At 53.2% G+C, this 57671-nt stretch carries 52 protein-coding genes, 7 tRNA genes and 1 pseudogene (2 of these 60 cut by a window edge); 43 read left to right on the top strand and 17 right to left on the bottom strand.

From position 1 onward, the window contains the following. Positions 1 to 437, bottom strand: partial view of a phosphoglucomutase (alpha-D-glucose-1,6-bisphosphate-dependent) gene (pgm, locus tag ABVM99_RS12315; protein ID WP_000974385.1) — the 5' end (the start) only. The gene continues 1204 nt to the left of window position 1, outside the view; the window shows 437 of its 1641 coding nt (coding positions 1-437); it begins with the start codon at positions 435 to 437; its stop codon lies beyond the left edge, outside the window. Positions 438 to 461: 24 nt separating this feature from the next. After that, complete coding sequence (gene seqA / locus ABVM99_RS12310; protein WP_000848395.1) at positions 462 to 1004, bottom strand: replication initiation negative regulator SeqA; 543 nt, start codon at positions 1002 to 1004, stop codon at positions 462 to 464. 184 nt (positions 1005 to 1188) lie between these two features. On the opposite strand from seqA, the gene ybfF reads away from it, so the two are divergent. From ybfF to tcuC, 9 genes and pseudogenes are all read left to right on the top strand, one after another. Then, positions 1189 to 1959 (top strand): esterase, encoded by a 771-nt coding sequence (gene ybfF / locus ABVM99_RS12305; RefSeq protein ID WP_000773249.1) that lies wholly within the window; start codon positions 1189 to 1191, stop codon positions 1957 to 1959. Between the two features lie 133 nt (positions 1960 to 2092). Then, positions 2093 to 2386 carry a LexA regulated protein gene (gene ybfE / locus ABVM99_RS12300; protein WP_001040939.1) on the top strand — a complete coding sequence of 98 codons (294 nt, stop codon included), beginning with the start codon at positions 2093 to 2095 and terminating at the stop codon, positions 2384 to 2386. A gap of 150 nt (positions 2387 to 2536) precedes the next feature. Beyond that, positions 2537 to 3067, top strand: a complete 531-nt coding sequence (gene fldA / locus ABVM99_RS12295; protein ID WP_001018621.1) for a flavodoxin FldA — start codon at positions 2537 to 2539, stop codon at positions 3065 to 3067. Positions 3068 to 3270: 203 nt separating this feature from the next. Then, a pseudogene (locus ABVM99_RS12290) lies at positions 3271 to 3356 on the top strand (ryhB-regulated fur leader peptide). Continuing rightward, a complete protein-coding gene (gene fur / locus ABVM99_RS12285) occupies positions 3349 to 3801 on the top strand; it encodes a ferric iron uptake transcriptional regulator (RefSeq protein ID WP_000131699.1) in 453 nt (150 codons plus the stop codon). Before ABVM99_RS12290 ends, fur begins: the two are co-directional and overlap by 8 nt. A 114-nt stretch (positions 3802 to 3915) precedes the next feature. Then, positions 3916 to 4842, top strand: coding sequence for a tricarballylate utilization LysR family transcriptional regulator TcuR (gene tcuR, locus ABVM99_RS12280; RefSeq protein WP_000423371.1), 927 nt, complete (start codon positions 3916 to 3918; stop codon positions 4840 to 4842). Positions 4843 to 4939: 97 nt separating this feature from the next. Beyond that, complete coding sequence (gene tcuA, locus ABVM99_RS12275) at positions 4940 to 6343, top strand: FAD-dependent tricarballylate dehydrogenase TcuA (protein WP_000228705.1); 1404 nt, start codon at positions 4940 to 4942, stop codon at positions 6341 to 6343. Then, positions 6330 to 7469, top strand: coding sequence for a tricarballylate utilization protein TcuB (gene tcuB, locus ABVM99_RS12270; RefSeq protein WP_000811152.1), 1140 nt, complete (start codon positions 6330 to 6332; stop codon positions 7467 to 7469). Before tcuA ends, tcuB begins: the two co-directional genes overlap by 14 nt. A 50-nt stretch (positions 7470 to 7519) precedes the next feature. Continuing rightward, a complete protein-coding gene (gene tcuC, locus ABVM99_RS12265) occupies positions 7520 to 8824 on the top strand; it encodes a tricarballylate/proton symporter TcuC (RefSeq protein WP_000057014.1) in 1305 nt (434 codons plus the stop codon). A 48-nt stretch (positions 8825 to 8872) separates the two neighbouring features. Here tcuC and chiQ read toward each other — a convergent pair whose 3' ends face one another. The 4 genes from chiQ to nagE form a co-directional block, all read right to left on the bottom strand. Continuing rightward, positions 8873 to 9205: a ChiQ/YbfN family lipoprotein gene (gene chiQ / locus ABVM99_RS12260; protein ID WP_000722260.1), complete on the bottom strand. Its 333-nt coding sequence runs from the start codon at positions 9203 to 9205 to the stop codon at positions 8873 to 8875. A 49-nt stretch (positions 9206 to 9254) separates the two neighbouring features. Further along, positions 9255 to 10661, bottom strand: a complete 1407-nt coding sequence (gene chiP, locus ABVM99_RS12255) for a chitoporin (RefSeq protein WP_001258803.1) — start codon at positions 10659 to 10661, stop codon at positions 9255 to 9257. Between the two features lie 660 nt (positions 10662 to 11321). After that, positions 11322 to 12989, bottom strand: a complete 1668-nt coding sequence (gene glnS / locus ABVM99_RS12250) for a glutamine--tRNA ligase (RefSeq protein ID WP_001287186.1) — start codon at positions 12987 to 12989, stop codon at positions 11322 to 11324. Between the two features lie 212 nt (positions 12990 to 13201). Next, on the bottom strand, positions 13202 to 15154 hold the full coding sequence (gene nagE, locus ABVM99_RS12245; RefSeq protein WP_001023069.1) for a PTS N-acetyl glucosamine transporter subunit IIABC: 1953 nt from the start codon (positions 15152 to 15154) through the stop codon (positions 13202 to 13204). 326 nt (positions 15155 to 15480) lie between these two features. On the opposite strand from nagE, the gene nagB reads away from it, so the two are divergent. The 13 genes from nagB (at position 15481) to ABVM99_RS12180 (ending at position 23115) form a co-directional block, all read left to right on the top strand. Continuing rightward, entirely contained in the window at positions 15481 to 16281 is an 801-nt protein-coding gene (nagB, locus tag ABVM99_RS12240) for a glucosamine-6-phosphate deaminase (protein ID WP_001237059.1), read from the top strand. A gap of 59 nt (positions 16282 to 16340) precedes the next feature. Further along, positions 16341 to 17495 carry an N-acetylglucosamine-6-phosphate deacetylase gene (gene nagA, locus ABVM99_RS12235; protein ID WP_000271186.1) on the top strand — a complete coding sequence of 385 codons (1155 nt, stop codon included), beginning with the start codon at positions 16341 to 16343 and terminating at the stop codon, positions 17493 to 17495. Between the two features lie 4 nt (positions 17496 to 17499). Next, entirely contained in the window at positions 17500 to 18720 is a 1221-nt protein-coding gene (gene nagC, locus ABVM99_RS12230) for a DNA-binding transcriptional regulator NagC (protein ID WP_023195810.1), read from the top strand. 46 nt (positions 18721 to 18766) lie between these two features. After that, complete coding sequence (nagD, locus tag ABVM99_RS12225; RefSeq protein ID WP_000153143.1) at positions 18767 to 19519, top strand: ribonucleotide monophosphatase NagD; 753 nt, start codon at positions 18767 to 18769, stop codon at positions 19517 to 19519. A gap of 289 nt (positions 19520 to 19808) precedes the next feature. Next, positions 19809 to 21473 carry an asparagine synthase B gene (gene asnB / locus ABVM99_RS12220; protein ID WP_023195811.1) on the top strand — a complete coding sequence of 555 codons (1665 nt, stop codon included), beginning with the start codon at positions 19809 to 19811 and terminating at the stop codon, positions 21471 to 21473. 222 nt (positions 21474 to 21695) lie between these two features. Then, positions 21696 to 21772 (top strand) — tRNA-Met (locus ABVM99_RS12215). 8 nt (positions 21773 to 21780) lie between these two features. After that, a tRNA-Leu gene (locus ABVM99_RS12210) sits at positions 21781 to 21865 on the top strand. Positions 21866 to 21888: 23 nt separating this feature from the next. Further along, positions 21889 to 21963 (top strand) — tRNA-Gln (locus ABVM99_RS12205). 35 nt (positions 21964 to 21998) lie between these two features. Next, positions 21999 to 22073: transfer RNA gene (locus ABVM99_RS12200), tRNA-Gln, on the top strand. 15 nt (positions 22074 to 22088) lie between these two features. Then, a tRNA-Met gene (locus tag ABVM99_RS12195) sits at positions 22089 to 22165 on the top strand. 46 nt (positions 22166 to 22211) lie between these two features. Next, positions 22212 to 22286, top strand: a tRNA-Gln gene (locus ABVM99_RS12190). A 43-nt stretch (positions 22287 to 22329) separates the two neighbouring features. Then, positions 22330 to 22404: transfer RNA gene (locus ABVM99_RS12185), tRNA-Gln, on the top strand. Positions 22405 to 22539: 135 nt separating this feature from the next. Next, on the top strand, positions 22540 to 23115 hold the full coding sequence (locus tag ABVM99_RS12180; RefSeq protein WP_023195812.1) for a hypothetical protein: 576 nt from the start codon (positions 22540 to 22542) through the stop codon (positions 23113 to 23115). Between the two features lie 66 nt (positions 23116 to 23181). Here ABVM99_RS12180 and ubiF read toward each other — a convergent pair whose 3' ends face one another. Then, on the bottom strand, positions 23182 to 24357 hold the full coding sequence (gene ubiF / locus ABVM99_RS12175; protein WP_023195813.1) for a 3-demethoxyubiquinol 3-hydroxylase: 1176 nt from the start codon (positions 24355 to 24357) through the stop codon (positions 23182 to 23184). Positions 24358 to 24500: 143 nt separating this feature from the next. Here ubiF and miaB point away from each other — a divergent pair, with 143 nt between their 5' ends. The 12 genes from miaB to ABVM99_RS12115 all read left to right on the top strand — a co-directional run bounded on the left by miaB (position 24501) and on the right by ABVM99_RS12115 (position 37879). Continuing rightward, on the top strand, positions 24501 to 25925 hold the full coding sequence (miaB, locus tag ABVM99_RS12170; RefSeq protein ID WP_023195814.1) for a tRNA (N6-isopentenyl adenosine(37)-C2)-methylthiotransferase MiaB: 1425 nt from the start codon (positions 24501 to 24503) through the stop codon (positions 25923 to 25925). A gap of 204 nt (positions 25926 to 26129) precedes the next feature. Continuing rightward, the gene (locus ABVM99_RS12165; RefSeq protein WP_001018045.1) at positions 26130 to 27176 is read left to right on the top strand and encodes a PhoH family protein; all 1047 of its coding nucleotides are present in this window, start codon (positions 26130 to 26132) and stop codon (positions 27174 to 27176) included. Then, complete coding sequence (gene ybeY, locus ABVM99_RS12160; protein WP_000084479.1) at positions 27173 to 27646, top strand: rRNA maturation RNase YbeY; 474 nt, start codon at positions 27173 to 27175, stop codon at positions 27644 to 27646. Before ABVM99_RS12165 ends, ybeY begins: the two co-directional genes overlap by 4 nt. Before the next feature lie 157 nt (positions 27647 to 27803). Further along, a complete protein-coding gene (corC, locus tag ABVM99_RS12155; protein WP_001278615.1) occupies positions 27804 to 28682 on the top strand; it encodes a CNNM family magnesium/cobalt transport protein CorC in 879 nt (292 codons plus the stop codon). A gap of 19 nt (positions 28683 to 28701) precedes the next feature. After that, entirely contained in the window at positions 28702 to 30240 is a 1539-nt protein-coding gene (gene lnt / locus ABVM99_RS12150; protein ID WP_001574036.1) for an apolipoprotein N-acyltransferase, read from the top strand. Between the two features lie 354 nt (positions 30241 to 30594). Then, a complete protein-coding gene (locus ABVM99_RS12145) occupies positions 30595 to 31503 on the top strand; it encodes an amino acid ABC transporter substrate-binding protein (protein ID WP_001518176.1) in 909 nt (302 codons plus the stop codon). A gap of 159 nt (positions 31504 to 31662) precedes the next feature. Next, a complete protein-coding gene (gltJ, locus tag ABVM99_RS12140) occupies positions 31663 to 32403 on the top strand; it encodes a glutamate/aspartate ABC transporter permease GltJ (protein ID WP_000020930.1) in 741 nt (246 codons plus the stop codon). Further along, positions 32403 to 33077 (top strand): glutamate/aspartate ABC transporter permease GltK, encoded by a 675-nt coding sequence (gltK, locus tag ABVM99_RS12135; RefSeq protein WP_000272802.1) that lies wholly within the window; start codon positions 32403 to 32405, stop codon positions 33075 to 33077. The genes gltJ and gltK overlap by 1 nt, the downstream gene beginning before the upstream one ends. Then, the gene (gltL, locus tag ABVM99_RS12130; protein ID WP_000631369.1) at positions 33077 to 33802 is read left to right on the top strand and encodes a glutamate/aspartate ABC transporter ATP-binding protein GltL; all 726 of its coding nucleotides are present in this window, start codon (positions 33077 to 33079) and stop codon (positions 33800 to 33802) included. The genes gltK and gltL overlap by 1 nt, the downstream gene beginning before the upstream one ends. Positions 33803 to 33918: 116 nt before the next feature. Then, positions 33919 to 34854 (top strand): pyrimidine-specific ribonucleoside hydrolase RihA, encoded by a 936-nt coding sequence (gene rihA / locus ABVM99_RS12125; RefSeq protein ID WP_001207434.1) that lies wholly within the window; start codon positions 33919 to 33921, stop codon positions 34852 to 34854. Between the two features lie 31 nt (positions 34855 to 34885). Further along, a complete protein-coding gene (locus tag ABVM99_RS12120) occupies positions 34886 to 36124 on the top strand; it encodes a hypothetical protein (RefSeq protein ID WP_023194977.1) in 1239 nt (412 codons plus the stop codon). A gap of 75 nt (positions 36125 to 36199) precedes the next feature. Beyond that, positions 36200 to 37879 (top strand): molecular chaperone HscC, encoded by a 1680-nt coding sequence (locus ABVM99_RS12115; RefSeq protein ID WP_000368029.1) that lies wholly within the window; start codon positions 36200 to 36202, stop codon positions 37877 to 37879. A gap of 21 nt (positions 37880 to 37900) precedes the next feature. On the opposite strand, the gene ABVM99_RS12110 is transcribed toward ABVM99_RS12115, so the two are convergent. The 4 genes from ABVM99_RS12110 to ABVM99_RS12095 are packed head-to-tail and all read right to left on the bottom strand — an operon-like array spanning position 37901 to position 42223. Continuing rightward, on the bottom strand, positions 37901 to 39373 hold the full coding sequence (locus ABVM99_RS12110; RefSeq protein WP_052938297.1) for a J domain-containing protein: 1473 nt from the start codon (positions 39371 to 39373) through the stop codon (positions 37901 to 37903). Beyond that, on the bottom strand, positions 39370 to 40074 hold the full coding sequence (locus ABVM99_RS12105) for a DUF1266 domain-containing protein (protein ID WP_023182248.1): 705 nt from the start codon (positions 40072 to 40074) through the stop codon (positions 39370 to 39372). Before ABVM99_RS12105 ends, ABVM99_RS12110 begins: the two co-directional genes overlap by 4 nt. Positions 40075 to 40085: 11 nt before the next feature. After that, positions 40086 to 41519 (bottom strand): J domain-containing protein, encoded by a 1434-nt coding sequence (locus ABVM99_RS12100; protein WP_023194975.1) that lies wholly within the window; start codon positions 41517 to 41519, stop codon positions 40086 to 40088. After that, a complete protein-coding gene (locus ABVM99_RS12095) occupies positions 41516 to 42223 on the bottom strand; it encodes a DUF1266 domain-containing protein (RefSeq protein WP_023194974.1) in 708 nt (235 codons plus the stop codon). The genes ABVM99_RS12100 and ABVM99_RS12095 overlap by 4 nt, the downstream gene beginning before the upstream one ends. Before the next feature lie 124 nt (positions 42224 to 42347). Between ABVM99_RS12095 and ABVM99_RS12090 the strand changes: the two genes are divergently transcribed. Continuing rightward, positions 42348 to 43343: a tetratricopeptide repeat protein gene (locus ABVM99_RS12090; protein WP_001016627.1), complete on the top strand. Its 996-nt coding sequence runs from the start codon at positions 42348 to 42350 to the stop codon at positions 43341 to 43343. Positions 43344 to 43381: 38 nt separating this feature from the next. Here ABVM99_RS12090 and ABVM99_RS12085 read toward each other — a convergent pair whose 3' ends face one another. The 5 genes from ABVM99_RS12085 to ABVM99_RS12065 form a co-directional block, all read right to left on the bottom strand. Continuing rightward, positions 43382 to 43855: a zinc ribbon-containing protein gene (locus ABVM99_RS12085; protein WP_001044885.1), complete on the bottom strand. Its 474-nt coding sequence runs from the start codon at positions 43853 to 43855 to the stop codon at positions 43382 to 43384. A 92-nt stretch (positions 43856 to 43947) separates the two neighbouring features. Continuing rightward, entirely contained in the window at positions 43948 to 45876 is a 1929-nt protein-coding gene (locus ABVM99_RS12080; RefSeq protein WP_023194973.1) for a sigma-54-dependent Fis family transcriptional regulator, read from the bottom strand. Positions 45877 to 45943: 67 nt separating this feature from the next. Next, positions 45944 to 46897: a 2-keto-3-deoxygluconate permease gene (locus tag ABVM99_RS12075; protein WP_000694477.1), complete on the bottom strand. Its 954-nt coding sequence runs from the start codon at positions 46895 to 46897 to the stop codon at positions 45944 to 45946. 49 nt (positions 46898 to 46946) lie between these two features. Beyond that, the gene (locus ABVM99_RS12070; RefSeq protein ID WP_001670689.1) at positions 46947 to 48119 is read right to left on the bottom strand and encodes a UxaA family hydrolase; all 1173 of its coding nucleotides are present in this window, start codon (positions 48117 to 48119) and stop codon (positions 46947 to 46949) included. A 16-nt stretch (positions 48120 to 48135) separates the two neighbouring features. Continuing rightward, positions 48136 to 48477 carry a UxaA family hydrolase gene (locus ABVM99_RS12065; protein ID WP_001574029.1) on the bottom strand — a complete coding sequence of 114 codons (342 nt, stop codon included), beginning with the start codon at positions 48475 to 48477 and terminating at the stop codon, positions 48136 to 48138. 236 nt (positions 48478 to 48713) lie between these two features. Here ABVM99_RS12065 and leuS point away from each other — a divergent pair, with 236 nt between their 5' ends. The 4 genes from leuS to nadD are packed head-to-tail and all read left to right on the top strand — an operon-like array spanning position 48714 to position 53575. Then, entirely contained in the window at positions 48714 to 51296 is a 2583-nt protein-coding gene (leuS, locus tag ABVM99_RS12060; protein ID WP_023194972.1) for a leucine--tRNA ligase, read from the top strand. 14 nt (positions 51297 to 51310) lie between these two features. After that, positions 51311 to 51901: an LPS assembly lipoprotein LptE gene (gene lptE, locus ABVM99_RS12055; RefSeq protein ID WP_001269950.1), complete on the top strand. Its 591-nt coding sequence runs from the start codon at positions 51311 to 51313 to the stop codon at positions 51899 to 51901. Further along, a complete protein-coding gene (holA, locus tag ABVM99_RS12050) occupies positions 51901 to 52932 on the top strand; it encodes a DNA polymerase III subunit delta (RefSeq protein ID WP_000620491.1) in 1032 nt (343 codons plus the stop codon). The genes lptE and holA overlap by 1 nt, the downstream gene beginning before the upstream one ends. Position 52933: 1 nt before the next feature. Continuing rightward, positions 52934 to 53575, top strand: coding sequence for a nicotinate-nucleotide adenylyltransferase (gene nadD, locus ABVM99_RS12045; RefSeq protein WP_001518902.1), 642 nt, complete (start codon positions 52934 to 52936; stop codon positions 53573 to 53575). Here nadD and cobD read toward each other — a convergent pair. Continuing rightward, positions 53550 to 54644, bottom strand: coding sequence for a threonine-phosphate decarboxylase CobD (cobD, locus tag ABVM99_RS12040; RefSeq protein WP_023194971.1), 1095 nt, complete (start codon positions 54642 to 54644; stop codon positions 53550 to 53552). The two genes, nadD and cobD, sit on opposite strands and share 26 nt — an antisense overlap. Positions 54645 to 54740: 96 nt before the next feature. On the opposite strand from cobD, the gene ABVM99_RS12035 reads away from it, so the two are divergent. The 4 genes from ABVM99_RS12035 to mrdA form a co-directional block, all read left to right on the top strand. Beyond that, positions 54741 to 55349, top strand: coding sequence for an adenosylcobalamin/alpha-ribazole phosphatase (locus tag ABVM99_RS12035; protein ID WP_023194970.1), 609 nt, complete (start codon positions 54741 to 54743; stop codon positions 55347 to 55349). A gap of 327 nt (positions 55350 to 55676) precedes the next feature. Beyond that, a complete protein-coding gene (rsfS, locus tag ABVM99_RS12030) occupies positions 55677 to 55994 on the top strand; it encodes a ribosome silencing factor (protein WP_001161670.1) in 318 nt (105 codons plus the stop codon). 3 nt (positions 55995 to 55997) lie between these two features. Then, positions 55998 to 56465: a 23S rRNA (pseudouridine(1915)-N(3))-methyltransferase RlmH gene (gene rlmH / locus ABVM99_RS12025; protein ID WP_052938298.1), complete on the top strand. Its 468-nt coding sequence runs from the start codon at positions 55998 to 56000 to the stop codon at positions 56463 to 56465. 30 nt (positions 56466 to 56495) lie between these two features. Next, on the top strand, positions 56496 to 57671 hold the 5' portion of the coding sequence (gene mrdA, locus ABVM99_RS12020; protein WP_000828700.1) for a peptidoglycan DD-transpeptidase MrdA. The gene runs 726 nt beyond the window's last position; only the first 1176 of its 1902 coding nucleotides appear in the window; it begins with the start codon at positions 56496 to 56498; its stop codon lies off the right edge, out of view.

Here is a 57671-nt window from a genome sequence, read left to right as displayed (position 1 = left end):
GACGGCGTAATGACAATACCATCTGCCAGCGGGCCGCCTTTTTTGTTATGGACCAGGATAGCATTTGACACGGCAGGCGTTGGCGTAAAGCCATTATTTTCCTGCACGATAACGTCTACGCCGTTTGCCGCCAGCACTTCCAGCACGGAAATGAAGGCCGGTTCCGAGAGCGCATGGGTGTCTTTCCCCACATAGCAGGGGCCGGTAATGCCATTCTTCGCCCGCTCTTCAGCAATCGCCTGGGCGATCGCCAGAATATGCGGTTCGTTGAAACTGTGACGACCTGCGCTACCGCGATGGCCGGAAGTGCCAAATTTCACGGCATGTTCTGCATTCCCTGCCTCCGGTTTCAGTACATAATACTGCGCCGTCAGTTGGGCGACGTTAATCAAATCACTCTGTTGCGCGGGTTGTCCTGCGCGGTTGTGGATTGCCATTGCCTGGTCCTTCTAATGCAAGGATTAAATTGTTCCGCAAACCTTTTCAATCAATTCCGCCGGGAATTGCATTGACTGCATGATGTGTTCGATCATGCTGCATTTACGGCCGGTGTTGGTGTTGGTGATCACCCAGTACGGCGTGCCGGGAACGTGCTTAGGTTTAGTTTGATTCCCATTTTTCAGCAGCGTTTGTTCATCCGCCGCAAAATAGACGCGCGTGCGGCCATGCAACGACTCCGTCGCCTCCGCAAACGCGTGGTGATCCAGTGAATAGAGTGTAGTCAGAATCAGCATAAAGCGGTTGACCGCTTTTTTCTGCTCGGCATATTCGTCAGACAACAGCAGCTCACGCATCGCGCGAACTTTGTCTTTTACCGGGTTGACCGGTTTCGCTTCGGCAACGGGTTGCGCCGCAGGCGTCCCCTTCACCGCTGAAGCCGTTGGCTGTGTCGTGGCGGAAAACTTCAACATACGCCGTAAAATGTCGGATGCGCTCTCGCCGATATGCTTGGTGTGGCTGGCAATATAGCTATAGAGTTCATCATCAACTTCAATCGTTTTCATCTTAATCCAGTGCGATGTCTTTGCTGAATACAAGTCATTGGGATTATAGGAACAAATCCCAACAGCGGATAGCGTTAAGCCCGGCTGACAAAAAAACTCGGAGTAAACCTTAGAGGTTGCAGCCCAGTGGCAGAATGGTCAACATAATACCCTAACCCGACAGAGCGAAAAAAAGAACTTTGCCATGAAATTAAACATCCGAGCGCAATCTGCACAAAACCTGCACAATAATTCCCCCATCGTTCTCGTTCATGGTCTGTTTGGCAGCCTGGACAACCTCGGCGTACTGGCGCGCGATCTGGTGACCGATCACGACATTATTCAGGTCGATATGCGCAATCATGGTTTATCGCCGCGCGATCCGGTCATGGATTATCCGGCAATGGCCCAGGATCTTCTGGATACGCTTGACGCGCAGCAGATTGAAAAAGCGACGTTTATTGGTCATTCCATGGGTGGAAAAGCGGTAATGGCGCTGACGGCGCTGGCGCCCGATCGCATCGATCGTCTGGTCGCGATTGATATCGCCCCCGTGGATTATCACGTTCGCCGCCACGATCGCATTTTCGCGGCCATTAACGCCGTCAGCGAATCCGACGCGACATCCCGCCAACAGGCGGCAGGGATTATGCGCCAGCACCTCAACGAAGAAGGCGTGATCCAGTTTCTGTTAAAATCCTGGGCTGAAGGCGAATGGCGTTTTAATGTTCCGGTATTATGGGAGCAGTATCCGCATATCGTCGGCTGGGAAACCATTCCGCCCTGGGAATATCCGGCGCTGTTTATTCCAGGCGGTAACTCGCCGTACGTGACCGAAGCGTACCGCGACGCGCTGCTGGCGCAATTCCCTCTGGCGCGCGCGCATGTGATCGCCGGCGCGGGCCACTGGGTACATGCTGAAAAACCAGAGGCGGTTCTGCGCGCCATCCGCCGTTATCTGCACGATAAACGCTAACTGATTAAAAACTCATCGCCTGTGCGCGATTACGCGCGCGGGCGTTGGCGTCGCTTCCTCGCTGATGTATGATGGCGCGCTATCCATCCGGGCATAAGCCTGGCTGATTGTTTCCCCCGAAGTCACCAAAATCATGGCCAAAGAACAAACGGACCGTACGACATTAGATCTGTTCGCGCACGAGCGTCGCCCGGGACGACCTAAAACGAATCCGCTTTCGCGCGATGAACAGTTACGCATCAACAAGCGCAACCAGTTAAAACGCGACAAAGTTCGTGGCCTCAAGCGTGTCGAATTAAAACTCAACGCACAAGCGGTTGACGCGCTGAATGAGCTGGCCGAAGCGCGCAACATTAGCCGCAGCGAGCTCATTGAAGAAATATTAATGAAGCAGCTTATGGCGCTGCGCGGCCAGGGTTTAGTCTGAAAATAAGTTTTGTTTCATATTTCGTGTAGCAGAGCGTGCAGTCCCGCGTGATTGCTGTTTCCGCATATCTGCCTGTTCTGCTATGATTGCCCTTATCCGTGGGCAATTCGCCACCACCATTTCAATAAGTTTCAAGAGGTTATTTTACTCATGGCAATCACTGGCATCTTTTTCGGCAGCGACACCGGTAATACCGAAAATATCGCAAAAATGATTCAAAAACAGCTTGGTAAAGACGTTGCCGATGTGCATGACATTGCAAAAAGCAGTAAAGAAGACCTGGAAGGGTATGACATTCTGCTGCTGGGCATCCCAACCTGGTACTATGGCGAAGCGCAATGTGACTGGGATGACTTCTTCCCGACTCTCGAAGAGATTGACTTTAACGGTAAGCTGGTGGCGCTGTTTGGCTGTGGCGATCAGGAAGACTACGCGGAATACTTCTGTGATGCGCTGGGCACGATTCGCGACATTATTGAGCCGCGCGGTGCCACGATTGTGGGTCACTGGCCAACCGCAGGCTATCATTTTGAAGCCTCTAAAGGTCTGGCTGACGACGATCATTTTGTCGGTCTGGCGATTGACGAAGACCGTCAGCCTGAACTGACCGCCGAGCGTGTTGAAAAATGGGTTAAGCAAGTTTCGGCTGAATTGCACCTCGACGACATCCTCAACGCCTAATCTTATGCGGCGCAGCGTTATATCTGCGCCGCATCAATAGACAAGACCAATCAAAATAATTGCTACAAATTTGTAACTTTCGCACCCATCCCTGTACAATGTCCGGGTGTAATCAGGTGGCGCCAAAATTTGCAGGCAAAACCACAGTTTTATTAACATCTGCGAGAGACTTGCGGTTTTCATTTCGGCATGGCAGTCCTATAATGATACGCATTATCTTGAGTGCAATTTCTGTCACTTCTCTAATGAAGTGAATCGTTTAGCAACAGGACAGATTCCGCATGACTGACAACAATACCGCATTAAAGAAGGCTGGCCTGAAAGTAACGCTTCCTCGTTTAAAAATTCTGGAAGTTCTTCAGGAACCAGATAACCATCACGTCAGTGCGGAAGATTTATACAAACGCCTGATCGACATGGGTGAAGAAATCGGTCTGGCAACCGTATACCGTGTGCTGAACCAGTTTGACGATGCCGGTATCGTGACCCGCCATAATTTTGAAGGCGGTAAATCCGTTTTTGAACTGACGCAACAGCATCATCACGACCATCTTATCTGCCTTGACTGCGGAAAAGTGATTGAATTTAGTGATGACTCTATTGAAGCGCGCCAGCGTGAAATTGCGGCGAAACACGGTATTCGTTTAACTAATCACAGCCTCTATCTTTACGGCCACTGCGCTGAAGGCGACTGCCGCGAAGACGAGCACGCGCACGATGACGCGACTAAATAAGTGTAAATCTTTCGAAGAGCCAACCGCCCGGTTGGCTTTTTTATATCCTCCTCTTTCCTGCCGCTTGATGTTGATTTAATGTAAAAAACGCTATCGCATCTCAGGAGAGCAGGAATGGAGCTTCGCCAGTTACGCTATTTCGTGCGTATTATTGAAACCGGCAGTATGGGTAGCGCCGCACAGGATCTTGATATTGGCGTTTCAGCATTAAGTCAACAGATGTCCCGTCTGGAAAACGAGCTTGCTATCCGTCTGCTGCAGCGCACCTCGCGCGGCGTAACGCCAACCAACGCCGGGCTGGCCTTTTATTCGCAGGCGCAACTCGCCCTGCGTCATGCCGACGATGCGATTCTCGCCGCCAGAGAAGCGCGCCTTTCCGGTCATGTGAGCGTAGGAATGGCCCCCAGTACCGCCTCCATACTGGGTATACCGTTTATCCATGCCATGCAGGAAAACTATGCCGATGTCCGACTGCATGTGGTGGAAAGCTTGTCCGGTAATCTGGAAAGAATGATCAATACCCGCCAGATTGATTTAGCCGTTGTCTTTCAAAAAGATAAAATCCTGCGCTGGAGCGCCAGACCGATCCTTGAAGAACAGCTTTTTCTGATTGGCTCCCATGCCCTGCTGGCGGCGCTTCCTGATAACCCGATCACACCTGAACAACTGGCAGGCATTCCGCTCATTATGCCAAGCCAGGGACACGGGCTGCGCGGCAGGCTGGACGCTGTCTGCCAGGAACATGCGCTTAACGTTGAAATCGTCGCGGAAATTGACGGCCTGGCGTTGTTGATGCGCGCCGTGCGCGACGGTCTTGGCGCCACGTTGCAGCCCGGCGCGGCGATTTCTCATCTGGATAACGACGCGCTACGCGTGATCGGCGTCCATAATCCGGTACTCAGCCGCCCCAATTTTTTAGTCAGCCTGTCGGATGATGAACTGACGCCCGCCGGCCTTGCAGCCAGAGTAGTCCTTACCAAAGTTATGCGTCAGTTAGTCGACGCCGGTGAATGGCCAGGCGCAACCCTTTACGCTTACTAAACCCCTGTTTAGCGCTACCTGATAGCGCGCCGCTTATTTATCCGTATACATTTCAATTACAAATTTAACAAATAGTTAAATGGTACGGGAGTATAAGATGGTTGATGTACTGGTGATAGGCGGAGGCAATGCCGCATTATGCGCCGCCCTGACCGCACGGGAAGCGGGCGCATCGGTTCTGCTGCTGGAGGCTGCCCCGCGAGAATGGCGCGGCGGAAATTCTCAGCACACACGAAACCTGCGCTGTATGCATGATGCGCCGCAGGATGTGCTGGTAGAAAGCTATCCTGAAGAGGAATTCTGGCAGGATCTGTGGCGAGTCACCGACGGCAACACCAACGAGGCGCTGGCGCGGCTGGTCATTCGCACCTCTTCGCAATGCCGCGACTGGATGCGCAAACATGGCGTTAACTTTCAACCGCCACTATCTGGGGCGCTCCACGTTGCGCGCACCAATGCGTTTTTTATGGGCGGCGGGAAAGCGCTCGTCAATGCCTATTACCGTAGCGCCGAACGGCTGGGCGTACAGATTCGCTATAACACGCCGGTTCACGCGCTTGAACTTCATGACGGCGAATTCGTGGCAGCGCTGGCGGGTAGCGAACGTATTACCGCCAAAGCCTGCGTATTAGCGGCTGGCGGTTTCGAATCAAACCGTGAATGGCTGCGGGAGGCTTGGGGAGAAAACGCCCGCGGCGAATGGCCCGCGGATAATTTCCTGATTCGCGGCACGCGTTTTAACCAGGGCGTATTACTCAAATTTATGATGGATGCCGGCGCGGATATCATTGGCGATCCTTCCCAGTCGCACTGCGTAGCGATTGATGCCAGGGCGCCGCTGTACGACGGCGGTATTTGTACTCGCGTGGATTGCGTATCGCTGGGTATTGTCGTGAATCGCGACGCCGAACGTTTTTATGATGAAGGCGAAGATTTCTGGCCGAAGCGTTACGCCATTTGGGGGCGGCTGGTGGCTCAACAGCCAGGACAAATTGGCTATTCGATTATTGACAGCAAAGCCATCGGCCACTTTATGCCGCCGGTTTTTCCTGGCGCGCAGGCCAATACGTTGGCAGAACTGGCCTGCCAGTTGGGGCTGGACGCGGAAAAATTTACCCATACCGTCACGCAGTATAACCAGGCCTGCCAACCCGGTCATTTTGATCATACCTTGCTTGATGACTGCGCCACCAAAAACCTGACGCCGGCGAAAACCCACTGGGCGCGCCCGCTTGATGCGCCGCCCTACTACGGTTATGCGCTGCGACCCGGCATCACGTTTACCTACCTGGGCCTGAAAGTTAACGAACGTGCCGCGGTGCATTTTGCCGGTCATCCAAGCCGCAACCTGTTTGTTGCCGGCGAGATGATGGCAGGAAATGTTCTGGGCAAGGGGTATACCGCAGGCGTAGGCATGTCTATCGGCACAACCTTTGGCCGCATTGCGGGAATAGAAGCCGCCCGCGCGGCGCACAAGGAGGCGCAGCATGAAACAGCTTGAAAAATTAATCATTGAGGCCACCGTGCTTACCGAACCGGAAGTCGAGGTCGAACGCGTCATGCAAGTGTGTAACGCGTGTCGCTACTGCGAAGGTTTTTGCGCGGTATTTCCGGCGATGACCCAGCGGCTCGAATTCGGTAAAGCCGATATTCATTATCTGGCGAATTTATGTCATAACTGCGGCGCCTGCCTGCACGCGTGCCAGTACGCGCCGCCCCATGAATTTGCCATTAACGTGCCGAAAGCGATGGCGCAAGCCCGCCTGGAGACGTATCAACAGTATGCCCAGCCCGCCGCTTTTGGCGCGTTATACCGCCGGGCGGGGATCACCGTCGCGCTGGCGCTGATAGTCGGTCTGACGCTCTTTTTATTACTGGCGATGGCGCTGAAAGGGTCGCTGATTCATCCGCCGCTGGCCGGTGACTTCTATCAAATTTTTCCGCATAGCCTGCTGGCATGGATGTTTGGCTCAGTTTTTGTGCTGGCAATCGGTTTGCTTATGGCGGGCGTAATCCGCTTCTGGCGTGAGATCTCGCCGGGTGTACCGCGTTCGGCGGAGATTGCGGAAGCGTCGCACAATGCGTTAACGCTGAAATATCTCGACGGCGGTCACGGCAAAGGCTGTAACGAAGCGGACGATGCGTTCACGCTGCTGCGCCGTCGCTTTCATCACTTTACCTTTTACGGTTTTATGCTCTGTTTTGCCGCCACGGTAGTGGCGACAGGCTATCACTACGTCGCCGGTTGGGAAGCGCCCTACCCGTTCTTTAGCCTGCCGGTCATGCTCGGCACGCTGGGCGGTATCGGTCTGCTTATCGGCCCGGCCGGGCTACTGTGGCTCAATCTGCGGCGGTCGCCGTTACATGGCGATGCGCGCCAGAAACCCATGGATCGCAGCTTTATTCTGCTGCTGTTCTTAACCAGTCTTACCGGGCTGGCGCTGCTGGCAGGCAGAGACACCAGCGGAATGGGCATACTGCTGGCGCTCCATTTAGGCGTGGTGATGGCGCTCTTTCTCACCCTTCCCTACGGAAAATTCGCCCACGGATTTTTCCGCTGCGCGGCCTTACTCAAATGGGCAGTTGAGAAGCGACGCGGAAAACATGCGGGGGATACAGGCAACTGACCCGCAACATCTTACCCATAAAACAATAAAGACAGTGGAGAGCAAACCCTATGGCACAACACACACCTGCAACATCGCGCGCCGGCACGTTCGGCGCAATACTGCGCGTGACAAGCGGCAATTTTCTTGAACAGTTTGATTTTTTCTTGTTCGGATTTTACGCCACCTATATCGCCAGAACGTTTTTTCCGGCGGAAAGCGAATTTGCCTCATTAATGTTGACCTTTGCCGTCTTTGGCTCCGGTTTTTTAATGCGCCCCGTCGGCGCGATTGTGCTTGGCGCCTATATTGACAGAATCGGACGTCGTAAAGGGCTGATGGTGACGCTGGCGATTATGGGCTGCGGTACGTTGCTCATCGCCCTCGTCCCCGGCTACCAGACGATCGGCCTGGCAGCGCCTGCGTTGGTGCTGTTGGGCCGGTTATTACAAGGATTTTCTGCGGGCGTTGAGTTAGGCGGCGTCTCGGTCTATCTGTCCGAAATCGCAACGCCAGGCAATAAAGGGTTTTATACCAGCTGGCAATCCGCCAGTCAGCAGGTTGCGATCGTTGTCGCCGCGTTGATTGGTTATAGCCTGAATATCACGCTGGGACACGACGCGATATCGGAGTGGGGCTGGCGGATTCCGTTCTTTATCGGCTGTATGATCATTCCGCTGATTTTTGTTTTACGTCGTTCATTACAAGAAACAGAAGCGTTTTTACAACGCAAGCATCGCCCCGACACCAGGGAAATTTTTGCAACTATCGCCAAAAACTGGCGCATTATTACGGCCGGAACGCTGCTGGTGGCGATGACCACCACAACGTTTTATTTTATCACCGTTTATACACCGACCTATGGCAGAACCGTGCTTAATCTCAGCGCGCGGGACAGTTTGATCGTCACCATGTTAGTGGGGGTGTCCAATTTTATCTGGTTACCCATTGGCGGCGCGATTTCCGACCGGATTGGCCGTCGCGCCGTGTTAATGGGCATTACGTTGCTGGCGCTGATCACCACCTGGCCCGTCATGCAGTGGCTGACCGCCGCGCCCGACTTTACCCGCATGACGCTGGTACTGCTGTGGTTCTCTTTCTTTTTTGGCATGTATAACGGCGCAATGGTCGCGGCGTTAACCGAAGTGATGCCAGTCTATGTGCGTACCGTTGGTTTCTCGCTGGCCTTTAGCCTGGCGACGGCAATTTTTGGCGGCCTGACGCCGGCCATCTCTACCGCGCTGGTAAAGTTAACCGGCGATAAAAGCTCGCCCGGCTGGTGGCTGATGTGCGCAGCGTTATGTGGACTTGCCGCGACGGCGATGCTGTTTGTACGTCTGAGTCGCGGCTATATCGCGGCAGAAAATAAAGCCTGAAAAAACCACGGGCGGAAAACATTCGCCCGTGGGTGGCAAGGCAGGGTTTTATTGCACGTTATTATGACTGCGAATTTCCTGCCAGACCTTATCGCAGTCAGCCTTGACCGCCTGATCGTTTCCCGTGCGCGTCGCCTGAATGCACTGCTGATAGTCCAGTACCCGCACGCTTTCTTCGTTAGCAAATTGCTGATGTTTGCGCTCTTTTTTAAGGACATTCAGCACGCTTTGGCAGGCCTCTATCTTCTCAGGCGAGCCCTGTGCGGTATTGATACAGGCGCTGTACGCCTCTTTCAGCCGGCTATCTTCTTCCGGCGCGGGTGATGACGCGCAGGCCGTCAAACCGGCGGTCATGCTGGCGATGAGTAAAATTTTTTTCATAGGTCGTTCCTCAACAGCGCGGCAGACCGGCAGCCTGCCGCATCTGACATCAGAAAATAGTGAATGGCGCAATAACGATAAATTTCACGTCACGTTCATCCTGGAAGATGTTGCCGTAACCACCGCCCCAGCTTGGAATATTGGAGTGGTTGTCATATTCGGTGAAGTGCAGTTTGAACATGGTGCCTTTGGCACGCCCCTCCTGCAGGGTATAGACCGCATCCAGACTGTATGAGGACTCTTCGATAGTGCGGTTTTTGTCGTAGTAAGCATCCGGGTTACTTTGCCAGGTTGCCGGTTTAGCATCCCAGGCGTAAACATAAGACGCGCCCACAGCCCAGCCCGGCAGATTCCAGTTTTTCAGGTCATACATCGCGCCGAAGAAAACCGCCTTTTCACCGTTAGCGTTAAAGTCGGAGCGGTTATCCCACCAGATATCCAGACGACCGTTTGAAGAGGCGTAGGTTGGCGTCATACGTTGCAGAAAATAGCCCTGCTGACCGTCCGCTTTCACCCAGGTGCCTTCCAGACGCAGGTCAACCACTTCCGCGACTTTGTAGCCGAAGGTCAACGCCTGCAGCCAGGCCGTACCGTCGTAAATATCATTCACGCTGCGATCGTCTACTTTGTCGCGCGCGCCGTAGAACTGGTAACTGGTGGTGAACGGATTGCCGCCTAAATCAAATTTATAGCTGGCCTTCGCGAAATATTGATCGACATAGCCTTCGGACTGACCAAACGCCGCTTCCAGCACCAGATCATTTTTGAAGTCGTACTTCGCGCCGATGGAGTGGAGATAATCCACATTGGTTTTTTTATCCGCCTGATAAAACTTATCCATTTCGGTATGCCACGGCGCTTTATATTCGTTAGTCCACATGTAGGAAAAACTTAACGCGCCCGCATCGCCATAGTCAAAACTGGCGCCGGCTTCCGCACCCTGATAGGTACCCGGCATAAAACTCCAGTGCGGCGCTAACAGCGTCTGACCGGTAGGCTGAATATAACCAGCGCGCGCCCAGACCGGGCCATATTTAAATTTCGCTGCGGCTTTATAAAGACTGATACCGCTCTTATCGCCGGAATAGTCTTCGTCGTAGCCTTTATTCTTTTTCGAGAAGGCAATTTCGTTTGGATGACCGCTGTCGCCGTTTTCTGCCATTTCAATCGCGGTAAACGCCGCGATATCCAGACCGAACATATCCGCAGCGTAACCAGACTGAAAATCCAGGTTAGCGTTCCAGGTCGCATGAGAAAGGTTAGTTTTATATTTGTCGCCGTCGGTCACATCTTTGCGATCGCGTTCACGCTGCCAATAATAGATGCCACCCGTTAACGTGGAGTCGTCGAAAAAGCCGGAGGCTTGCGCCTGCGGAACAACGATCCACCCCGACATTGCTGTGATACCGGCGATAGCCAGAGCCAGCGTACTACGTTTGCCACTAAACGTACGCATAAGTTAATCCTCTTTGACGTATAAATTGCTGCCGACAAAAGCGAACAGCGAAAAAATAAAAATAAAAAGTAGCGCTGAGAAACCTCATTTACTACGTTAAATAGACTATTTTTCGCGATGCGAATTATCAATCTCTTTCTGTAACCAGTATGTAATAATATGAGCAACCGCACATATTTAATTGCTTTCTGTTACATTCGACTGCTGGTGGGGGAAGCAGACCGCCACAAAGAAAATTGACTTGTTTTCCATAGGCATGAAAATAATTGTCTCCTGTTGACCTGACGCTTATAACATTTAGATTAATAATCATTTATCAGATCAATAATTTTCAGAAAATAATTAATTCGCCTCGCAAAAAAGAGAATCGACTTAGAGCCTATCCCACCAGGCGTTATTGGCGCAGCCAGTTTGGACACGGACAGCGCGCAAAAACCGGAGCGTACACGTAGTACGTGAGGATTGACTCGCTACGCTCGCCCTTCGGGCCGCCGCTAGCGGCGTTCAAAACGCTAACGCGTTTTGGCGAGCACTGCCCAGGTCCAAAATGGCAAGTAAAATAGCCCTAATGGGATAGGCTCTTGGAAATGCAGAGAAAAAACGCCGCAGAACGCGGCGTTGACAAGGTATTTTTACAGCATTCGCCTGTTGGCGCAGTGCTTATTCGCCCGCTTTCGCCCAGGTATCACGCAGGCCCACAGTGCGGTTAAAGACCAGCTTATCGGCCGTTGCATAGCGGCTGTCGAGGCAGAAGTAGCCTTCACGTTCAAACTGGAAAGCTTTCCCTGCTACCGCCGCTTTCAGTGACGGCTCGCCATAACCCTGCTTAATCACTAATGATTCGGGGTTGATAACGGACAGGAAGTCCTCCGCGGCGCCTGGATTCGGCACGCTGAACAGACGGTCGTAGAGACGAATTTCAATCGGCAGCGCATGTGCTGCGCTAACCCAGTGGATTACGCCTTTCACTTTACGCCCGTCAGCCGGATCTTTACTCAGCGTATCGGCATCATAGGTACAGAAGATGGTGGTGATATTCCCTTCGGCATCCTTCTCTACGCGCTCCGCTTTAATGACGTAGGCATTACGCAGACGCACTTCTTTGCCCATCACCAGACGCTTGTACTGCTTGTTCGCTTCTTCGCGGAAATCTGCGCGATCGATCCAGATCTCACCGCTAAACGGCACTTCACGGCTGCCCATCTCCGGTTTATTCGGATGGTTAGGCATGGTAACCATTTCGCTCTCACCCTGCGGGTAGTTTTCGATAACCAGTTTTACCGGATCGATTACCGCCATTGCGCGCGGCGCGTTTTCGTTCAGATCTTCGCGAATGCAGGATTCCAGCGACGCCATCTCAATGGTGTTGTCCTGCTTGGTGACGCCGATGCGTTTGCAGAACTCACGAATAGAAGCCGCGGTATAGCCGCGACGGCGCAGACCGGAAATAGTCGGCATACGCGGATCGTCCCAACCTTCGACGTGTTTGTCGGTCACCAGCAGGTTCAGCTTACGCTTGGACATCACGGTGTATTCCAGATTCAGCCGCGAGAATTCGTACTGGCGCGGGTGAACCGGAATGGTGATGTTGTCCAGTACCCAGTCGTACAGACGACGGTTGTCCTGGAACTCCAGCGTACACAGAGAATGAGTAATACCTTCCAGCGCATCGCTGATGCAGTGAGTAAAGTCGTACATCGGGTAGATGCACCACTTCGTGCCGGTCTGATGATGCTCGGCGAATTTAATGCGATACAGCACCGGATCGCGCATCACGATAAACGGCGACGCCATGTCGATTTTAGCGCGCAGACAGGCTTTACCCTCTTCAAAACCGCCGGTACGCATTTTTTCAAATAGCGCGAGGTTTTCTTCCACGCTGCGATCGCGGAACGGGCTGTTTTTACCCGGCGCGGTCAGCGTACCGCGGTATTCGCGGATCTGCTCCGGCGTCAGCTCATCAACGTAGGCCAGGCCTTTATTGATCAGCTCGACCGCATAGGCGTGCAGTTGGTCAAAGTAATCGGAGGAGTAGCGAATATCGCCAGACCAGTGAAAGCCTAACCACTCGACGTCGTTTTTGATCGAATCAACGTACTCGATATCTTCTTTTACCGGGTTGGTGTCATCGAAACGCAGGTTGCACTGGCCCTGATAATCTTGCGCGATGCCAAAGTTCAGGCAGATAGATTTCGCGTGGCCGATGTGCAGATAGCCATTCGGCTCCGGCGGAAAACGGGTATGGACAGTGGTATGTTTACCACTCGCCAGATCTTCATCAATAATCTGACGAATAAAGTTAGTCGGGCGGGCTTCAGCCTCACTCATCGTGGATTCCTCAAAGCGTAAACAACGTATAACGGCATATGATCTTATAAGCCGGACAGACTGACAACCTTTAGTTACTTAAAAAGTGGCTTTGCAGAAAATATTGGGGCTAATTGCGGTAAAAAAAAGCGGCGAAGGTTTCCCTCTGCCGCTTATGTTTTCTGTGATATCGCCGGATAAGGCGTCTTACGCCTTATCCGGCCAGGAAGCGATTATTTGCTCTTGATCTCGTACAGCGGCGTTTGACCCGCTACCACGTGACCATCCGCTTTGATGACCAGAGCGCTGAAGTCATCGCTGTTGCTGCAAACAACCGGGCTTATCATGGAGCGCGCATTGGCATTCAGGAAGTCCAGATCCAGTTCCAGAACCGGCTGACCCGCCGTGACTTCCGCACCCTCTTCTACCAGACGCTTGAAGCCCTGACCGTTCAGCGCGACGGTATCGATACCCATATGGACAACGATCTCCGCGCCTTTTTCGGTTTCCAGACAGAACGCGTGGTTAGTGTTGAAGATTTTCACGATAGTACCCGCCGCCGGAGAAACCACGGTTTTATCGGTGGGTTTCACCGCCACGCCGTCGCCGACCGCTTTGCTGGCGAAAGCTTCATCCGGTACCTGATCCAGCGCCACTACCTCACCGGTAATCGGAGAGACCAGTTCAGCGATAGTCACCGCATTCGGCACCGCCTGGGGTTTGGCCGCCGGAGCAGGTGTCGCAACGTGAGCCGCATCAGCAGACGCTGCCGCGACCGGCCCCCGCGCCACCACTTTCTTCATTTCATCGCCAATCGATTCCGCTTTCGCGCCGACAATAACCTGAATGGTCTGTTTGTTCAGTTTCACCACGCCGGAAGCGCCGAGGCGTTTGCAGGCCGCATCGTTGACGCGAGCAGAGTCGTTCACGGTCAGGCGCAGACGGGTAATACACGCATCGATCGCTTTCAGGTTGTCCGTACCGCCAACCGCAGCAATATAGCTGGTCGCCAGTTGCGTTAACCCTTCTTCGGTGTTGCTGTTGGCTTCTTCCGTTACCATCTCATCAACTTTATCTTCGCGGCCCGGCGTTTTCAGGTTAAACATACGAATAACCGCGCTGAACAGCAGGAAGTAGATGATAAAGAATACAACGCCCATCACCAGCAACATCCAGACGTTATTGCTGGCCGCAGGCAGGTTATACATCAGAACATAGTCGATCGCGCCTGCCGAGAAAGAGAAGCCCGCATGGATACCCAGCAGCGTCGCGACGAACAGGCTGATACCGGTCAAAATGGCGTGCAGGAGGTACAGCAGCGGCGCCAGGAACATAAACAGGAATTCCAGCGGCTCGGTTACGCCGGTCAGAAACGCGGTGATCGCGACAGACAGCAGCATACCGCCCACCATCGGACGACGTTCTTTCGGCGCGGCGAAATACATCGCCAGAGCGGCGCCCGGCAGACCAAACATCATGATCGGGAAGAAGCCGGACATAAACATCCCCGCCGTGCCGTCGCCAGCATAGAAGCGGTTGATGTCGCCGTGGAATACAGTGCCTGCGGCATTGGTGAATTCACCAATCTGGAACCAGGCGATGGTGTTCAGTACCTGATGCAGACCGGTTGGGATCAGCAGACGGTTGATGAAGCCAAAGATACCGGAACCCAGCGCGCCTGCGGAAACGATCCATTCACCACCCGCATGGATGCCATGCTGTACCGGCGGCCAGACGTAACCGAAAATAGCGGCCAGCACCAGACAGAAAAAGCCCGTTGCGATCGGCACAAAACGTTTTCCACCGAAGAAACTGAGAAAATCAGGCAGTTTGATACCAGACCAGCGATTATAAACCGCGCCGCCGACCAGACCGGTAATAATCCCCGCCAGCACGCCCATGTTGATTTCCGGGTTAATCGTCACCATCGCTTTGGTCATGACGAAGTAACCCACGGCTCCCGCCAGCGCTGCCGCGCCCGCGCTATCTTTAGACCAACTGGAGGCCACGCCGATAGCGAAAACCAGCGCCAGGTTATCGAAAATAGACCCGCCCGCTTGCGCGATAAACGGCATATTCAGCAAATCTGGTTGGCCGAATCGCAGCAACAACGCTGCCACCGGCAACACGGCGATAGGGAGCTGCAACGCCCTACCCAGCCGCTGGAAAAAACCTAAAATATTCATCTTATTCCCCCTACGAGACGCCGATATGGCTTCTTTGAAGCCGTTTTTTATTGTGCTGCAAACGTTAAAAACGTGATGTTCTGTAATCGAACGGTGAGATCATCTTCTGCAGAGTGTGTGGAAAATTAATTCGCCTCGCAAATTAAACGGGTGTTTTTTGTGATTATAATCACTAAATATCGTAATCACCCCCACCATCCACTGGCTAACACGGAAAACTTATTTTATGATTCAAAAAATCAGGACGGATTGAACACGAACCCTGGATATCCAGGTTACGCTTAATACGATCCGCCAAATTTTGACATTGATTATTGAGGTGAAGAATGAGACTGATCCCCCTGAGTACCGCAGAACAGGTTGGCAAATGGGCCGCTCGCCATATCGTTAACCGTATTAATGCGTTCAAACCGACCGCCGATCGTCCGTTTGTCCTTGGACTGCCTACCGGCGGCACGCCGCTAACGGCGTACAAAGCGCTGGTTGAGATGCACAAAGCGGGCGAGGTCAGCTTTAAGCATGTGGTCACCTTTAATATGGACGAATATGTTGGCCTGCCGAAAGAGCACCCGGAAAGCTACCACAGCTTTATGCATCGTAACTTTTTCGATCACGTTGATATTCCAGCAGAAAACATCAATCTTCTCAACGGTAACGCACCGGATATCGATGCAGAATGCCGTCAATATGAAGAAAAAATTCGTTCTTACGGTAAAATCCATCTGTTTATGGGCGGCGTCGGCAACGACGGTCACATCGCCTTTAACGAACCGGCGTCTTCCCTGGCTTCCCGTACCCGTATCAAAACGTTAACCCATGATACTCGCGTAGCGAACTCCCGCTTCTTTGACGGCGACGTAAACCAGGTGCCGAAATACGCGCTGACGGTAGGCGTAGGCACGCTGCTGGATGCGGAAGAAGTGATGATTCTGGTGCTGGGCCATCAGAAAGCCCAGGCGCTGCAGGCGGCGGTTGAAGGCAACGTCAACCACATGTGGACCATTAGCTGCCTACAACTCCATCCGAAAGCGGTTGTGGTATGCGATGAGCCGTCCACAATGGAACTTAAAGTTAAAACATTGAAATATTTCAATGAATTAGAAGCAGAAAATATTAAAGGTCTGTAATGTTGTCTCCGCCCCGCCAGTCAATGCGGGGCGGTAAATTTTTGATATCGGGGGTCAGAATGTATGCTTTAACCCAGGGCCGGATCTTTACCGGTCACGAAATTCTTGATGACCATGCGCTTGTTGTCGCTAATGGCCTGATTGACCGCGTTTGTCCGATGGCCGAACTGCCGCCGGGAATAGAACAACGCTCATTGAATGGGGCCATTCTCTCCCCCGGTTTTATTGATGTGCAGCTAAACGGCTGCGGCGGCGTGCAGTTTAACGATACCGCAGAAGCCGTCAGCGTTGAAACGCTGGAAATTATGCAGAAAGCCAATGAAAAATCGGGCTGTACTAACTTTCTGCCAACGCTTATCACTACCAGCGACGAATTGATGAAACAGGGCATTCGCGTCATGCGCGAATACCTGGAAAAACATCCGCACCAGGCGCTGGGTCTCCACCTGGAAGGCCCCTGGCTTAATCTGGTAAAAAAAGGCACCCATAATCCTGATTTCGTGCGTAAACCAGACGCTGCGCTGGTCGATTTCTTATGCGATAATGCCGACGTCATCACCAAAGTTACACTCGCGCCGGAAATGGTGCCTGCTGACGTAATCGCTAAACTGGCGAATGCGGGCATTGTGGTTTCCGCAGGCCACTCCAACGCGACGTTAAAAGAGGCAAAAGCGGGCTTCCGCGCCGGGATTACCTTTGCGACTCACCTGTTTAACGCGATGCCGTACATTACAGGGCGTGAGCCGGGCCTTGCTGGCGCCGTTCTGGACGAAGCGGATATTTATTGCGGCGTTATCGCCGATGGTCTGCATGTCGACTACGCCAACATTCGCAATGCCAAACGCCTGAAAGGCGACAAACTTTGTCTGGTGACAGACGCCACCGCACCGGCGGGGGCCAATATTGAGCAGTTCATTTTCGCAGGTAAAACAATATACTACCGCAATGGACTGTGTGTGGATGAAAACGGTACGTTGAGCGGTTCGTCCTTAACCATGATTGAAGGCGTACGTAACCTGGTCGCGCATTGCGGCATCGCGCTGGATGAAGTGCTGCGCATGGCAACGCTCTATCCGGCACGCGCTATCGGCGTTGATAAACATCTCGGTAGCATTGCGCCGGGTAAAGTCGCCAACCTGACCGCGTTCACCCACGATTTTAAAATTATCAAGACCATCGTTAATGGTGACGAGGTCGTTGACTTGAGTAAGTGAGAATATGACACCAGGCGGACAAGCTCAGATAGGTAACGTTGATCTCGTAAAACAGCTTAACAGCGCGGCCGTTTACCGCCTGATTGACCAGCATGGTCCTATCTCGCGCATACAAATTGCCGAGCAAAGCCAGCTTGCTCCCGCCAGCGTAACGAAAATTACGCGTCAACTCATTGAACGCGGGCTGATCAAAGAAGTCGATCAGCAGGCCTCTACCGGAGGCCGCCGCGCTATCTCTATCGTCACGGAAACCCGTAACTTCCATGCCATTGGCGTTCGCCTGGGTCGTCATGACACCACTTTAACGCTCTACGATCTGAGCAGTAAAGTGGTCTCTGAGGAGCATTATCCGCTGCCGGAGCGCACCCAGGAGACGCTGGAACACGCGCTGCTCAACACCATCGCCGTCTTTATTGATAGCTGTCAGCGTAAAATTCGTGAATTGATCGCTATCTCGGTGATCCTGCCAGGGCTTGTCGATCCGGAAAGCGGCGTGATTCGTTACATGCCGCACATTCAGGTTGAAAACTGGGGACTGGTCGAAGCGCTGGAAAAACGGTTTCACGTTACCTGTTTCGTGGGACACGATATCCGTAGCCTGGCGCTGGCGGAACACTACTTCGGCGCCAGTCAGGATTGCGAGGACTCGATTCTGGTGCGCGTCCATCGTGGTACAGGCGCCGGGATTATCTCCAACGGGCGCATCTTCATTGGCCGTAACGGCAACGTCGGCGAAATTGGGCATATTCAGGTGGAGCCGTTGGGCGAGCGCTGCCACTGCGGTAATTTCGGCTGTCTGGAAACCATTGCCGCCAATGCGGCGATTGAACAACGGGTGCTGAATTTGCTTAAACAAGGGTATCAAAGCCGTGTTCCGCTTGACGACTGCACGATTAAAACCATCTGTAAGGCGGCAAACCGGGGCGACAGCCTGGCCTCGGAAGTCATTGAGCATGTTGGTCGCCATTTGGGCAAAACGATCGCCATTGCTATCAACCTGTTTAATCCGCAAAAAATCGTCATTGCTGGCGAGATCATTGAAGCCGATAAAGTCCTGTTGCCCGCTATCGAAAGCTGTATCAATACGCAGGCGTTAAAGGCCTTTCGCAAAAATTTGCCGGTGGTACGCTCCACGCTGGATCACCGTTCTGCTATCGGCGCATTTGCCTTAGTTAAACGCGCCATGCTCAACGGAACATTGCTGCAACGTTTGCTGGAAAGTTGATGCGCTCTTATAGTATCGGATTATTCACAAATTCCCTGGGTAGTTCATGACCATCAAGAATGTAATCTGCGATATCGACGGCGTGCTGATGCACGACAACGTAGCCGTACCCGGTGCGGCGGAATTTCTGACGGGGATTCTGGAAAAAGGTCTGCCGCTGGTGCTGCTGACCAATTACCCGTCGCAAACCGGCCAGGATCTGGCGAACCGTTTTGCTACCGCTGGCGTTAACGTGCCGGACAGCGTGTTTTATACTTCAGCAATGGCGACAGCCGATTTTCTGCGCCGTCAGGAAGGTAAGAAAGCGTATGTCGTGGGTGAAGGCGCGCTTATTCACGAGCTCTATAAAGCGGGTTTTACCATTACCGATGTGAACCCTGATTTTGTCATCGTTGGAGAGACCCGCTCCTACAACTGGGACATGATGCATAAAGCAGCATTTTTCGTCGCCAATGGCGCGCGCTTTATCGCCACCAACCCGGATACCCACGGTCGCGGCTTTTATCCGGCCTGCGGCGCGCTGTGCGCAGGCATTGAAAAAATTTCCGGCCGGAAGCCGTTTTATGTCGGCAAACCCAGCCCGTGGATCATCCGCGCGGCATTAAACAAAATGCAGGCGCACTCGGAAGAGACCGTTATCGTCGGCGACAACCTGCGCACCGACATTCTGGCGGGGTTCCAGGCCGGTCTGGAGACCATTCTGGTGCTTTCTGGCGTATCAACAATCAATGATATTGACAGTATGCCATTCCGCCCAAGCTGGATTTACCCTTCCGTCGCCGAGATAGACGTTATCTAAACCTGTCCCCTGCCTGATGACGCATAGCTTTCAGGCCTACGGTTCGAACAACATTGTAGGTCTGATAAGCGAAACGCCATCAGGAAAAACATAATTCAATTAAACCACGATAAAACTGAAGATCCATCAATAAATCCGCGCAATACGTAATCATTTTTCACTAATCAACAATGACGATTGCGTTTTTCATTTTTCAGACCGTAATCCTCTTGCGCCTCCCACGCCTTTGCGGCATTTTTTAGTCAAGCAAACACAAAAAGTACGACGCAACAGATTAACGGAGAAGGCTATGTGTTCTATTTTCGGCGTATTCGATATCAAAGCAGATGCAGCGGAACTGCGTAAAAAAGCCCTTGAACTGTCACGCCTGATGCGCCATCGCGGCCCGGACTGGTCCGGCATCTACGCTTGCGATAACGCGATTCTCGCACATGAACGTTTGTCGATTGTTGATGTTAACGCCGGTGCCCAGCCCCTGTATAACGCCAGGAAAACCCACGTGCTGGCGGTGAACGGTGAAATTTATAACCATCAGACGTTACGCGCGGAGTATGGCGATCGTTACGCGTTCCAGACAGGCTCCGACTGCGAAGTTATCCTCGCGCTGTATCAGGAAAAAGGGCCGAATTTCCTTGACGATTTACAGGGGATGTTCGCCTTCGCCCTGTATGACAGCGAAAAAGACGCTTATCTGATTGGTCGTGACCATATCGGTATTATTCCGCTCTATATGGGCTATGACGAATTCGGCAACTTCTACGTAGCGTCAGAAATGAAAGCGCTGACCCCGGTCTGCCGCACCATTAAAGAGTTTCCGGCGGGCAGCTACCTGTGGAGCAAAGACGGCGAAATTCGTCAGTACTATCAGCGCGACTGGTTCGATTACGATGCGGTAAAAGACAACGTCACCGACAAAAACGCGCTGCGTCAGGCGCTGGAAGAATCCGTGAAAAGCCACCTGATGTCCGACGTCCCTTATGGCGTGCTGCTCTCCGGCGGTCTGGACTCGTCGGTTATTTCGGCAATCACCAAAAAATTCGCCGCCCGTCGCGTCGAAGATCAGGAGCGCTCCGAAGCCTGGTGGCCACAGTTGCACTCTTTTGCGGTCGGTCTGGAAGGTTCGCCTGACCTGAAGGCGGCCCAGGAAGTGGCTAACCACCTCGGCACCGTGCACCATGAAATTCACTTCACCGTGCAGGAAGGCCTTGATGCCATTCGTGATGTTATCTATCACATTGAAACCTATGACGTGACCACTATCCGCGCCTCAACGCCGATGTATCTGATGTCGCGTAAGATCAAAGCGATGGGCATCAAAATGGTGCTCTCCGGCGAAGGTTCCGATGAGGTGTTTGGCGGCTACCTGTACTTCCATAAAGCGCCGAACGCCAAAGAGTTACATGAAGAGACGGTCCGTAAGCTACAGGCGCTGCATATGTATGACTGCGCCCGCGCCAACAAAGCGATGTCCGCCTGGGGCGTGGAAGCGCGCGTACCGTTCCTGGATAAAAAATTCCTCGACGTGGCGATGCGTATCAACCCACAGGATAAAATGTGCGGTAACGGCAAGATGGAAAAACACGTGCTGCGCGAGTGCTTCGAGTCTTATCTGCCAGCAAGCGTCGCGTGGCGTCAGAAAGAGCAGTTCTCTGACGGCGTAGGCTACAGCTGGATTGATACGCTGAAAGAGGTGGCGGCGAAACAGATTTCCGATCAACAACTGGAAACCGCCCGCTTCCGCTTTCCATACAACACGCCGTCGTCTAAAGAGGCGTACTTGTACCGGGAAATTTTTGAAGAATTGTTCCCGGTGCCGAGCGCGGCGGAATGCGTACCCGGCGGCCCGTCCGTGGCCTGCTCTTCCGCCAAAGCCATTGAGTGGGATGAAGCATTCAAAACGATGGATGACCCGTCAGGCCGCGCGGTCGGCGTGCATCAGTCGGCGTACCAGTAAATTAACGATGACGAAAGAGCCCTTAGGGGCTCTTTTTTTATAGCAAACCACTTTCGGAAAAACGATTAATAACCAATAATTGCCGAATATTGCGCCACGCTGTTCGCAACCTAACCAAACAGACACTTTCCGACGTTTTTCGATGAAAAAGAGGTTGACGCTTCAAGGCTCAATACGCATAATGCGCCCCGCAACGCCGATAAGGTAACGCGAAAAAAAGATGGCTACGTAGCTCAGTTGGTTAGAGCACATCACTCATAATGATGGGGTCACAGGTTCGAATCCCGTCGTAGCCACCATCTTTTTTGCGGGAGTGGCGAAATTGGTAGACGCACCAGATTTAGGTTCTGGCGCCGCAAGGTGTGCGAGTTCAAGTCTCGCCTCCCGCACCATTCACCGATAAGCGTTGTACGGATGGGGTATCGCCAAGCGGTAAGGCACCGGTTTTTGATACCGGCATTCCCTGGTTCGAATCCAGGTACCCCAGCCATATTTCTTCGAGTTTGCGGTTCACCGCGACGGTATTGGGGTATCGCCAAGCGGTAAGGCACCGGTTTTTGATACCGGCATTCCCTGGTTCGAATCCAGGTACCCCAGCCATCGAAGAAATCATCTGGCTACGTAGCTCAGTTGGTTAGAGCACATCACTCATAATGATGGGGTCACAGGTTCGAATCCCGTCGTAGCCACCATATTCAGAACGCGTCGAGGTATTCGACCGGTTCGAAAATAATTTGTTGGGGTATCGCCAAGCGGTAAGGCACCGGATTCTGATTCCGGCATTCCGAGGTTCGAATCCTCGTACCCCAGCCAGTTTTAAAGACGCTCTGCTAACGAGCGCAAGAAGTACGACAATTGGGGTATCGCCAAGCGGTAAGGCACCGGATTCTGATTCCGGCATTCCGAGGTTCGAATCCTCGTACCCCAGCCACCTTTAAAAAGCTCGCTTCGGCGAGCTTTTTGCTTTTCTGCGTTTATAAATTCCGAAAGAGGTTTCCCCCTCAATGCCCTGCTATCAGTAAAACGCTATGATAAAGCCTTACAGGGATCGTTCGGTAACCTCACAATGAATTACCAGTTTTGTTGGTATCTCTTTTTGCGGCCATTAACATTTTTTATGGTCGTCTTGCTCTGCGCTTTCACCTTCATTGATATCACGGCCAGCGCCGCCTGGTTGATTATTTTGGGTCTGGTTTACCCCGTGGCAGTGTCAATGAGGCTACATATACTGCACCAGAAAAAGGCGGTCATGCTACGCCAGAATAGTGCGGAATGGATAGTGTATCTGCCAGGGATCCCTGTGCAAGAAAAACAAAGCGCGCTGATTAATGTCGCGTTTTCCTCGAAAACGGCGCTGCGTGGATTCTATATTCGCGCCCTGTCCAGCAAAGTCATTCTTCACATCATCACTTTTTATATTCTGTGGTTTGATGTCCAACATGCAACACTGACGTGGTATCGGATTCTCGCCACATTAATCACCCTGGCGATTCTTGTAAAATCAATGAGTTCCACATTACTGATGCTACATAAAGTAGTACGTTGCCAATACAACGTATGCACAATTGAAATGGCATCACCTTGGTATGAGTTTGATTTCAAAGGGAAATTAGGTTTATGTGCTTTATTTGCAGTAAAGTAAGATGTCAATACGCTTACCCGACCTGCAATTGAGCGTTTTTACAAACCGGGTAAGGCATTCAGCGGGTTACAACCCCAACGCATACTTCAGCGCCTGACGTTTTAGCACGCCTGCGCGCTGCGCCGCCATCAGCCCCATATTGCGTAAAATACGCAGCGGCGGCAATTCATTGCTGAACCCGGCATAAAACAGATCCATTCCACTTTGCATCATAAAATTATCTGCCATGCGCCGCGTCTGATAGCGTTTCAACACCGAATGGCTGGCCCAGGACTCGCCATAGCTACGGGCACTCGCCAGCACATCAATCAACGCATCAACATCCCGATACCCCAGGTTGACGCCCTGTCCGGCCAGCGGATGAATGGTATGCGCCGCGTCGCCTACCAGCGCCAGCCCCGGTTGCGCATACTGCAACGCGTGACGACGGGTTAGCGGAAACGCGCCCGCCGCGACAGGCATCACCGCCCCCAGACGCGCCGGAAAATGCTGGTTAATTTCCACCTGCAATTGCGTCATCGATAAACCCTGCAGCTGGCGAATACGTGCCGGAGCGTCATACCACACCAGCGACGCCCAATCGTCGAACAGCGGTAAAAAAGCGCGCGGCCCCGTTGGCGTAAACTGCTGCCAGGTGCTGTCGCCTGGCGAATTTTCACACTTGACGGTGATAAGCATACACGACTGCGCATATTGCCAGGCATGAATGCCAATTCCCGCCATTTGCCGAACCTGCGAATTCGCGCCGTCGGCGCCAATCACTAACTTCGGCGTGATACATTCGCCGTCGGCCAGTTCCAGCGCATAACCATCGTGGCGGCGGTGCAATGCCGCCAGTGAAGCCGGAACGCGCAGCGTCACGCCGGGGTGCGCTTCCAGCGCCTGCCACAGCGCCTGTTGCAGGACGTTGTTCTCCACCATATAGCCTAACAGCGGCAGCTTGAGTTCAGCGGCGTCGAACACCACATGGGCGTTTTCCCACTCCCAGGTCTCCAGTCGCCGATAAGGATGGCTACGCATCCCCTGCACCGCCTCCCAAACGCCCAGCCCCTTGAGCAGCGCCACGGATGCCGCGCTAATGGCCGAAATCCGCACGTCAGGCTGGCTGTCAGCCACAAACGGCGCAGGCGCGGCATGTTCTATTACCATCACCGTAAATCCTTGCTGCGCCAGACCCAGCGCCAGCGCGCCGCCGACCATTCCCCCGCCGACAATGGCAATTTCCGTTGGTTGATTTGTCATGGTCATTCATCCTGTTACGTTTTAGACAAGTTTACAGGATTTTTTACCCATTAGGGCTGACGTCAGTCATACTGGTCACAACCGCGCCAAAGCATTACACTATGCGCCCTGCTTTTCAGCCACTATTTCGCAAGAGCAAGTCGATGACTAAAAAACTCCATATTAAAACCTGGGGCTGTCAGATGAACGAGTACGATTCATCGAAGATGGCCGATCTGCTGGACGCCACCCACGGCTATCAACTGACCGACGTGGCGGAAGAGGCGGATGTGCTGCTGTTGAATACCTGCTCAATCCGCGAGAAGGCTCAGGAAAAAGTCTTCCATCAATTAGGTCGCTGGAGACTGTTAAAAGAGAAAAATCCCGATCTGATTATCGGCGTCGGCGGCTGCGTGGCTTCCCAGGAAGGCGAGCACATTCGTCAACGCGCCCATTACGTGGACATTATTTTTGGCCCGCAAACCTTACACCGCCTGCCGGAGATGATTAACTCCGTGCGTGGCGACCGCAGCCCGGTGGTCGATATCAGCTTCCCGGAAATCGAGAAGTTCGACCGTTTGCCGGAACCGCGCGCCGAAGGCCCGACCGCTTTCGTTTCTATCATGGAAGGCTGCAATAAATATTGTACTTACTGCGTGGTGCCGTATACCCGCGGTGAAGAAGTCAGCCGTCCCTCAGACGATATCCTGTTCGAAATCGCCCAGTTAGCGGCGCAGGGCGTGCGTGAGGTCAACCTGCTGGGCCAGAACGTTAACGCCTGGCGCGGAGAAAACTACGACGGCACCACCGGCACCTTTGCCGATCTGCTGCGTCTGGTTGCCGCCATCGACGGCATTGACCGTATTCGCTTTACCACCAGCCATCCGATTGAGTTCACCGACGATATTATCGAGGTGTACCGCGATACGCCGGAGCTGGTCAGTTTCCTGCATCTGCCGGTACAGAGCGGTTCCGATCGCGTGTTGAATCTGATGGGGCGTACCCACACTGCGCTGGAATATAAATCAATCATCCGTAAACTGCGCGCGGCGCGGCCGGACATTCAGATAAGCTCTGACTTTATCGTCGGTTTCCCTGGCGAAACTACCGATGATTTCGAAAAAACCATGAAGCTTATCGCTGACGTCAACTTTGATATGAGCTACAGCTTTATCTTCTCTGCGCGTCCGGGAACGCCGGCTGCCGATATGGTTGATGACGTACCGGAAGAAGAGAAAAAGCAGCGTCTGTATATTCTGCAAGAGCGTATCAATCAGCAGGCGATGGCATGGAGCCGCCGTATGCTCGGTACGACACAGCGCATTCTGGTGGAAGGCACGTCGCGTAAAAACATTATGGAACTGTCTGGCCGTACCGAAAACAATCGGGTGGTGAACTTTGAAGGCACGCCGGAGATGATTGGTAAGTTTGTCGATGTGGAAATTACTGACGTCTATCCGAACTCCCTGCGCGGAAAAGTGGTGCGTACCGAAGATGAAATGGGTCTGCGCGTCGCCGAAACGCCGGAGTCCGTCATTGCCCGTACCCGTAAAGAAAATGAGCTGGGCGTAGGATTCTACCAGCCTTAATCCTGCAGGAAAGGCAATAATGCCCGATGGTGCTACGCCTGTCGGGCTTCCTGGTCATGGCCTGTCGCCCGACGGGCCTTGCAATTTTCTCTCTTCATCCCCATCTTCATTGCAATGCTTGCGCCTTTTCCCTATGGCGTGAATAATTTCCTTAGATGCCGGTAAATGTTCAGCGTCCGGCGATACAGACACAAGAGGAACAGTTTGAATATAGACACTCGCGAAATTACCCTTGAGCCCGCAGACAACGCCCGTCTGTTGAGCCTTTGCGGGCCGTTTGATGACAATATTAAACAGCTCGAACGTCGTCTCGGTATTGAAATCAACCGCCGTGACAATCACTTTAAACTGACCGGTCGTCCGATTTGCGTGACCGCGGCGACAGATATTTTGCGAAGTCTGTATGTCGATACCGCACCGATGCGCGGCCAGACTCAGGATATCGAACCGGAACAAATTCATCTGGCGATCAAAGAAGCGCGGGTGCTGGAACAGAGCGCGGAAAGCGTGCCTGACTATGGCAAAGCGATCAATATCAAAACCAAGCGCGGCGTGATTAAACCGCGTACCCCGAACCAGGCGCAGTACATCGCCAATATTCTCGATCATGATATTACCTTTGGCGTCGGCCCGGCGGGTACCGGTAAAACGTATCTTGCGGTCGCCGCTGCGGTAGACGCCCTGGAGCGCCAGGAGATTCGCCGTATTCTACTGACCCGTCCGGCGGTGGAAGCGGGCGAAAAACTGGGCTTTCTGCCAGGCGATTTAAGTCAGAAGGTGGACCCGTACCTGCGTCCGCTGTATGACGCGCTGTTCGAAATGCTCGGCTTTGAAAAAGTCGAGAAGCTGATTGAGCGCAATGTGATTGAAGTCGCGCCGCTGGCCTATATGCGCGGACGCACATTAAACGACGCCTTTATCATTCTGGATGAAAGCCAGAACACCACTATCGAACAGATGAAGATGTTCCTGACGCGTATCGGCTTTAACTCGAAAGCGGTGATCACCGGCGACGTGACGCAGATTGACCTGCCACGCAACACCAAATCCGGCTTGCGTCATGCCATTGAAGTGCTGGCGGAAGTTGATGAAATCAGCTTTAACTTCTTCCACAGCGAAGACGTGGTTCGCCATCCGGTCGTTGCCCGCATTGTGAACGCCTATGAAGCCTGGGAAGAGGCCGAACAAAAACGCAAAGCGGCGTTGGCGGCAGAGCGTAAGCGTGAAGCCCAGGAGCAGGAACAGAAATGAGCCAGGTGATCCTCGATTTACAGTTGGCCTGTGAAAACCACGCGGGCCTGCCGGATGAAGCTCAGTTTCAACGCTGGCTGGACGGCGTTATTCCGCAGTTTCAGGAAGAGGCGGAAGTCACAATCCGTCTGGTGGATGAGGCCGAAAGCCACAACCTTAATTTGACGTACCGCGGGAAAGATAAACCCACTAATGTTCTCTCCTTCCCGTTTGAAGCGCCCCCCGGCATTGAAATGCCGCTACTGGGCGATCTGATTATTTGCCGTCAGGTCGTGGAGCAGGAAGCGCAGGAACAGAGCAAGCCGCTGGAGGCGCACTGGGCGCACATGGTCGTGCACGGTAGCCTGCATTTGCTGGGTTACGATCATATCGACGATGACGAAGCGGAAGAGATGGAGTCTCTCGAAACGGAGATTATGCTTGCTATGGGCTATGAGGATCCGTACATTGCCGAGAAGATTGCAGAATAGTAGCTTGCCGGATGGCGGCGCTTGCGCCTTATCCGGCCTACATTCATGCCTTTTGTAGCCCTGATAAGCGTAGCGTCATCAGGCAAAACATGCCGTCACAGCTGAGTATACGCATGACGAGCTTTGTATTAACTAACATGAGAACCCATACGACGCCATGAGCGACGACAATTCACACAGTAGTGACACAGTAAACAGTAAAAAGGGATTTTTTTCCCTGCTACTCAGCCAGCTTTTCCACGGTGAACCTAAAAACCGCGATGAGTTGCTGGCGCTGATCCGTGATTCCGGGCAGAACGAGCTTATCGATGAAGATACGCGCGATATGCTCGAAGGCGTAATGGACATCGCCGACCAGCGCGTTCGCGATATTATGATCCCGCGCTCCCAGATGATTACCCTGAAACGCAACCAGACGCTGGACGAATGTCTCGATGTTATCATCGAGTCCGCCCACTCGCGTTTTCCGGTGATCAGCGAAGATAAAGATCACATTGAAGGGATTCTGATGGCCAAAGATTTGCTGCCGTTTATGCGCAGCGATGCCGAAGCCTTCAGCATGGACAAAGTGTTACGCACCGCGGTTGTCGTACCGGAAAGCAAACGGGTTGACCGTATGCTCAAGGAATTCCGCTCCCAGCGCTACCATATGGCCATCGTTATCGATGAGTTTGGCGGCGTTTCCGGCCTTGTGACTATCGAAGACATCCTCGAACTGATTGTCGGTGAAATTGAAGATGAGTATGACGAAGAAGACGATATCGACTTCCGTCAGCTTAGCCGCCATACCTGGACGATTCGAGCGCTGGCGTCGATTGAAGACTTCAATGACGCTTTCGGCACCCACTTCAGCGATGAAGAGGTCGATACCATCGGCGGGCTGGTGATGCAGGCGTTCGGCCATTTACCGGCCCGCGGCGAAACCATTGACATTGATGGTTACCAGTTCAAAGTGGCGATGGCCGATAGTCGTCGTATTATTCAGGTGCATGTCAGGATCCCGGATGACTCGCCCCAGCCAAAACTGGACGAATAACAGCAATAGTGGACTAAAAATGGCATTTGCCTCGTTAATTGAACGCCAGCGTATTCGCCTGCTGCTGGCGTTATTATTCGGCGCCTGCGGAACACTGGCTTTCTCTCCGTATGACGTCTGGCCCGCAGCGATAGTGTCGCTTATCGGGCTGCAGGCCTTAACGTTTAATCGCCGCCCGCTCCAGTCTGCCGCCATCGGCTATTGCTGGGGACTCGGACTTTTCGGTAGCGGGATTAACTGGGTTTATGTCAGTATCGCGCAGTTTGGCGGCATGCCGGGCCCGGTTAACGTTTTTCTGGTGGTGCTGCTTGCAGCTTATCTCTCGCTGTATACCGGACTGTTTGCCGGGATTTTGTCGCGCCTGTGGCCAAAAACCAACTGGCTGCGCGTCGCTATCGCCGCGCCTGCAATATGGCAAATCACCGAATTTTTACGCGGCTGGGTGCTGACCGGCTTCCCCTGGCTGCAATTTGGCTATAGTCAGGTCGATGGCCCGCTAAAAGGCCTGGCGCCGGTAATGGGCGTCGAAGCGATCAACTTCCTGCTGATGATGGTCAGCGGCCTGTTAGCGCTGGCACTGGCGACGCGGAACTGGCGTCCGCTGGCTGTCGCCGTGATTCTGTTTGCTTTGCCCTTTCCGCTACGTTATATCCAGTGGTTTACGCTGGAACCTACCAAAGCGACCCAGGTATCGCTGGTGCAGGGCGATATTCCGCAGTCGCTGAAGTGGGACGAAAACCAGCTACTGAATACGCTAAAAATTTATCTCAACGAAACCCGCCCAGAGTTAGGCAAATCACAGATTATTATCTGGCCTGAGTCGGCGATTCCGGATCTCGAAATCAATCAGCAGCCTTTCCTTCGTTCGCTGGACGAGATGTTACGCGAAAAAAATAGCACGCTGATCACCGGTATTGTCGATGCGCGTCTCAATAAACAGAATCGATACGACACCTACAATACGATTATTACGTTGGGCAAGGATAATCCATACAGTTATGACTCGCCCAATCGCTACAATAAAAATCACCTTGTGCCCTTTGGCGAGTTCGTTCCGCTGGAATCTATCCTGCGTCCGCTGGCGCCGTTCTTCGATCTGCCCATGTCCTCCTTTAGCCGCGGCCCTTATATCCAGCCGCAGTTACATGCGCACGACTATAAGCTGACGGCGGCAATCTGTTATGAAATTATTCTTGGCGAACAGGTGCGGGATAACTTCCGCCCGGACACCGACTATCTGCTGACGATTTCTAACGACGCCTGGTTTGGTAAGTCCATTGGCCCGTGGCAACATTTCCAGATGGCGCGGATGCGTTCGCTGGAACTGGCGCGTCCGTTGCTGCGCAGTACTAACAACGGTATTACGGCGGTGATTGGCCCGCAGGGCGAAATTCAGGCGATGATCCCGCAGTTCACACGCCAGGTACTGACCACCCACGTCACGCCAACCACGGGGTTAACTCCCTATGCCCGTACCGGCAACTGGCCGCTATGGGTACTGACCGCGCTGTTTGCTTTTGGCGCGGTAGTGATGAGTCTGCGACAACGACGGAAATAATCTCTCCCCAGGCCGGATAGCGCTTCATTTATCCGGCCTGAAAATCCTCCTTTTTTCCCCATTCTGGCACGTCTATTGCTTTGTTAAACATGGCAAACCTGTTCTGGCTGCTTGTGCAACCTGGTCGCACCAAAATCGATCATCGGTAGCACCTGAACGGTGCAATGTAGGATTTTTGCCTCTGAACGGTGCGGCGCACTTCGCAAAAATAAACAATATCGCAGCAAAATATTTACAACAAGCCACACTAAATGTTAACAAACACACATAACACTGCACGCGCAAGTTGCAGGCAATAACAACATCACAATAGCTATCAATGCGTCGACGGCGCAGATGATAAAGGAGTTGGATATGCAATTACGTAAGCTAACCACAGCAATGCTGGTCATGGGACTGTCTGCGGGCCTTGCGCACGCAGAAGATGGCGCGCCTGCCGCTGGTAGCACCCTGGACAAGATCGCTAAAAATGGCGTGATCGTCGTCGGGCATCGCGAATCTTCTGTGCCCTTTTCTTATTACGACAACCAGCAGAAAGTGGTCGGCTATTCCCAGGACTACTCCAACGCCATTGTGGAAGCGGTAAAAAAGAAACTTAACAAGCCCGATCTGCAGGTGAAGCTGATCCCGATCACCTCGCAAAACCGTATTCCGCTGTTGCAAAACGGAACCTTCGATTTTGAATGTGGTTCAACGACTAACAACCTTGAGCGCCAGAAACAGGCCGCCTTCTCCGATACGATTTTCGTCGTCGGGACGCGACTGCTGACTAAAAAAGGCGGCGATATTAAAGATTTCCCGGATCTGAAAGGCAAAGCGGTCGTCGTCACCTCCGGGACGACCTCTGAAATTCTGCTGCATAAGCTTAACGAAGAGCAAAAGATGGGGATGCGTATTATTAGCGCGAAAGACCACGGTGACTCGTTCCGCACTCTGGAAAGCGGCCGCGCCGTCGCCTTTATGATGGATGACGCGCTGCTGGCTGGCGAGCGCGCCAAAGCCAAGAAACCGGATAACTGGGAGATTGTCGGTAAACCACAGTCCCAGGAAGCCTACGGCTGTATGCTGCGTAAAAACGACCCTGAGTTTAAAAAGCTGATGGACGATACCATCGCTCAGGCGCAAACCTCCGGCGAAGCGGAAAAGTGGTTTGATAAGTGGTTTAAAAATCCGATCCCACCGAAAAACCTGAACATGAATTTCGAGTTGTCTGACGAGATGAAAGCCCTGTTCAAAGCACCGAATGATAAAGCGCTTAACTAACTAAAACTAAATGGGACGGGACTCCTGTCCTCTCGATTGTCGCTCAGCACGGACAGACTATAAGCCTGATGGTCGTTCCCCATCGGGCCTGAAGCCGCAAATCGCCGGGCAACAATCTTCGAGGGTAGCGCTGCTACCCTTTTTTTTCGGAGTAGATGTATGTCAATAGACTGGAACTGGGGTATTTTTTTACAGGAAGCCCCCTTCGGCAATACAACCTATCTCGGCTGGCTATGGAGTGGTTTTCAGGTCACCGTAGCCCTTTCGATTACCGCCTGGATTATCGCTTTCCTGGTAGGATCTATTTTCGGCATTTTACGTACCGTTCCCAACCGTTTCCTCTCTGGACTGGGCACGTTGTACGTAGAACTGTTCCGTAACGTGCCGCTGATCGTGCAATTCTTCACCTGGTACCTGGTGGTGCCTGAACTGTTGCCGGAAGATCTTGGCATGTGGTTTAAGGCGGAACTCGATCCCAATATTCAGTTTTTCCTCTCCTCAATGATCTGTCTGGGACTGTTTACCGCCGCCCGTGTTTGCGAACAGGTACGCGCTGCGATTCAGTCTTTGCCTCGCGGGCAGAAGAACGCGGCGCTGGCGATGGGGCTAACGCTGCCGCAGGCTTATCGCTATGTCCTGCTGCCGAATGCCTATCGCGTTATCGTGCCGCCAATGACGTCAGAGATGATGAACCTGGTGAAAAACTCGGCCATCGCGTCAACCATCGGTCTGGTGGATATGGCAGCGCAGGCAGGCAAACTGTTGGATTACTCGGCGCACGCCTGGGAATCCTTCACCGCCATTACGCTGGCCTATGTGCTGATTAACGCCGTTATCATGCTGGTCATGAGCCTGGTTGAACGCAAAGTCCGCCTGCCGGGCAACGTGGGGAGCAAATAATGTACGAATTTGACTGGAGTTCGATTATCCCCTCACTGCCTTACCTGCTGGCCGGGTTGGTCATCACGCTGAAGATCACCGTCACCGCCGTTGTCGTGGGGATAGTCTGGGGAACCATTCTGGCCGTCATGCGCCTCTCAAGCTTTACCCCTATCGCCTGGTTTGCTAAAGCGTATGTTAACGTTTTCCGTTCCATCCCGTTGGTGATGGTGCTGCTGTGGTTTTATCTGATTGTCCCCGGCTTTCTGCAAAACGTGCTGGGACTATCGCCGAAAACCGATATCCGCCTGATCTCCGCGATGGTGGCATTCTCCATGTTTGAAGCGGCCTACTATTCCGAGATTATTCGCGCCGGTATTCAAAGTATTTCCCGCGGGCAGTCCAGCGCCGCGCTGGCGTTGGGGATGACCCACTGGCAGTCGATGAAGCTCATTATTCTGCCGCAGGCGTTTCGGGCGATGGTGCCGCTGTTGCTTACGCAGGGTATCGTGCTATTTCAGGACACCTCTTTAGTTTATGTACTCAGCCTGGCGGACTTCTTCCGCACCGCGTCGACTATCGGCGAGCGTGACGGTACTCAGGTCGAAATGATTCTGTTCGCCGGCGCCGTTTATTTTGTTATCAGCCTGAGCGCGTCGTTGCTGGTCAGCTATTTGAAGAAAAGGACAGTTTAATGATTACCCTGAAAAATGTTTCAAAATGGTATGGTCACTTTCAGGTGCTGACCGATTGTTCAACAGAAGTGAAAAAAGGTGAGGTGGTGGTAGTCTGCGGGCCATCGGGTTCCGGTAAATCCACGCTGATTAAGACCGTCAATGGTCTGGAACCGGTGCAAAAAGGCGAAATTACCGTTAACGGCATTATTGTGAACGACAAAAAAACCGATCTGGCGAAACTGCGTTCCCGCGTGGGCATGGTATTCCAGCACTTCGAGCTGTTTCCCCACCTGTCGATCATCGAAAACCTGACGCTGGCGCAGGTGAAAGTGCTCAAGCGCGATAAGGCCGCCGCCCGCGATAAAGGCCTGAAGCTGCTGGAGCGCGTTGGCCTGTCTGCACATGCCAACAAGTTCCCGGCGCAGCTTTCCGGCGGTCAGCAGCAGCGCGTGGCGATCGCCCGCGCGCTATGTATGGACCCCATTGCCATGTTATTCGATGAACCGACTTCCGCGCTCGATCCGGAAATGATCAACGAGGTACTGGACGTAATGGTCGAGCTGGCGAACGAAGGGATGACCATGATGGTGGTGACGCACGAAATGGGCTTTGCCCGTAAAGTGGCTAACCGGGTGATCTTTATGGATGAAGGTAAAATCGTCGAAGATTCGCCAAAAGAGGAGTTCTTCGCTAACCCCAGTTCCGATCGCGCAAAAGACTTCCTTGCGAAAATCCTGCACTAATCTTCCCGGCGCGCACGTCAGAGTGCGCGCTATCTCACGCTTTACCGCTTCGCTTCTCGAAACGTATCCAGCCGGGCGTTAACCTTGTCACAAAGTACCGCTTACAAGGAGCCACAATGGCACTGCCCATTATTATTGATTGCGATCCGGGTCATGATGACGCGATCGCCCTCGTTCTCGCCCTCGCCTCCCCTGAACTGGAAGTGAAAGCGATCACCTCTTCCGCCGGTAACCAGACGCCGGAGAAGACCCTGCGCAACGTGCTGCGGATGCTGACACTGCTCAAACGCCCGGATATTCCGGTGGCGGGCGGCGCGGTGAAACCTCTCATGCGCGAACTGATTATCGCCGATAACGTTCACGGCGAAAGCGGCCTCGACGGCCCGGCGCTGCCCGAGCCGTCATTCGCCCCGCAAAGCGGCACTGCCGTTGAGCTGATGGCAAAAACACTGCGCGAGAGCTCACAGCCGGTCACCATCGTCTCTACTGGCCCACAGACCAACGTGGCGCTGCTGCTGAATAGCCATCCGGAACTGCATACGAAAATCGCCCGCATTGTGATCATGGGCGGCGCAATGGGATTGGGTAACTGGACGCCCGCTGCGGAATTTAATATTTACGTCGACCCGGAAGCGGCAGAAATTGTCTTCCAGTCAGGCATTCCGGTGGTGATGGCCGGGCTGGACGTCACCCATAAGGCGCAGATTCACGCCGCCGATATCGAGCGTTTCCGCGACATCGGCAATCCAATTTCGACGATCGTGGCTGAACTACTCGACTTCTTCTTTGAATATCACAAAGACGAAAAATGGGGATTTATCGGCGCGCCGCTGCACGACCCGTGCACCATCGCCTGGCTGCTGAAACCCGAGATTTTCACTACCGTTGAGCGTTGGGTTGGCGTGGAAACCCAGGGGAAATACACCCAGGGGATGACGGTGGTGGATTATTATTTCCTGACGGGGAATAAGCCGAATGCGACGGTGATGGTCGATGTAGACCGCCAGGGATTTGTCGATTTGCTGGCGGAGCGGCTGCAATACTACGCATAAAGCGCAAAGTAGAATCCAGGGATGAACAGCGATGTTTTGGCGTAACAATAGACCTGAAATCAGCCTGCTACAGCACGACGTAGCCCATATTACGTTTTCAGTACGTAACGGAAAAGCATTGCTTCGTCCCTGCGTTATCCACGATCCCGACTCTTACGCCGGTATTCATACGCTCTCCTGGCATGGCTCGCCGCTGATTCGTTTTTACACTGAAGCCTGGTGCCCAACCTGCGCAGAATTTGTTTATGCCGGTTTTAGCAATGATGATGAAGGCGCCGCGCAGTTTTTATCCTCACTTGCCGAGTGGAATCAGCCAGGAGTCGGGTTGAACGAAGCATTTACCGCCCTGACGCCGCTGTTTTCACTCTTTGCCGATGGCTATTACCGACTGGAGGAACGCGAACTTTATCCGACGGATGGCAACGGGCATTTTTTCTGGGCGGTGGGTAACGAAAAACAACCGAATCCCGCGACCACAGGGCAGTGGATTGCTGACGTGGACTATCACTACCAGTCCGGCGAACCCTGTTTTTTACTGCCAGGCCAGCCCCCATCGCGATTTAACCCACAACGCGCCGGGTATTACCGCGATAAGCCAGAGAGCCACGCGCTGGCCTGGTATATGAATGACAGCTGGCTTTGCGTCCTGCTTGATGGTCACCATAAAGCTACCGCCGCGGCGCTGGAAGGCCGGCCCGTGAAGACCTGGGTCATCAGCCAGCCGGTGGCGATGACATGCTACGAAACGCGGCAGCAATACCTGCGATTTTATGACGGCGAGCGCCTGGAAGCAGCCCAGTTTCAGCGCCGCATCCCCCTGAAAATACAGTACGAAAAACTACCGCCATCCCTTTGGGAGGATTACTTTACTCGCCATGACGGACGTTATACCCGCGTCAACTGGCCGAACGCATTGTCTAACTGCGCAACGCATTATCCCGATCTTGCGGCCTGCGCAGATATTATTGCCGCAGGCGATCTGAGCGAAGCCAGCCTCAATAAAATCATGGCGCAAGGGATCACCGAAGAGGGATTTCCCGCCGTACTGTTACGCGCGCTGTTTTATACCCATTCTCCCTTGTTGATTGATTTTGTCCGTTTTCTGACTCGCGCACCCGGTTATGCTTGCCACTACCCGCTGGCGTTTCGTTTACTGGCCCAGAAACGCACGCCACAGGCCGATGCTTTTTTCCTCGATTTCGCCATCAATGATGACGGCGAGCGCCCGGAGTTGACGAACATTATGGATGAATACTTTCGCCAGGCGTGACATTGATAAAGATCACCACGCCAGAGGGTGGTGTTCTTTATTCTATAAACTCTCTTTCCCGATAAATTAAACGCAATGGATAATGCAACGTTAGCGATTGGTATCGATCTCGGCACCACAAATAGTTTAATCGCCGTCTGGCAAGACGGGGCCGCACAATTAATACCTAATAAATTTGGTGAATATTTAACACCGTCCATAATTAGTATGGATGAAAATAAACAAATTCTGGTGGGAAAACCTGCCGCAGCTCGTAAAACATCTCATCCAGATAAAACCGCTGCCTTATTTAAACGCGCAATGGGCAGTAATACTCACTGGCATTTGGGTGAAGAGTCGTTTAATGCGCCGGAATTATCTTCGCTGGTTTTACGCTCGCTGAAAGAAGATGCGGAAGACTACCTTCAGCAGCCAATCAAGGACGTCGTGATCTCGGTTCCGGCTTATTTCAGCGATGAGCAGCGGAAGCATACACGCCTTGCCGCTGAGCTTGCGGGGTTAAACGCCGTGCGCTTGATCAATGAACCCACGGCGGCGGCAATGGCTTATGGTCTGCATACGCAGCAAAATAGCCGTTCGCTGGTTTTCGATCTGGGGGGCGGAACCTTTGATGTGACCGTTCTGGAATACGCTACGCCGATTATCGAAGTTCACGCCTCCGCTGGCGATAACTACCTCGGCGGCGAAGATTTCACGCATTTGTTACTTGATGAAGTGCTGAAACGCTGGAATCTCGATAAATCAGCGCTGACGGATAGCGATCTGGCTGCGCTGTATGCCTGTGTTGAAGCCGCAAAATGCGCCAGCGGCTCCCCGCTGCGCATGAGCTGGCTTTATCAGGAGCGCGTGCTGGAAAGCACGTTTTATGACGATGAGCTGGAAGCCCTGTGGCTACCGTTGCTCAACCGGCTGCGCACGCCCATTGAGCAGGCGCTGCGCGATTCCCGACTCAAACCGGAGCAAATTGACAGCCTGGTGCTGGTCGGCGGCGCGTCACAGATGCCGCTGGTGCAACGCATCGCGGTGCGCTTATTCGGTAAATTGCCCTATCAAAGTTACGATCCCAGCACCATCGTGGCGCTTGGCGCCGCAACTCAGGCCGCCTGTCGCCTGCGCCATGAAGACGTTGAAGAGGTGATCCTCACGGATATCTGCCCCTATTCGCTGGGCGTGGAAGTCAACCGACAGGGCGTGCCTGGTATCTTCTCGCCCATCATTGAACGCAATACCACCGTTCCGGTGTCAAAAGTGGAAACGTACTCCACCATGCACCCTGAGCAGGACTCTATTTGCGTCAGGGTATACCAGGGCGAAAGCCATAAGGTGAAAAATAATATCCTGATCGATTCTTTTGACGTCATGCTGAAGCCGAACGGGCACATTCAGGCCATTGATATTCGTTTTAGCTACGATATTAATGGCCTGCTGGAAGTTGACGTGCTGCTGGAAGACGGCAAGAGTGAATCCAGAATCATCAGTCACAATGCCACCTCACTGACGACGCAGCAAATCGACGCCAGCCGCGAGCGCCTGCAGGCGCTGAAAATTTATCCCCGCGATATGCTGATTAACCGGACGTTTAAAGCACAGTTAGAGGAGCAGTGGTCACGCGCGTTAGGCGATGAGCGCGAAATGCTGGGGGAGATTATTACCGATTTCGACGCGGCGCTGCTGTCTAATGATATGCAGCGCGTCGATGACGTGCGCCGTCGCGCCTGCGAATATCTGGGTATTGACGAGCCGAAAGCGCCGTAACGGCGCTTTCACTGCCCCTGTTCAGAAAAAATGGAAGAATCGATTTAACGCGCAGACAATCAACGCGATCAAACCGACAATCTTCATGATTTTCATCACCCCGCCAGATTCCGCCTGACGGGGTGCTTCGGTTTTCGCTTCAGAAGACAATTTTTTCTCTTCTTTCTCAGCCGCCAGCCTGAGCTCTTCCGCCAGCTCCTTTTTGTCGCGAATATCGCCTGGCTTCATGGCAATTTTAGATGACAATGCCTGCGTTATCAGCGCCTCCAGCGGACAGGCTTGCCCCTCCTCCAGCCGGATCAGCAGGCGAAAAAAGGGCTTTTCTTTGGGAAACGCTTCCAGCACCACCTGCTCCGCCGTCCGGTACAGATCCAACAGCGGCGTTTCGGGTTCCCCCTGGGTACTCAGCCGTGAATTTGCCCACGCCATCGCTTTTCGCTTATAAAACAGGGAGTCAACAAATGAACGCCCCAGCGGTGATAACCTACCGCTGTGCAAAATGTCGGCCCACAGTAAACGCGTGCGCGCACTTTCACCGGGGACATATTCAGCATCCGCCATACAGCGCGCTTCGACCGCCATCACCGCCAGCGGGAAGAAATCAGGCCGATGCTGGCGGCACCAGCCCAGCAACAGGTCGTCCGCCTGCGTGGAGGGATAACGCTGCCAGAAATCGCAAAGATCGGCCAACAGGCTTTCCCCTTCACCGCAGAGCAAACGCTGTTTGCACAGGTAATAGTGCGCATCTTCGTCATCCGGCTCCGCGGCCTGCCAGCGACGAGCAATATCGGCCAGTTCCGCCATGCCCCACTGCTCGGCGCTAAACCAGTGTAATAGTTTACGATGCAGCTGTTTATCATCGGGAATTATCCAGGCTCCCTGAACCTGCAGAGCGTCGGAAAAATGTTCGGGATAAAAGCGCCAGATACGCTCAAGCTTAAAAAAGTAGGCGTCAGTTTGGTCTTGAACAACAAGAGGCAATTTGGCCAGACTTAGCAGATCAAACGCATCGCCCCGCTTTACGGTCTCCAGAAATGCTTCCAGCTCTTCTCCATCAGCATCATCTTCTGCTTCCTGCGGCTGCCAGTTCAGACGCTGCGCCAACAATGCCAGGCAAGACAGCGAGATCGTTTCCGTTTTCATGGCGATATCGCACAATTGCCAGCGCAGCTTATCTATCTCATCCATTGAACACTGGTTCAATTGCTGAATAAATTTCTGCCATGCCGAGGGCTGAAAGCGATCGCGCTCTGATGCCAGCAATTCCCTGAACGCCACCAGTATTTCATGTTCGTCGCCCACCTCTTCCGTTTTTACATCCTCCGCAGGCGAGGCGGCCCAGTGCTGCGCTTCTTCATAGGCCTGGCGCAATCGCTTAAAACCCTGCGGATCGCTCTCAGGGTGGAATGAGGGCAACAGGGCAAGATAAGCCTGACGGATACATTCCAGATCGGTGGTGGGTTCAATGCCCAGGATTTCCCAACAGATATTCATAAATCGCTCACTCCTTTAAGCGTTTCCGGGCATGTCGGTTGTTCGTTGAGCGGACGCCACGGTAGCTGCGCATAATAACTCTCTGTCGTAGAGGTCAGTTCATTAAACATCCGTGCGCCTGAAGCGTCGTACTTTAGGTGGGCGAAATATGCCTGCATGGCGTCCCCTTCGGCCTGCCAGTACAGCCGCCCCAACGAATAGGCGGCAAAATATTGCGTCCAACCGTCGTAAAAATAGTACGCCCGCGCATAGATACGCGATTGCAGCCACAGGCTTTCCTCTTCCGTCAGCCATTGATTCAACACCCCCATCCGGCATAAAAACCCCATACGCACATAGTCCCAGGCTTTAATGCCGCCGCGCCCGCAGCATAGTGCGGTTTCGGCAACAAATCGCGCATAAATCTGGCCCTGCTCGCCAAACTGCGCGGTAAATTCGCGCCATTGACGCGGAGATAGCGTAAACCAGCGGATATAAAAGGGAGCCAAATCTGCCGCATGGCCATCGTCCGTCATCCGATAGATGGTTTGAATAAGATCTTCACGATTATCAATCCCCCATGAATCGGAGAGATCAAAGTGTGTTTTCCCGGTATACATTGCCGGGGAGAAGTGCGAAGGTTTCGCGCCAATGGCACGACTGTTTAGCACCTCCATCGGCGTGGAGAGCGCAAAAAGTAAATATTGTTCTTCCTTGTCCATATTCGATATCCCTAATGCATAAACCGACTCAACACATGGCCGACAACGCCAATAAATAAAATGATTTTAATCATCTGCCAGAGGCCAAAGCCGCCGCCAGATTCCTCCGTACTCGGCGAAGTCACCGTCGTCACCGGTTCCTCATCTGCGACTACAGCTTCACACGGTGTGGCAACAGCCGCAGCCCGCCCCAGCAACCCGCGAATAACCAGCGCTTCCAGCGGGCAGATATCAGGCGCATCAAGCTTCGTTACCAGCCTCTGTAACAATGCCGCTGACGGATCCTCGGCGCACGCCAGGCTATCCGCCACCTGATACAACAGCCAGTATGGATGCTGGCTATGCGCCTCACTCATCGCTGGCGCGCCATAATTCAAACGCCGCGCAATAAAACTTTCGCTTAGCGGCGATAATGCGCCACTGTGCAGCGCCTCGGCCCACAGCAAGCAGGAACGGGCGCTGTAGCCGGGAATATACAGCAGCGGTTCGCCATCGATATCGACCTGCTCACGCCCCTCAACCTCCATCACCAGCAGCGGGAAAAAGTCCGGTCGATGCTGACGGCACCAGCGCAGCAACAGATCGTCAAGCTGGGTAGAAGGATGCGCCCACCACTGCGCGTAAAGTTCTGGCAGCAGGCTATCGCCTTCACCGCAAAATACGCGCTGGGCTAAGTAGTAATAACCCGGCGTTGCGTTATCGGGTTCGGCTTCCTGCCATGCCAGGGCGACAGGCAGCAGCTCCGCAATACCCCAGTGCAAGGTGCTGAACCAGCGTAACAGACGTCGTTGAAAGCGTAGATTGTCCGGGATAATCCAGGCGCCGTGCTGCGCCATAAGTTGGGCGAAATAGAGAGGATGCTCGAAAAAGGTGTTGTCCTGGGCATCATAAAAAGCAATGGTCTGGTTTTGTACCGCCACTGGCAAATGCAGCAATAGCGAATAATCAAACAGGTCGCCACGGCGGATTTCAAACAAAAGATCCTCCACCTCCTCGGCATCGACATCTCGATTATCACTCCCCTGTTCCCAGGCCAGGCGATCTGACAGCAGTTTCAGACACGAGTACGAAATAGGAAAGGTCTTCATCGCGATAGCGCACAGCCACCAGCGCGATTTTTCGACCTGTGAAATCGATAATTTATTGATCTGTTGGATAAACTCCTGCCATGCCTGCGGCTGAAAGCGCCGTTCGCCATCCGCCAGCAAATCACCGAATATCTCCCTGAGATAATTCACCCACGGGGTATCGGGATCCTCTTCAACCATCGTTATGGCGGGAGATTTCGTAAACCGCAATGCGTATTCATAGGCTTCTCGCAATAGCTTAAAACCCTGCGGATCGGTTTCTGGATGAAATGACGGCAGCAGCGCCTGATAAGCCTGACGAATGGCGTCGGTATCCGTGGTGGCCTCAATGCCAAGGACTTGCCAACAGGTTTTCATAGATCGCTCACCTCCTGAAGCGTGTCCGGGCATTCAGGGTAATGGGGCAGGTAGCGCCACGGCAGCGTGGCGTAAAAACTGTCTTTCCCTGCGATCAGCTTATTCATCATACGTCGCCCCGCGTCATCAAACTCCTTACGGGCGAATGTCTCGCGTAGCAGCGGTAGGTTATCGCCATTCCGTAACTGCCAGTACAAACGCCCGGTGTAATAAGCGCTGAAATACGGCAACCAGCCGGAATAATAGTTGAGCGCACGAAGCTGTATCCGCGACTGCAGCCACAGGCTCTCCTCTTCCGTCAGCCATTCATTGAGTACGCCCATGCGGCAGAGAAATCCCATCCGCACATAATCCCAGCTGCGAATACCGCCTTCACCGCAACATACAGCGGTATCAGCGACGAATCGGGCATAAATACGATCTCCCTCGTCCAGCGCGTCGGTATACTCCTGCCACTCCTGCGGCGCATACCTAAACCAGCGGCGATATAGCCATTCCAGTTGCGTGGCATGACCGTCATCCGTCATGCGGGAAATGGTCTGAAGCAGTTCATCGCGATTTTCAATACCCCACGACGATTCAAGATCGAAACGTTTTACACCTAAATACATTTTCGGTGACGAATGTGAAGGTAAACAGTCCTCGTTCAATACTTCCATCGGCGAGGAAAGTGCAAAGAGTAAATATTGTGATTCTTTATCCATAATAAATCGCCAAAATATATTCACACCACAAATAAAAACGCAATTGAAAACTAAAATAGAGTACAACAAAGCCAAATCGCAATATATTATTAATCTAAAAAACAATGGCGGGATAAATTAAAAAATGAATCATTCCATAACCAGTCATCCCTGCGACAACGTATCTTTAGCACAATTAACCGAACTGGCGCAGTCAGGAAATAGTGAAGCTCAATATATATTAGGCCGTTTATATAATGACGAACGTATAGATGGCAGCGAAGAGGATAAGCTCTCTTTTTATTGGCTACAGCAGGCGGCCGAGCAAGGGCATTGCGAGGCGCAATATTGGCTCGGCTTACGATACAAAGACACGCCTACCGACATGAAAGATAATACGCTGGCTTTATTCTGGTCAGAAAAAGCCGCACAGCAAGGACACCGACACGCTTTCAACACATTAGGCTGGGTTCAGGAAGGAGAAACCGGGATGGCTCCAGATTATGCCCAGGCCGTTGCCTGGTATCGCAAAGGAGCAGAACAGAGCCACAACCTTGCGCAATATAATCTCGGGAGAATGTATCATTCAGGAACTGGCGTAGAGCAAAATGATACACAGGCACTCTACTGGTTTAAACAGGCAGCATTACAAGGCCATTGCGCCAGCCAGGAAAGACTGGCGTATATGTATGGCAATGGGAAAGGATGTCGGAAAAATTTATCCCTTGCCGCCCTTTGGTACAAGAAGAGCGCGCTACAAGAGAGCAGCTACTCGCAATATCAGATGGGCTATTGTTATTACATCGGAAAAGGTATCAAACAAGATTACCAGCAGGCAATATACTGGTTTCGAAAAGCGGCAGACCAGGGTGACGATGATGCCTATAACAGTATCGGCTGGATGTACAAATGCGGTCATGGCGTCGAGCAAAATTATTCGCTAGCACTGGAATGGTTCCACAAATCAGCAGAATGTAACAATTCATCGGGCTGGTACAACCTCGGATGCATGTACAGAGATGGATACGGTACCGCACAAGACCTACAACAAGCGCTCTACTGGTTCAAAAAAGCACAGCCCACGGGCAAATGGAACGTCGACGAAGAGATCCGCAAACTGGAAGCCCAACTGCACGCTTAACATGGCGGACGGCAACCGTCCGCTCACGATAATGAACCTTACGGCTCAAACGGCCTGCGCTGGAACTGATCGTGGCCACACTTCGGGCAGAGCGGCAACACATCCGGCGTGTAAACCGCCAGATGATAGTGGCATTTCTCGCACACCAGATTCCCCAACCCCACCACTTCGCCACTGTGATACACGCCGTGGTGATTCAAATCCTGGAAGACTTCACGCCATTCCAGCTGGGTTTTGTCGGTAATGTCCGCCAGTTCCTGCCAGAGACTCTCTTTAATCACCCGCAAGAAGACGCTATCTTCCTGGCTCTCTTCGTAGCTCATGGCGAACTCTTCCAGATCGCGTCTGACAGCGCGCGTCAGTTCGTCCACCTCGGTTCGCGTTAACTCCCCTGTTTGCATCACGCGCTGGCGCGCCTGCTCCACCAGCGCATCAATGTCGCGCTCGCCATTGCGTAAACGCTCGCTTAATGAGGCCACCAGTTCACGGTAATATTGAGCAACCTTGTTCATCACTTCACCTCTTGGATCGTTAACTGCCTATAATAATAGACGTTATTTGCGTTACGCTTTGCAAGGCTGCCCACAGAGTCTGTAAATTCTTGTCAGGCCGACTCACGTATCCAGCGCGTCAGCGAGGTACGATCGACATTTAACCGTTTCGCCACTAACGATTTATTATCCCTTTCCGCCTCTAATAATTTTCTCAAAATACGCAGGCGAATCGTTTTATAATCGCCAGCCAGCATCTGGCAGTCGTGGCAGGTACTTGGCTCGCGTCGGCTCCCCTCTTCCAGATCGTCCAGCAAGAGGCGGCCCTCATCCAGCGTTACCGGGGAGTGATCAATAGAGAGCACCAGCCGTTCGATAATATTGCTTAACTGCCTGACGTTTCCGGGCCAGGCGAAGCGCTGAAGCTCTTGCCACAGCGCCGGGGTTAACGTTAGTGCCGGGCGTTTATAATGCTGGCTGAAACTAGTAAGCAGCGACAGGCCGATGGCTTTGATATCCTCCGGACGTTTGCGTAGCGGGATGGTGGTCACTTTTAATACGTTAAGCCGATAGTAAAGATCTTCGCGAAATGTCCCGTCCGCAATGAGCTTCGTTAACGTCTGATTGGTCGCCGCAATCACGCGAATATCAACAGGTATCATCTGGTCTGAGCCCAGCCGCATAATCTGCCGCTCCTGCAATACCCGTAATAAGCGCGTCTGTAGCGGTTTATCCAGTTCGCTAATCTCATCCAGAAAAATGGTACCGTGGTGCGCTAATTCAAACAGGCCTATTTTGCCTTTCGGCGACGCGCCGGTAAATGCGCCGGCGACATAGCCAAAGAGTTCGCTCTCCAGAATCTGAGGGGCCATCGCGCCGCAGTTAATGGCGACAAACGGGCCGTTGACGCGTTGGCTGGCATTATGAATACTTTGCGCCAGCACCTCTTTTCCCGTCCCGCTTTCGCCATTAATTAAGATAGTCGCGTCCGTACCGGCATAATTTTTAATGATCGCCAGACGACGCAGCATTTCCGGGTTTTCGGTAAGCAGATCGTCGAAATGATAGCGGGCGCTCAAGCCGCGGCGAGACAGTTCCTGGCGGCGAACATGATGTTCCGCCCCCTGTAAACTGGAGACGGTTTGCATCGTCAACACCACCCGGCTTAACTGTCTGGCCGCAAATACCGGATACAGATTAACCACCATCGCGCCTTGCGGCGTATCGACGACTTTCGCGCTGACGGTTTTTCCCTCACGTAATGTATGCCGCTCCTGGTGCAATACCTGTTTCAGGAAAGACGCGTCATAAATCTCACCGGAGGCGTTAATTTTAAAAAGTTGGCTCGCATATTTATTGTAATGCAGTAACGCGCCGGTATCATCAAGCGTGATAACAGCTTTATCAAACTGATCGAGAATCAGCTGCAGATGATGACGCTCCAGTAATTGGCTGCGAAAAGCCAGATATAATGAGCGGGCTTCTTCCAGAGCTTCGGTTATTGAGGCAGGGCTGGAATCAAGCAAACGGAATTGCGAGCCCAGCGGTGAAAAATAATCCTGACAAACGGTATCGCCAACAATGCAATCTAATGGCGTGGACGCTAATTGCCGCTTCAGGCAAGAAATCGTTTCTTTATCATTTCCCTGTAAGGTAAAAATTTTATAGTTAATATTTAACTGTTCCGCTACGCGCGCGCATCCTTTGATCACACTGGAAAAACCGACAATACCGACAGTGCCTTTTTGTCCTTTAAAAGGGATAAGCGCATCAAGAATGTCGTAGCCGGACATTTTAATTTCGACTACCGGTAATTTACTGTGCTTTTTTAATATTTCCGCACAGCCGCCACGACTAATCAGTACCTGGTGCCCACGGGACTCTAATAAAGGTAGCTCATCCAGGATACGATTAAGCGTCGTTTGATGAATAGTGACGGCGTAATCCAACTGCGCGACCAGCGCCTCGGCAGCCTTTGCCAGTTGCGGGTAAGGAGAGACAAAACAGAGAGGAGATGCGGCTATATCTTTCGTCTTATTCATCACTCACCATCCTGTTGGTTTATGAACGGGCGAGACCGCCCGTCGTGATTTATTTTCCGCCGAAACGCTAACCGCCTGCGGCGGCTGGGTTCAGTTTACGATCGTAGCGTTTTTTTATCCATACGGTCAGGAAGGGGGCGCACAGAGCGGTAATAATCGTCGAGGCCGCCACCTGCGCCGCCGCCGTCGACGCCAGGTCGGTAAAATGCGGATCGAGCAGCGCGATTGCCGCTGGCGTCGCGACGGCGTTGCCAGAGGTGGTGGATACCGCCGCGCCTGCCACGCCGCTGCCTCCCGTCAGACGATCGGCGAAAATATTAAAAAATCCGCCAATCGCCACCGTCATGAGTCCCAGTAAAATGCCTGAAGAACCTGCCGTGATAAGTCTTGCGAAATCAATACCGTATCCTAACCCAAAGGCAAAGAAGGGAATCGTTACCACGCTGCCCTGTTTAAGAAACTTGCGCATGTCCTCATCCAGATTGCCCAAAATCATGCCAATGATAATGGGAATAATAACCGCCACCAGATTCATAAAGGGTATCGACACCATGCCTGCCGACCCTAACGCCAGCATGGTGAAAAAGGGACCATCGTTCAACGATATTACCGCAATCGCGCCGCCGTCGGTTTCATCGCCGTACTCCCCCACCAACGCGGCATATAACCCACTGTTCGAGTTGGTCATCGCCGAAATAATCGCTAAAGCCGACAGACCTAATAACCCATCCGGGCCGCAAAATTTTCCGACCAGAATGCCAATAATCACGCCGCTGGCAAATTTCGCAAAGGTGATCGCAGCGCCTTTTTTTAGCGCTTTCGGCGCGGCTTTAAACTGGATATCCGCGCCCATACAGACTAAAAACATGCCTAAAATCGCCATTGCGCCATGCGAAATAGAGGTGACAAAACCGCCTATTTCCAGCGCCTCCGGCGCAAAAGTTTTAAACAATGCGCCGATGATTAGCGGTACAACCATCATACCACCAGGAAAACGTTCCAGTGTTTTTTTAATTTTCATAGCTTATTCCCAGGAGATAACCGGACAGCTTGTGCTGCCCGATTTGGTATCAGAACGTCGGCGCGATCTTATAAATAGAGAATTCGTTATGACCTAAATCTTCTGATTTAGTCGTTTTCCCATTCGCGACGCGTAAAATTTCCTGATAAATTTCCTCGCCCATTTGCGTAATAGAAGCCTCGCCAGACATAATGGCGGACACATCAATATCAATATTGTCCTGCATCATTTCCCACGTTGCTTTATTACCCGTAATTTTTATTACCGGCGCTATTGGGTTACCGGCAGGCGTTCCGCGACCGGTAGTAAAAATAACGATCTGCGCTCCACCCGCCACCATGCCGGAAATAGATTCAATATCCTGCCCCGGGGTATCCATAATCCACAGGCCCGGATGCGTTGGACTATCGGCATATTCCAGTACGCCCTGTAGCGGCGCATGACCCGCTTTATGCATACAGCCTAACGATTTTTCTTCAATGGTAGTCAACCCGCCTTTAATATTGCCCGGCGTCGGCTGTCCCCCGCGAATATCCTCGCCCAGCGCTTTTGCTCGCGCCTCGCAGCCGACCACTAAATCAATGAGCTGTTGACCAACCTCCGGCGTCACCGCGCGTTTCGCCATCACATGCTCGGCGCCAATAAATTCCGTCGTTTCAGAAAGAATTGAGCTTCCGCCGCAGCGTATCAGCTTATCCGAGGCGACCCCGCAGGAAGGGTTAGACGCCAGCCCCGATGTCGTATCTGACCCGCCGCACTCCATCGCCAACAGCAGCTCGCTAACCGGTGCTTGCTGCGGTTTTTGCATGGAGAGTTGTTGCGCATAGTCGCGGGCCAGCGAAATCCCCCTGGCCTGACATTTAAGCGTGCCGCCCTCTTCCTGAATGGTAATGCAAGAGGTCGGTTTGCCAAATGCGGTAATCTCTTCTGCGATGCGCAGCGGCTCCGCGCCTTCACAGCCTAAGCCCACAACCACAATAGCGCCGACGTTGGGATTATTCGCCACATTAATCAATGTCTTTTCCGTCAGACGCGCATCGCCTGCCACCTGGCAGCAGCCAAAATCGTTATTCACCCATGTCGCGCCTTTTACCTGTCGGGCAATATCCTGGGCAACTTTATTCGCACAAACGCTGGTAGGTAAAATCAGTACATAATTACGGATGCCAAAACGGCCGTCAGGGCGGCGGAAACCCAAAAAAGTCTCATTGCTCATAATCATTTTCCCTTGTTTTATATTATTTCCAGTCACCACGTCCGCGTTCGCTTTCCACATTGTGGACGTGCACATAGTCGCCACTTTTTATTTCCTGAGTGGCGCGGCCAATGGATTCACCATATTTATAAACTTCGCCATGAAAAGGCACATCGCAGATGGCGAATTTGTGACCAAATGGCACATCCTGATGTAACACAACGCTTATCTCGCGTTCGCCAATGAACATTGTGGCGGTTTCGCCGGCCTTGAGCGCCGTAATAGCCGTCGCGACGCAATCCTGAGGGTGAATCACCACTGCATTTTTTTTCACGATTAACTCCTTTGCTTTAGTCCTGTCTTCCCTAATCAAAAGACGTGCCACTTTTTAACAACATGATTTATATGACTTTATTTTCATGAGATGATCTGGCGGTGACAGGAACTGCGGTAATTTGCCTCAGTCGTGTCGCATTTTGCGTCACCTGCTCATGGACGCCTGGCGCGACAAATGTTCTACCCCCTGTTTTGACGTGCGTGTTTGGGCTATGCTATGCGGATCTAAACACCACCTCTAAAGCTACATTTGTAGCTGTATCGAAAACAGGACTACTGGCTGCCATGCAAGAGCAATACCGCCCGGAAGAGATAGAATCCAAAGTACAGCTTCACTGGGATGAGAAGCGCACATTTGAAGTGACCGAAGACGAGAGCAAAGAGAAGTATTACTGCCTGTCGATGCTTCCCTATCCTTCTGGCCGACTACACATGGGCCACGTACGTAACTACACCATCGGCGACGTGGTTGCCCGCTACCAGCGTATGCTGGGCAAAAACGTGCTGCAGCCAATCGGCTGGGACGCCTTCGGCCTGCCGGCGGAAGGCGCGGCGGTGAAGAACAACACCGCGCCGGCGCCGTGGACGTACGACAACATCGCGTACATGAAAAACCAGCTCAAAACGCTGGGTTTTGGCTATGACTGGAGCCGTGAAATCGCGACCTGCACCCCGGAATACTACCGTTGGGAACAGAAATTCTTCACCGAGCTGTATAAAAAAGGCCTGGTGTACAAGAAGACTTCTGCCGTTAACTGGTGCCCGAACGATCAGACCGTTCTCGCCAACGAACAGGTGATCGACGGCTGCTGCTGGCGTTGCGACACCAAAGTTGAGCGTAAAGAGATCCCACAGTGGTTTATCAAAATCACCGCTTACGCAGACGAGCTGTTGCGCGATCTGGATAAGCTGGACCACTGGCCTGATACCGTAAAAACGATGCAGCGCAACTGGATTGGCCGCTCTGAAGGCGTGGAAATCACCTTCGATGTGAAGGGTTACGATAACACGCTGACCGTCTATACCACCCGTCCGGATACCTTTATGGGCGCCACCTACCTGGCAGTGGCCGCCGGTCATCCGCTGGCGCAAAAAGCGGCGGCGAACAACGCCGAGCTGGCGGCGTTCATCGACGAATGCCGTAACACCAAAGTGGCCGAAGCCGAAATGGCGACCATGGAGAAAAAAGGCGTCGACACCGGCTTTAAAGCGATTCATCCGTTAACTGGCGAAGAGATCCCGGTCTGGGCGGCAAACTTTGTCCTGATGGAGTACGGCACTGGCGCGGTGATGGCCGTTCCGGGTCACGATCAGCGCGACTACGAATTTGCCTCCAAATACGGTTTGACCATCAAGCCGGTGATTCTGGCCGCCGACGGTTCCGAGCCGGATCTTTCCGAACAGGCGCTGACCGAAAAAGGCGTGCTGTTTAACTCCGGTGAGTTCGACGGTCTGGCCTTTGAAGCGGCGTTTAACGCCATTGCCGATAAACTGGCGGAAAAAGGCGTCGGCGAACGTAAAGTGAACTACCGTCTGCGTGACTGGGGCGTTTCCCGTCAGCGTTACTGGGGCGCGCCGATCCCGATGGTCACCCTGGAAGACGGCACCGTGCTGCCGACGCCGGAAGATCAACTGCCGGTTATTCTGCCGGAAGACGTCGTCATGGACGGCATCACCAGCCCGATCAAGGCCGATCCTGAGTGGGCGAAAACCACCGTTAACGGGATGCCGGCGCTGCGTGAAACCGACACCTTCGACACCTTTATGGAATCGTCATGGTACTACGCGCGTTACACCTGCCCGCAGTATCAGGAAGGAATGCTGGATTCGAAAGCGGCAAACTACTGGCTGCCGGTCGACATCTACATCGGCGGTATTGAACATGCCATCATGCACCTGCTCTACTTCCGCTTCTTCCATAAGCTGATGCGCGATGCGGGCATGGTCACCTCTGACGAGCCGGCTAAGCAGTTGCTGTGTCAGGGCATGGTGCTGGCGGATGCGTTCTATTATGTCGGCGAGAACGGCGAACGTAACTGGGTTTCGCCAGTTGACGCTATCGTCGAGCGCGATGAAAAAGGCCGCATCGTCAAAGCAAAAGACGCAGCGGGTCATGAGCTGGTCTACACTGGCATGAGTAAAATGTCCAAGTCGAAAAATAACGGTATCGACCCGCAGGTAATGGTTGAACGTTATGGCGCGGACACGGTACGCCTGTTTATGATGTTCGCTTCTCCGGCGGATATGACTCTGGAATGGCAGGAGTCCGGCGTAGAAGGCGCAAACCGCTTTATTAAACGCGTCTGGAAGCTGGTTTACGAACACACCGCTAAAGGTCCTGTCGCGGCGCTGAACGTCGATGCGCTGAGCGAAGATCAAAAAGCGCTGCGTCGCGATGTGCATAAAACCATTGCCAAAGTGACCGATGATATCGGCCGCCGTCAGACGTTCAACACCGCCATTGCGGCGATCATGGAGTTGATGAACAAACTGGCGAAAGCCCCGCAGGAAGGCGAACAAGACCGCGCACTGCTTCAGGAAGCGCTGCAGGCCGTCGTGCGTATGCTTAACCCGTTCACCCCGCACGTCTGCTTTACCTTGTGGCAGGAACTGGGTGGCGAAGGCGATATCGACAACGCGCCGTGGCCGGTTGCCGACGAGCAGGCAATGGTGGAAAACACCACGCTGGTTGTCGTGCAGGTTAACGGTAAAGTTCGCGGTAAGATCACCGTTGCGGTGAATGCCACCGCAGAACAGGTGCGTGAACGTGCAGGCCAGGAACATCTGGTGGCAAAATATCTTGATGGCGTTACCGTGCGTAAAGTGATTTACGTTCCGGGTAAACTCCTCAATCTGGTTGTTGGCTAAGCGCGGGAGGAAGCGTGCGATATCTGGTAACACTGTTGTTATCTCTGGCGGTGCTGGTCACCGCCGGATGCGGCTGGCATCTGCGTAGCACTACGCAGGTTCCGGCTTCAATGAAAACGATGATCCTCGATTCCGGCGATCCGAACGGTCCGCTAAGTCGTGCGGTACGTAATCAGTTACGGCTGAATAACGTAAACCTGCTTGATAAAGACACAACGCGCAAAGACGTTCCGTCTCTGCGGCTTGGAACGGTGACTATTTCGCAGGATACGGCGTCAGTGTTCCAGGACGGCCAGACGGCGGAATATCAGATGGTGATGACCGTCAATGCCTCGGTATTGATTCCGGGCCATGACATCTATCCTATCAGCACGAAAGTGTACCGTTCGTTCTTCGATAACCCGCAGATGGCGTTGGCGAAGGATAACGAGCAGGCCATGATCGTTCAGGAGATGTACGACAAAGCCGCTGAACAGCTGATTCGTAAGCTGACCAGCGTCCGCGCGGCGGATATTCAGGCGACGAAAGAGGAGGCTACCGCCGACAATGAGACGGCGGCGCCCGCCTCTACGCCAGCACGCGTCTCCACTACGCTGAGTAACTAATGATCAGGTTGTATCCTGAACAACTCCGCGCGCAGCTCAATGAAGGGCTGCGTGCGGCATATCTGCTATTGGGCAACGATCCGCTGCTGCTGCAGGAAAGTCAGGACGCTATTCGTCTGGCGGCTGCGTCGCAAGGCTTCGAAGAGCACCACGCTTTTACTCTCGATCCCAGTACCGACTGGGGATCGCTTTTCTCACTCTGCCAGGCGATGAGTCTGTTCGCCAGCCGTCAAACGCTGGTGCTGCAACTGCCGGAAAACGGGCCTAACGCGGCAATGAATGAGCAACTCGCCACCCTGAGCGAGCTGCTGCATGACGACCTGTTATTAATAGTACGCGGAAACAAGCTCACCAAAGCGCAGGAAAACGCCGCCTGGTATACCGCGCTGGCAGACCGTAGCGTTCAGGTCAGTTGTCAGACGCCGGAGCAGGCGCAGCTTCCCCGCTGGGTGGCCGCCAGAGCGAAAGCACAGAATTTGCAACTGGATGACGCCGCGAACCAACTGCTGTGCTATTGCTATGAGGGCAATCTGTTGGCGCTGGCGCAGGCGCTGGAACGGCTGTCGCTGCTTTGGCCTGACGGTAAGTTAACGCTTCCTCGCGTGGAGCAGGCCGTCAATGACGCCGCCCATTTTACCCCTTTCCACTGGGTGGATGCGTTACTGATGGGGAAAAGCAAACGCGCGCTGCATATCCTGCAACAGCTACGCCTTGAAGGCAGCGAACCGGTTATTCTGCTGCGCACCCTCCAGCGAGAGCTGCTGCTACTGGTAAATCTCAAACGTCAGTCCGCGCATACGCCGTTACGCGCGCTGTTTGATAAACACCGGGTCTGGCAAAACCGTCGCCCCATGATCGGCGACGCGTTGCAGCGTCTCCATCCTGCGCAGCTTCGCCAGGCCGTGCAGTTACTGACGCGTACAGAAATTACGCTCAAACAGGATTATGGTCAGTCGGTATGGGCAGATCTTGAAGGGCTGTCGCTCCTGCTCTGCCATAAGGCGCTGGCAGACGTATTTATTGATGGGTGATATGAAATCGTTACAGGCTTTATTCGGCGGCACCTTTGATCCGGTGCATTATGGACATCTTAAACCTGTTGAAACGCTGGCGAATCTGATCGGCTTATCGCGGGTGATTATTATGCCTAACAATGTGCCGCCGCATCGCCCCCAGCCGGAAGCCTCCAGCGCGCAGCGTAAATATATGCTGGAGCTGGCTATCGCCGATAAGCCGCTTTTTACGCTGGATGAACGCGAGCTACAGCGAAACGCGCCCTCTTACACTGCGCAAACGCTGAAAGCATGGCGCGAAGAACAGGGCCCCGAAGCGCCGCTGGCGTTTATTATCGGCCAGGACTCGCTGCTTAACTTCCCCACCTGGCATGATTACGACACCATCCTTGATAACACTCACCTGATTGTTTGTCGTCGTCCGGGCTATCCCCTTGAAATGACGCAGGCGCAACACCAGCAGTGGCTGGAACAGCATCTGACCCATACGCCGGACGATCTGCACCAGTTGCCAGCCGGTAAAATTTACCTGGCGGAAACGCCCTGGCTTAATATCTCCGCAACCCTCATCCGCGAACGGCTGGAAAAAGGCGAATCCTGCGACGATCTGTTGCCGGAAAACGTGCTGAACTACATCAATCAGCAGGGGCTATACCGGTAAGCACATTGCGCAGCGCCGCCAGCAGACGCTCGTTTTGCGCAGCGCTGCGTATCGCCACACGATAATAGCGGCTATCCAGCCCCGGGTAGTTAGCGCAGCTACGGATTAAAATCCGCTGCGTCAGCAACCGTCGCTGCAGATCAATATCCTCTCGCTCACAGCGTAACAACAGATAGTTTGCCCGCCCGGGATAGACCGTCAGCAGGGGGAGCTGACAAAGCGCCTGATAAAACCGGGCGCCCTCCTCCCGTAACCAATGCCAGGTCGCCTGTTGCCAGGCGCTATCCTGTAACGCTACCTCACCGGCAAGCGCCGCCAGCGCGTTAACCGACCACGGCATTTGTTGGCGACGCATCCGCGCTACCGCCGCGTCATTGCTGTTGACGAGATATCCCAACCGCAGGCCGGGAATGGCATAAAATTTGGTCAGCGAACGCAGCACCCAGATATGCGGATTATCTTTAAGAGCAGGAATAAAGCCCGCCTCATGCGGAATAAAATCGATAAACGCTTCATCCAGGATCAGGTTAATGTTCAGCGATTTGCAGCGATCGGCAATGGCCTGTAATAACTGCCGCTCCGGCAGCAGGCCGGTAGGATTATTGGGCGTACACAGAAACAGGCAGTCCAGATCGGGCGTCAACGCCTCAAGAATGGCATCGGTAAGCTGCCAGCCATCCGCTTCGCGTAGAGACCAGCGACGAATTTCACAGCCACTTTGCGCCAGCGCCCGGCCATACTCCGCGAAACCTGGCGTGACAATCATTGCACGACGCGGTTTAAGACCGCTCGCCACGGTAAAGATTGACTCCGTCTCGCCATTTCCCGCCAGTATCCACGATGCCGGCACCTGATGATGACGCGCCAGCGCCTGGTGCAAATGAAAATAATCGGCGTCCGGGTAGCGCTCAATGCAGTCCAGATTGTCGATAAGCGCGCGTTTCACGCTGACAGGCATACCCAGCGGATTAATGTTTGCGCTAAAATCCAGTAACTGGTCAGGCGAGATGCCCAACACCGTCGCGGCTTCCCGAATATTACCGCCATGCGCGCTGTTGAATAACGCCATTATGCCTCCGGTCAAAAAACGCTATTTTAGTGAAAAAAACGTTGCGCAATCAGGGGCATTATCATGTTTTGCGCATTTAACCTCATGAGGAATACCATGCGATTGTGGCTGGTGCGTCATGGCGAAACCGAGGCCAATGTCGCCGGGTTGTATAGCGGACATGCTCCCACGCCGTTAACGGAAAAAGGGATTGGCCAGGCGAAAACGCTACATACTTTATTGCGCCACGCGCCATTTGACCGGGTGTTATGCAGCGAGCTGGAGCGCGCGCGCCATACCGCCCGGCTCGTACTGGAGGGCCGGGATACACCGCAACACATCTTATCTGAGCTTAACGAGATGTACTTCGGCGACTGGGAAATGCGCCATCACCGCGACCTCGCCCATGAAGATGCCGAAAGCTATGCCGCCTGGTGTACGGACTGGCAGAATGCGGTTCCGACCAATGGCGAGGGTTTTCAGGCTTTTACCCGGCGCGTAGAGCGCTTTATCTCGCGACTCGACGCGTTTAGCGATTGCCAGAACCTGCTGATCGTCAGCCATCAGGGCGTACTCAGCCTGTTGATTGCCCGTCTGCTCGCAATGCCTGCCGCCTCGCTATGGCATTTCCGGGTAGAACAGGGATGCTGGAGCGCAATCGACCTGTGCGAAGGGTTCGCCACCCTGAAAGTATTAAATAGTCGCGCCGTCTGGCGGCCTGAGTGATGAATTTTCCGTTTTTTCTCGCCGCAGCGGTTTCGCCCATTGACAGCCCCCGACAGGCTGTTATTCTCCGCAGCCAGGCTTTTTTCACCTTGCAGAGCTTTGCAGAAATTGTTTTACAAAAATGGCGATGCTTTCTGTGACGTGGGATGGGATGATAATCTGGTTTTAAACGCCGATCCGGCGACATAAGTCCCGGTATCGCCGCTGATTCAGGTATACTACACGGCGTCCCGCCGGAAGGTTAGCGTTAACTCGCAACGCCTTACCGGTCCAGCCTGTTGGCCTTTTTCTATCGTTATAACGCAATTATTCACCCAGGGGGAAAACTTGCAGGGTAAAGCACTCCAGGATTTTGTTATCGACAAAATTGATGACCTGAAAGGTCAGGACATCATCGCCTTAGATGTTCAGGGTAAATCCAGTATCACCGACTGTATGATTATTTGTACCGGCACCTCCAGCCGTCACGTTATGTCTATTGCCGACCACGTGGTGCAGTCGTCGCGCGCGGCCGGTATGCTGCCATTGGGCGTCGAAGGCGAAAATGCGGCTGACTGGATTGTCGTCGATCTGGGCGATGTGATTGTGCATGTCATGCAGGAAGAAAGTCGCCGCCTGTATGAACTGGAAAAACTCTGGAGTTAATGCGTGAAGCTGCAACTTGTCGCTGTCGGCACGAAGATGCCCGACTGGGTTCAAACGGGATTTACGGAATATCTGCGTCGCTTTCCGAAAGATATGCCCTTTGAGCTGATCGAAATCCCTGCGGGCAAACGCGGCAAGAACGCGGATATCAAACGCATTCTCGACAAAGAGGGCGAGCAGATGCTGGCCGCCGCCGGTAAGAATCGCATTGTTACCCTGGATATTCCAGGCAAGCCGTGGGATACGTCGCAGTTAGCCAATGAGCTGGAGCGCTGGAAACAGGACGGGCGCGACGTCAGTTTGCTGATTGGCGGCCCGGAAGGATTATCTCCCGCCTGCAAAGCGGCAGCGGAACAGAGCTGGTCGCTCTCGGCGTTAACGCTCCCTCACCCGCTGGTTCGGGTTCTGGTCGCGGAGAGTTTGTACCGGGCGTGGAGCATCACAACCAACCACCCTTATCACCGTGAGTGATCGTGAAGTCTTGAGAAGATTAAGCAGCGGATGAAACGACAAAATTCTTTTCGTGACTATACGGCTGAGTCCGCACTGTTTGTGCGTCGGGCGCTGGTCGCCTTTTTGGGTATTTTGCTGCTGACCGGCGTACTGATCGCCAATTTGTATAATCTGCAAATTCTCCGTTTTACCGATTACCAGACCCGCTCGAACGAAAACCGTATCAAGCTGGTGCCAATTGCGCCAAGCCGCGGGATAATCTACGACCGTAACGGCATTCCCCTTGCGCTGAACCGCACTATCTATCAGATTGAAATGATGCCGGAAAAGGTGGATAACGTTCAGCAAACGCTGGATGCGCTACGCAGTGTGGTCGATTTAAACGACGACGATATCGCCGCCTTTAAAAAAGAGCGCGCCCGATCCCATCGCTTTACTTCTATTCCGGTGAAAACAAACCTGACGGAAGTTCAGGTCGCGCGCTTTGCTGTCAACCAGTACCGTTTTCCGGGCGTCGAAGTCAAAGGCTATAAACGCCGCTATTATCCATACGGATCGGCGCTGACCCACGTTATCGGCTACGTATCGAAAATCAATGATAAAGACGTCGAGCGTCTCGACAGAGAAAACAAACTGGCGAACTACGCCGCCACCCATGACATCGGCAAGCTGGGCATTGAGCGCTACTATGAAGATATTCTGCATGGGCAAACCGGTTATGAAGAGGTTGAAGTCAACAACCGCGGTCGCGTTATTCGCCAGCTTAAAGAGGTGCCGCCGCAGGCCGGACACGATATCTACCTGACGCTGGATCTCAAGCTCCAGCAGTATATTGAAACGCTGCTGGCAGGCAGTCGCGCGGCGGTGATTGTCACCGATCCGCGTACCGGCGGCGTGCTATCGCTGGTCTCCATGCCAAGTTACGACCCTAACCTTTTCGTGGACGGCATCTCCAGCAAAGATTACTCCGGGCTGCTTAACGACCCGAACACGCCATTAGTAAACCGCGCGACTCAGGGTGTCTACCCACCCGCTTCTACCGTTAAGCCTTACGTCGCCGTATCGGCATTAAGCGCTGGCGTCATCACCCGTAACACCAGTCTTTTCGACCCTGGCTGGTGGCAGTTGCCGGGGTCTGAGAAACGCTACCGCGACTGGAAAAAATGGGGCCACGGGCATCTGAATATCACCAAATCCCTTGAAGAGTCGGCGGATACCTTCTTC

The sequence above is a fragment of the Salmonella sp. SJTUF15591 genome, assembly GCF_043356435.1.
Taxonomy (GTDB): domain Bacteria; phylum Pseudomonadota; class Gammaproteobacteria; order Enterobacterales; family Enterobacteriaceae; genus Salmonella; species Salmonella enterica.
Note: the sequence above shows the minus strand (reverse complement) of the source record. Positions and strands in the feature narration are given on the sequence as shown.

What these genes read in the sequence shown, in the direction of transcription:
- seqA (WP_000848395.1), bottom strand. Translation starts at nt 1,004, where the DNA reads ATGAAAACGATTGAAGTTGATGATGAACTCTATAGCTATATTGCCAGC.
- ybfF (WP_000773249.1), top strand. Translation starts at nt 1,189, where the DNA reads ATGAAATTAAACATCCGAGCGCAATCTGCACAAAACCTGCACAATAAT.
- ybfE (WP_001040939.1), top strand. Translation starts at nt 2,093, where the DNA reads ATGGCCAAAGAACAAACGGACCGTACGACATTAGATCTGTTCGCGCAC.
- fldA (WP_001018621.1), top strand. Translation starts at nt 2,537, where the DNA reads ATGGCAATCACTGGCATCTTTTTCGGCAGCGACACCGGTAATACCGAA.
- fur (WP_000131699.1), top strand. Translation starts at nt 3,349, where the DNA reads ATGACTGACAACAATACCGCATTAAAGAAGGCTGGCCTGAAAGTAACG.
- tcuR (WP_000423371.1), top strand. Translation starts at nt 3,916, where the DNA reads ATGGAGCTTCGCCAGTTACGCTATTTCGTGCGTATTATTGAAACCGGC.
- tcuA (WP_000228705.1), top strand. Translation starts at nt 4,940, where the DNA reads ATGGTTGATGTACTGGTGATAGGCGGAGGCAATGCCGCATTATGCGCC.
- tcuB (WP_000811152.1), top strand. Translation starts at nt 6,330, where the DNA reads ATGAAACAGCTTGAAAAATTAATCATTGAGGCCACCGTGCTTACCGAA.
- tcuC (WP_000057014.1), top strand. Translation starts at nt 7,520, where the DNA reads ATGGCACAACACACACCTGCAACATCGCGCGCCGGCACGTTCGGCGCA.
- chiQ (WP_000722260.1), bottom strand. Translation starts at nt 9,205, where the DNA reads ATGAAAAAAATTTTACTCATCGCCAGCATGACCGCCGGTTTGACGGCC.
- chiP (WP_001258803.1), bottom strand. Translation starts at nt 10,661, where the DNA reads ATGCGTACGTTTAGTGGCAAACGTAGTACGCTGGCTCTGGCTATCGCC.
- glnS (WP_001287186.1), bottom strand. Translation starts at nt 12,989, where the DNA reads ATGAGTGAGGCTGAAGCCCGCCCGACTAACTTTATTCGTCAGATTATT.
- nagE (WP_001023069.1), bottom strand. Translation starts at nt 15,154, where the DNA reads ATGAATATTTTAGGTTTTTTCCAGCGGCTGGGTAGGGCGTTGCAGCTC.
- nagB (WP_001237059.1), top strand. Translation starts at nt 15,481, where the DNA reads ATGAGACTGATCCCCCTGAGTACCGCAGAACAGGTTGGCAAATGGGCC.
- nagA (WP_000271186.1), top strand. Translation starts at nt 16,341, where the DNA reads ATGTATGCTTTAACCCAGGGCCGGATCTTTACCGGTCACGAAATTCTT.
- nagC (WP_023195810.1), top strand. Translation starts at nt 17,500, where the DNA reads ATGACACCAGGCGGACAAGCTCAGATAGGTAACGTTGATCTCGTAAAA.
- nagD (WP_000153143.1), top strand. Translation starts at nt 18,767, where the DNA reads ATGACCATCAAGAATGTAATCTGCGATATCGACGGCGTGCTGATGCAC.
- asnB (WP_023195811.1), top strand. Translation starts at nt 19,809, where the DNA reads ATGTGTTCTATTTTCGGCGTATTCGATATCAAAGCAGATGCAGCGGAA.
- ABVM99_RS12180 (WP_023195812.1), top strand. Translation starts at nt 22,540, where the DNA reads ATGAATTACCAGTTTTGTTGGTATCTCTTTTTGCGGCCATTAACATTT.
- ubiF (WP_023195813.1), bottom strand. Translation starts at nt 24,357, where the DNA reads ATGACAAATCAACCAACGGAAATTGCCATTGTCGGCGGGGGAATGGTC.
- miaB (WP_023195814.1), top strand. Translation starts at nt 24,501, where the DNA reads ATGACTAAAAAACTCCATATTAAAACCTGGGGCTGTCAGATGAACGAG.
- ybeY (WP_000084479.1), top strand. Translation starts at nt 27,173, where the DNA reads ATGAGCCAGGTGATCCTCGATTTACAGTTGGCCTGTGAAAACCACGCG.
- corC (WP_001278615.1), top strand. Translation starts at nt 27,804, where the DNA reads ATGAGCGACGACAATTCACACAGTAGTGACACAGTAAACAGTAAAAAG.
- lnt (WP_001574036.1), top strand. Translation starts at nt 28,702, where the DNA reads ATGGCATTTGCCTCGTTAATTGAACGCCAGCGTATTCGCCTGCTGCTG.
- ABVM99_RS12145 (WP_001518176.1), top strand. Translation starts at nt 30,595, where the DNA reads ATGCAATTACGTAAGCTAACCACAGCAATGCTGGTCATGGGACTGTCT.
- gltJ (WP_000020930.1), top strand. Translation starts at nt 31,663, where the DNA reads ATGTCAATAGACTGGAACTGGGGTATTTTTTTACAGGAAGCCCCCTTC.
- gltK (WP_000272802.1), top strand. Translation starts at nt 32,403, where the DNA reads ATGTACGAATTTGACTGGAGTTCGATTATCCCCTCACTGCCTTACCTG.
- gltL (WP_000631369.1), top strand. Translation starts at nt 33,077, where the DNA reads ATGATTACCCTGAAAAATGTTTCAAAATGGTATGGTCACTTTCAGGTG.
- rihA (WP_001207434.1), top strand. Translation starts at nt 33,919, where the DNA reads ATGGCACTGCCCATTATTATTGATTGCGATCCGGGTCATGATGACGCG.
- ABVM99_RS12120 (WP_023194977.1), top strand. Translation starts at nt 34,886, where the DNA reads ATGTTTTGGCGTAACAATAGACCTGAAATCAGCCTGCTACAGCACGAC.
- ABVM99_RS12115 (WP_000368029.1), top strand. Translation starts at nt 36,200, where the DNA reads ATGGATAATGCAACGTTAGCGATTGGTATCGATCTCGGCACCACAAAT.
- ABVM99_RS12110 (WP_052938297.1), bottom strand. Translation starts at nt 39,373, where the DNA reads ATGAATATCTGTTGGGAAATCCTGGGCATTGAACCCACCACCGATCTG.
- ABVM99_RS12105 (WP_023182248.1), bottom strand. Translation starts at nt 40,074, where the DNA reads ATGGACAAGGAAGAACAATATTTACTTTTTGCGCTCTCCACGCCGATG.
- ABVM99_RS12100 (WP_023194975.1), bottom strand. Translation starts at nt 41,519, where the DNA reads ATGAAAACCTGTTGGCAAGTCCTTGGCATTGAGGCCACCACGGATACC.
- ABVM99_RS12095 (WP_023194974.1), bottom strand. Translation starts at nt 42,223, where the DNA reads ATGGATAAAGAATCACAATATTTACTCTTTGCACTTTCCTCGCCGATG.
- ABVM99_RS12090 (WP_001016627.1), top strand. Translation starts at nt 42,348, where the DNA reads ATGAATCATTCCATAACCAGTCATCCCTGCGACAACGTATCTTTAGCA.
- ABVM99_RS12085 (WP_001044885.1), bottom strand. Translation starts at nt 43,855, where the DNA reads ATGAACAAGGTTGCTCAATATTACCGTGAACTGGTGGCCTCATTAAGC.
- ABVM99_RS12080 (WP_023194973.1), bottom strand. Translation starts at nt 45,876, where the DNA reads ATGAATAAGACGAAAGATATAGCCGCATCTCCTCTCTGTTTTGTCTCT.
- ABVM99_RS12075 (WP_000694477.1), bottom strand. Translation starts at nt 46,897, where the DNA reads ATGAAAATTAAAAAAACACTGGAACGTTTTCCTGGTGGTATGATGGTT.
- ABVM99_RS12070 (WP_001670689.1), bottom strand. Translation starts at nt 48,119, where the DNA reads ATGATTATGAGCAATGAGACTTTTTTGGGTTTCCGCCGCCCTGACGGC.
- leuS (WP_023194972.1), top strand. Translation starts at nt 48,714, where the DNA reads ATGCAAGAGCAATACCGCCCGGAAGAGATAGAATCCAAAGTACAGCTT.
- holA (WP_000620491.1), top strand. Translation starts at nt 51,901, where the DNA reads ATGATCAGGTTGTATCCTGAACAACTCCGCGCGCAGCTCAATGAAGGG.
- nadD (WP_001518902.1), top strand. Translation starts at nt 52,934, where the DNA reads ATGAAATCGTTACAGGCTTTATTCGGCGGCACCTTTGATCCGGTGCAT.
- cobD (WP_023194971.1), bottom strand. Translation starts at nt 54,644, where the DNA reads ATGGCGTTATTCAACAGCGCGCATGGCGGTAATATTCGGGAAGCCGCG.
- ABVM99_RS12035 (WP_023194970.1), top strand. Translation starts at nt 54,741, where the DNA reads ATGCGATTGTGGCTGGTGCGTCATGGCGAAACCGAGGCCAATGTCGCC.